This window comes from Niveispirillum sp. KHB5.9, from assembly GCF_048066115.1.
Classification (GTDB): domain Bacteria; phylum Pseudomonadota; class Alphaproteobacteria; order Azospirillales; family Azospirillaceae; genus Niveispirillum.
In genome coordinates, this window is record NZ_JBLTYX010000021.1 from 57,672 (window position 1) to 112,080 (window position 54,409).

Annotated in this window: 46 protein-coding genes (1 of these 46 running past the window's edge); 25 read left to right on the forward strand and 21 right to left on the reverse strand. The window is 66.8% G+C overall.

Features of this window, described 5'->3' with window-relative positions:
* The 3 genes in view from ACM9HJ_RS25320 to ACM9HJ_RS25330 are tightly spaced (each overlapping or abutting the next) and all read left to right on the forward strand, a layout consistent with a single transcriptional unit that may run on beyond the window.
* Positions 1-1,725 carry the 3' portion of an ABC transporter substrate-binding protein gene (locus ACM9HJ_RS25320; RefSeq protein WP_416574569.1) on the forward strand. Its footprint begins 822 nt before the window's first position, so 1,725 of the gene's 2,547 nt are visible here — the last part of the coding sequence; its start codon lies off the left edge, out of view; its stop codon occupies positions 1,723-1,725.
* The gene (locus ACM9HJ_RS25325) at positions 1,722-2,534 is read left to right on the forward strand and encodes an ABC transporter permease (protein ID WP_416574570.1); all 813 of its coding nucleotides are present in this window, start codon (positions 1,722-1,724) and stop codon (positions 2,532-2,534) included. Before ACM9HJ_RS25320 ends, ACM9HJ_RS25325 begins: the two co-directional genes overlap by 4 nt.
* Entirely contained in the window at positions 2,531-4,105 is a 1,575-nt protein-coding gene (locus tag ACM9HJ_RS25330) for a dipeptide ABC transporter ATP-binding protein (protein ID WP_416574571.1), read from the forward strand. Before ACM9HJ_RS25325 ends, ACM9HJ_RS25330 begins: the two co-directional genes overlap by 4 nt.
* Here ACM9HJ_RS25330 and ACM9HJ_RS25335 read toward each other — a convergent pair.
* The 3 genes from ACM9HJ_RS25335 to ACM9HJ_RS25345 are packed head-to-tail and all read right to left on the reverse strand — an operon-like array spanning position 4,057 to position 7,509.
* A complete protein-coding gene (locus ACM9HJ_RS25335; RefSeq protein WP_416574572.1) occupies positions 4,057-5,088 on the reverse strand; it encodes a P1 family peptidase in 1,032 nt (343 codons plus the stop codon). The two genes, ACM9HJ_RS25330 and ACM9HJ_RS25335, sit on opposite strands and share 49 nt — an antisense overlap.
* Before the next feature lie 4 nt (positions 5,089-5,092).
* Entirely contained in the window at positions 5,093-6,490 is a 1,398-nt protein-coding gene (locus ACM9HJ_RS25340) for an amidase (protein ID WP_416574573.1), read from the reverse strand.
* Positions 6,491-6,534: 44 nt separating this feature from the next.
* Positions 6,535-7,509 (reverse strand): GIN domain-containing protein, encoded by a 975-nt coding sequence (locus ACM9HJ_RS25345; protein ID WP_416574574.1) that lies wholly within the window; start codon positions 7,507-7,509, stop codon positions 6,535-6,537.
* 194 nt (positions 7,510-7,703) lie between these two features.
* Between ACM9HJ_RS25345 and ACM9HJ_RS25350 the strand changes: the two genes are divergently transcribed.
* Positions 7,704-10,094 carry a heavy metal translocating P-type ATPase gene (locus tag ACM9HJ_RS25350; protein WP_416574575.1) on the forward strand — a complete coding sequence of 797 codons (2,391 nt, stop codon included), beginning with the start codon at positions 7,704-7,706 and terminating at the stop codon, positions 10,092-10,094.
* Here ACM9HJ_RS25350 and ACM9HJ_RS25355 read toward each other — a convergent pair.
* Both ACM9HJ_RS25355 and ACM9HJ_RS25360 read right to left on the reverse strand, forming a co-directional pair.
* Positions 10,091-11,356: an MFS transporter gene (locus tag ACM9HJ_RS25355; protein WP_416574576.1), complete on the reverse strand. Its 1,266-nt coding sequence runs from the start codon at positions 11,354-11,356 to the stop codon at positions 10,091-10,093. The two genes, ACM9HJ_RS25350 and ACM9HJ_RS25355, sit on opposite strands and share 4 nt — an antisense overlap.
* A gap of 83 nt (positions 11,357-11,439) precedes the next feature.
* The gene (locus ACM9HJ_RS25360; protein ID WP_416574577.1) at positions 11,440-12,348 is read right to left on the reverse strand and encodes a LysR family transcriptional regulator; all 909 of its coding nucleotides are present in this window, start codon (positions 12,346-12,348) and stop codon (positions 11,440-11,442) included.
* Between the two features lie 125 nt (positions 12,349-12,473).
* Between ACM9HJ_RS25360 and ACM9HJ_RS25365 the strand changes: the two genes are divergently transcribed.
* The 3 genes from ACM9HJ_RS25365 to ACM9HJ_RS25375 all read left to right on the forward strand — a co-directional run bounded on the left by ACM9HJ_RS25365 (position 12,474) and on the right by ACM9HJ_RS25375 (position 15,487).
* The gene (locus ACM9HJ_RS25365) at positions 12,474-13,310 is read left to right on the forward strand and encodes an oxidoreductase (protein WP_416574578.1); all 837 of its coding nucleotides are present in this window, start codon (positions 12,474-12,476) and stop codon (positions 13,308-13,310) included.
* Between the two features lie 81 nt (positions 13,311-13,391).
* Positions 13,392-14,345 (forward strand): GlxA family transcriptional regulator, encoded by a 954-nt coding sequence (locus ACM9HJ_RS25370; protein WP_416574579.1) that lies wholly within the window; start codon positions 13,392-13,394, stop codon positions 14,343-14,345.
* A gap of 83 nt (positions 14,346-14,428) precedes the next feature.
* The gene (locus ACM9HJ_RS25375; protein ID WP_416574580.1) at positions 14,429-15,487 is read left to right on the forward strand and encodes a M23 family metallopeptidase; all 1,059 of its coding nucleotides are present in this window, start codon (positions 14,429-14,431) and stop codon (positions 15,485-15,487) included.
* 165 nt (positions 15,488-15,652) lie between these two features.
* Here the strand turns inward: ACM9HJ_RS25375 and ACM9HJ_RS25380 are convergent, their stop codons facing one another.
* The 8 genes from ACM9HJ_RS25380 to ACM9HJ_RS25415 form a co-directional block, all read right to left on the reverse strand.
* Positions 15,653-16,450, reverse strand: a complete 798-nt coding sequence (locus ACM9HJ_RS25380) for an SDR family NAD(P)-dependent oxidoreductase (protein ID WP_416574581.1) — start codon at positions 16,448-16,450, stop codon at positions 15,653-15,655.
* Between the two features lie 94 nt (positions 16,451-16,544).
* Positions 16,545-17,678 (reverse strand): M20 aminoacylase family protein, encoded by a 1,134-nt coding sequence (locus tag ACM9HJ_RS25385; RefSeq protein WP_416574582.1) that lies wholly within the window; start codon positions 17,676-17,678, stop codon positions 16,545-16,547.
* Between the two features lie 181 nt (positions 17,679-17,859).
* Positions 17,860-18,351, reverse strand: a complete 492-nt coding sequence (locus tag ACM9HJ_RS25390) for an Lrp/AsnC family transcriptional regulator (protein WP_416574583.1) — start codon at positions 18,349-18,351, stop codon at positions 17,860-17,862.
* A gap of 46 nt (positions 18,352-18,397) precedes the next feature.
* Positions 18,398-19,786 carry an aspartate aminotransferase family protein gene (locus ACM9HJ_RS25395; protein ID WP_416574584.1) on the reverse strand — a complete coding sequence of 463 codons (1,389 nt, stop codon included), beginning with the start codon at positions 19,784-19,786 and terminating at the stop codon, positions 18,398-18,400.
* A gap of 508 nt (positions 19,787-20,294) precedes the next feature.
* Entirely contained in the window at positions 20,295-20,915 is a 621-nt protein-coding gene (locus ACM9HJ_RS25400) for a helix-turn-helix domain-containing protein (protein WP_416574585.1), read from the reverse strand.
* 367 nt (positions 20,916-21,282) lie between these two features.
* Positions 21,283-22,350 carry a tartrate dehydrogenase gene (locus ACM9HJ_RS25405; RefSeq protein ID WP_416574586.1) on the reverse strand — a complete coding sequence of 356 codons (1,068 nt, stop codon included), beginning with the start codon at positions 22,348-22,350 and terminating at the stop codon, positions 21,283-21,285.
* A gap of 119 nt (positions 22,351-22,469) precedes the next feature.
* Positions 22,470-23,948 (reverse strand): NAD-dependent succinate-semialdehyde dehydrogenase, encoded by a 1,479-nt coding sequence (locus ACM9HJ_RS25410; RefSeq protein ID WP_416574587.1) that lies wholly within the window; start codon positions 23,946-23,948, stop codon positions 22,470-22,472.
* 8 nt (positions 23,949-23,956) lie between these two features.
* Positions 23,957-24,814 (reverse strand): GNAT family N-acetyltransferase, encoded by an 858-nt coding sequence (locus ACM9HJ_RS25415; protein WP_416574588.1) that lies wholly within the window; start codon positions 24,812-24,814, stop codon positions 23,957-23,959.
* 221 nt (positions 24,815-25,035) lie between these two features.
* Between ACM9HJ_RS25415 and ACM9HJ_RS25420 the strand changes: the two genes are divergently transcribed.
* Positions 25,036-26,511, forward strand: a complete 1,476-nt coding sequence (locus ACM9HJ_RS25420; RefSeq protein ID WP_416574589.1) for an aldehyde dehydrogenase family protein — start codon at positions 25,036-25,038, stop codon at positions 26,509-26,511.
* A gap of 6 nt (positions 26,512-26,517) precedes the next feature.
* Here ACM9HJ_RS25420 and ACM9HJ_RS25425 read toward each other — a convergent pair whose 3' ends face one another.
* Both ACM9HJ_RS25425 and ACM9HJ_RS25430 read right to left on the reverse strand, forming a co-directional pair.
* On the reverse strand, positions 26,518-26,859 hold the full coding sequence (locus ACM9HJ_RS25425; RefSeq protein WP_416574590.1) for a hypothetical protein: 342 nt from the start codon (positions 26,857-26,859) through the stop codon (positions 26,518-26,520).
* Between the two features lie 681 nt (positions 26,860-27,540).
* Positions 27,541-29,712: a malate synthase G gene (locus ACM9HJ_RS25430; RefSeq protein WP_416574591.1), complete on the reverse strand. Its 2,172-nt coding sequence runs from the start codon at positions 29,710-29,712 to the stop codon at positions 27,541-27,543.
* Positions 29,713-29,927: 215 nt separating this feature from the next.
* On the opposite strand from ACM9HJ_RS25430, the gene ACM9HJ_RS25435 reads away from it, so the two are divergent.
* The 3 genes from ACM9HJ_RS25435 to ACM9HJ_RS25445 all read left to right on the forward strand — a co-directional run bounded on the left by ACM9HJ_RS25435 (position 29,928) and on the right by ACM9HJ_RS25445 (position 33,101).
* Positions 29,928-30,749, forward strand: coding sequence for an IclR family transcriptional regulator domain-containing protein (locus tag ACM9HJ_RS25435; RefSeq protein WP_416574592.1), 822 nt, complete (start codon positions 29,928-29,930; stop codon positions 30,747-30,749).
* Between the two features lie 89 nt (positions 30,750-30,838).
* Positions 30,839-31,231 (forward strand): response regulator, encoded by a 393-nt coding sequence (locus tag ACM9HJ_RS25440; protein WP_416574593.1) that lies wholly within the window; start codon positions 30,839-30,841, stop codon positions 31,229-31,231.
* Positions 31,215-33,101, forward strand: coding sequence for a response regulator (locus tag ACM9HJ_RS25445; RefSeq protein WP_416574594.1), 1,887 nt, complete (start codon positions 31,215-31,217; stop codon positions 33,099-33,101). The genes ACM9HJ_RS25440 and ACM9HJ_RS25445 overlap by 17 nt, the downstream gene beginning before the upstream one ends.
* Positions 33,102-33,120: 19 nt before the next feature.
* Here ACM9HJ_RS25445 and ACM9HJ_RS25450 read toward each other — a convergent pair whose 3' ends face one another.
* Positions 33,121-33,579, reverse strand: coding sequence for a MarR family winged helix-turn-helix transcriptional regulator (locus ACM9HJ_RS25450; RefSeq protein ID WP_416574595.1), 459 nt, complete (start codon positions 33,577-33,579; stop codon positions 33,121-33,123).
* A 64-nt stretch (positions 33,580-33,643) separates the two neighbouring features.
* The gene (locus ACM9HJ_RS25455) at positions 33,644-34,105 is read right to left on the reverse strand and encodes a MarR family winged helix-turn-helix transcriptional regulator (RefSeq protein WP_416574596.1); all 462 of its coding nucleotides are present in this window, start codon (positions 34,103-34,105) and stop codon (positions 33,644-33,646) included.
* Positions 34,106-34,263: 158 nt separating this feature from the next.
* Here ACM9HJ_RS25455 and ACM9HJ_RS25460 point away from each other — a divergent pair, with 158 nt between their 5' ends.
* Together ACM9HJ_RS25460 and ACM9HJ_RS25465 are read left to right on the forward strand one after the other, a co-directional pair.
* Positions 34,264-35,391, forward strand: a complete 1,128-nt coding sequence (locus ACM9HJ_RS25460; RefSeq protein WP_416574597.1) for an HlyD family secretion protein — start codon at positions 34,264-34,266, stop codon at positions 35,389-35,391.
* Positions 35,388-36,944, forward strand: a complete 1,557-nt coding sequence (locus ACM9HJ_RS25465) for an MFS transporter (RefSeq protein WP_416574598.1) — start codon at positions 35,388-35,390, stop codon at positions 36,942-36,944. The genes ACM9HJ_RS25460 and ACM9HJ_RS25465 overlap by 4 nt, the downstream gene beginning before the upstream one ends.
* Before the next feature lie 116 nt (positions 36,945-37,060).
* On the opposite strand, the gene ACM9HJ_RS25470 is transcribed toward ACM9HJ_RS25465, so the two are convergent.
* From ACM9HJ_RS25470 to ACM9HJ_RS25485, 4 genes are read right to left on the reverse strand one after another with little or no spacing between them, the layout of a single operon-like run.
* Positions 37,061-37,729 carry an aquaporin gene (locus ACM9HJ_RS25470; protein WP_416574599.1) on the reverse strand — a complete coding sequence of 223 codons (669 nt, stop codon included), beginning with the start codon at positions 37,727-37,729 and terminating at the stop codon, positions 37,061-37,063.
* Positions 37,726-38,232: an arsenate reductase ArsC gene (locus tag ACM9HJ_RS25475; protein ID WP_416574600.1), complete on the reverse strand. Its 507-nt coding sequence runs from the start codon at positions 38,230-38,232 to the stop codon at positions 37,726-37,728. The genes ACM9HJ_RS25470 and ACM9HJ_RS25475 overlap by 4 nt, the downstream gene beginning before the upstream one ends.
* Before the next feature lie 32 nt (positions 38,233-38,264).
* Entirely contained in the window at positions 38,265-38,726 is a 462-nt protein-coding gene (locus tag ACM9HJ_RS25480; RefSeq protein WP_416574601.1) for an ArsI/CadI family heavy metal resistance metalloenzyme, read from the reverse strand.
* Complete coding sequence (locus tag ACM9HJ_RS25485) at positions 38,695-39,075, reverse strand: ArsR/SmtB family transcription factor (RefSeq protein WP_416574602.1); 381 nt, start codon at positions 39,073-39,075, stop codon at positions 38,695-38,697. The genes ACM9HJ_RS25480 and ACM9HJ_RS25485 overlap by 32 nt, the downstream gene beginning before the upstream one ends.
* Positions 39,076-39,276: 201 nt before the next feature.
* Here ACM9HJ_RS25485 and ACM9HJ_RS25490 point away from each other — a divergent pair, with 201 nt between their 5' ends.
* The 12 genes from ACM9HJ_RS25490 (at position 39,277) to ACM9HJ_RS25545 (ending at position 54,363) form a co-directional block, all read left to right on the forward strand.
* Positions 39,277-40,473 carry a DUF1624 domain-containing protein gene (locus tag ACM9HJ_RS25490; RefSeq protein ID WP_416574603.1) on the forward strand — a complete coding sequence of 399 codons (1,197 nt, stop codon included), beginning with the start codon at positions 39,277-39,279 and terminating at the stop codon, positions 40,471-40,473.
* 280 nt (positions 40,474-40,753) lie between these two features.
* Entirely contained in the window at positions 40,754-42,901 is a 2,148-nt protein-coding gene (locus ACM9HJ_RS25495) for a TonB-dependent siderophore receptor (RefSeq protein WP_416574604.1), read from the forward strand.
* An 85-nt stretch (positions 42,902-42,986) separates the two neighbouring features.
* Positions 42,987-43,913, forward strand: a complete 927-nt coding sequence (locus tag ACM9HJ_RS25500) for a 2-hydroxyacid dehydrogenase (protein ID WP_416574605.1) — start codon at positions 42,987-42,989, stop codon at positions 43,911-43,913.
* Between the two features lie 371 nt (positions 43,914-44,284).
* Entirely contained in the window at positions 44,285-44,953 is a 669-nt protein-coding gene (locus tag ACM9HJ_RS25505) for a haloacid dehalogenase type II (RefSeq protein WP_416574606.1), read from the forward strand.
* A gap of 86 nt (positions 44,954-45,039) precedes the next feature.
* Positions 45,040-46,326: an NAD(P)/FAD-dependent oxidoreductase gene (locus tag ACM9HJ_RS25510; RefSeq protein ID WP_416574607.1), complete on the forward strand. Its 1,287-nt coding sequence runs from the start codon at positions 45,040-45,042 to the stop codon at positions 46,324-46,326.
* Positions 46,327-46,334: 8 nt separating this feature from the next.
* Positions 46,335-47,855 (forward strand): ABC transporter substrate-binding protein, encoded by a 1,521-nt coding sequence (locus ACM9HJ_RS25515; RefSeq protein ID WP_416574608.1) that lies wholly within the window; start codon positions 46,335-46,337, stop codon positions 47,853-47,855.
* 3 nt (positions 47,856-47,858) lie between these two features.
* A complete protein-coding gene (locus ACM9HJ_RS25520; protein ID WP_416574609.1) occupies positions 47,859-48,839 on the forward strand; it encodes an ABC transporter permease in 981 nt (326 codons plus the stop codon).
* On the forward strand, positions 48,836-49,663 hold the full coding sequence (locus ACM9HJ_RS25525; RefSeq protein ID WP_416574610.1) for an ABC transporter permease: 828 nt from the start codon (positions 48,836-48,838) through the stop codon (positions 49,661-49,663). Before ACM9HJ_RS25520 ends, ACM9HJ_RS25525 begins: the two co-directional genes overlap by 4 nt.
* Positions 49,660-51,552: an ABC transporter ATP-binding protein gene (locus ACM9HJ_RS25530; protein ID WP_416574611.1), complete on the forward strand. Its 1,893-nt coding sequence runs from the start codon at positions 49,660-49,662 to the stop codon at positions 51,550-51,552. Before ACM9HJ_RS25525 ends, ACM9HJ_RS25530 begins: the two co-directional genes overlap by 4 nt.
* Complete coding sequence (locus ACM9HJ_RS25535; RefSeq protein WP_416574612.1) at positions 51,552-51,860, forward strand: (2Fe-2S)-binding protein; 309 nt, start codon at positions 51,552-51,554, stop codon at positions 51,858-51,860. Before ACM9HJ_RS25530 ends, ACM9HJ_RS25535 begins: the two co-directional genes overlap by 1 nt.
* Positions 51,842-53,218 (forward strand): FAD-dependent oxidoreductase, encoded by a 1,377-nt coding sequence (locus tag ACM9HJ_RS25540; RefSeq protein ID WP_416574613.1) that lies wholly within the window; start codon positions 51,842-51,844, stop codon positions 53,216-53,218. The genes ACM9HJ_RS25535 and ACM9HJ_RS25540 overlap by 19 nt, the downstream gene beginning before the upstream one ends.
* Positions 53,215-54,363, forward strand: coding sequence for an NAD(P)/FAD-dependent oxidoreductase (locus ACM9HJ_RS25545; RefSeq protein WP_416574614.1), 1,149 nt, complete (start codon positions 53,215-53,217; stop codon positions 54,361-54,363). Before ACM9HJ_RS25540 ends, ACM9HJ_RS25545 begins: the two co-directional genes overlap by 4 nt.
* Positions 54,364-54,409: the final 46 nt, after the last annotated feature.

A 54,409-nucleotide genomic window follows, 5' to 3' on the forward strand; every position in this document is an offset into this window, starting at 1 on the left:
CTGGCCGATATCCGTGTGCGCCGGGCCATCGCTCATGCCCTGGACCGGCAGGCGATCATCGACGGATCGGTCCATGGCCATGGCACGCCCATCGGCAGCCATTTCCCACCGCAGAATCCGGATTACAAGGACCTGACGGGCCTTTACCCGTACGACATCACCGCCGCCCGCCGCCTGCTGGCCGAGGCCGGATATGCCAAGGGTCTGGATCTGACCTTGAAGCTGCCGCCCCCCAGCTATGCAAGGCGGGGTGGGGAGATCGTGGCGGCACAGCTGGCCGCCGTGGGCATCCGCGTGCGCATCCGGAACATCGAATGGGCCGCCTGGCTGGACGAGGTCTATAAGCGCCACGATTTCGACCTGACCATCGTCAGCCATATCGAGCCGTTCGATTACGCCATCTATGGCCGCACCGGCTATTATTTCGGCTATGAAAGCCCGGCCTACCGCGCGCTGCTGTCCGATCTGAAGGCGGCCCCCGATGCCGGCACCCGCCATCGCATCCTGGGCGACCTTCAGCAACAGCTGGCCGGGGATGCCGTCAACGGCTTCCTTTACCAGTATCCGCATCTGGGTGTGCAGGACCGGGATCTGGCCGACCTGTGGAACAACAGTCCCAACCAGATGCTGAACTATGCCACCGCGCATTTCGGGGCGGGTGGCGGTGAGGGTGGTGGGGGACGGGCAAAGGATGGCGGCGATGCCGGCTGGACGCGCTGGCTGCCGACGGCCGCCTTGGTCGTGCTGCTGGGGGGCGCCACGGCCTGGTTCGGCGCACCCTACATGCTGGCGCGGCTGTCGGTGCTGGCGGGCACGCTGCTGGCGGCCAGTCTAGTGATCTTCATCCTGGTGCAGGTGGTGCCGGGCGACCCCGCCGCCTTCATGATGGGCCTGAACGCCAGCCCGGAAGCCATCGGAAACCTGCATCGGGAGCTGGGTTTGGACGGCCCTGTCCTGGTCCGCTATCTGGATTGGGTGGGCGGGCTGCTGCACGGTGATTTCGGCATTTCCTATACCTATCGCGTGCCCGTGGCCGACCTGATCGGGGAGCGGCTGTCGCTATCGCTGCCGCTGACCCTGCTGGCCACGCTGCTGTCCGTCGCCATCGGCCTGCCGGCCGGGTATCTGGCGGCGGTGCGGCAGGGGGGATGGCTGGATGCGGTGCTGTCCTGGACCATGCGGGTGGGCATCGCCGTGCCGGGTTTCTGGCTGGCCATCCTGCTGGTACTGGTCTTCGCCCTGGGCCTGGGCTGGTTCGCGGGCGGCGGTTTTCCGGGATGGGATGCCGGGATCGGTGCCGGCCTGTCGGCGCTGGTGCTGCCCGTGCTGGCACTGGCCTTGCCGCAATCGGCCATCCTGGCCCGCGTGGCGCGCGGCAGCCTGATCGACGTGCTGCATAAGGATTTCATCCGCACGGCGCGGGCCAAGGGGCTGGGCCGTGCACAGGCCATCCGCCGCCATGCCCTGCCCAACGCGCTGGGACCGGTGCTGACGGTGCTGGGGCTGCAGGTGCCGTTCCTGCTGGCGGGGGCGGCCATCGTGGAGAATGTGTTCTACCTGCCGGGTCTGGGGCGGCTGGTGTTGCAGGCCATCGCCCAGCGCGATTTGATCGTCGTGCAGTCGGTCGTGGTGCTGCTGGTCGGCTGCACGGTCTTCGCCTCCCTTCTGGTCGACATGGCCTATGCGCTGGTCGATCCGCGCCTGCGCGACGGAGGGGCGGCATGATCCGGGGCAATGGCACCTTGGTGGCCGGATTGCTGCTGACCGGGCTGTTCGTGGCGGCGGGTTTGTTGTCGCTGGTCTGGACGCCCTATGACGTGACCATGGTCGATGTGGCCAACCGGTTGCTGGCGCCATCGGGGGCGCATCCGTTCGGCACCGATCATCTGGGCCGGGACCTTCTGTCGATGATCCTGGCCGGTGCGACGACGTCGCTTTCCGTCTCCCTGCTGGGCGTGGGCGGTGCCTTGCTGATCGGCGTGCCGCTGGGCCTGCTGGCGGCGGCGCGGGGCGGCTGGGTGGATGAGGTTCTGATGCGCACGGGCGATCTGGTCTTCGCCTTTCCCTGGCTGATGATGGCCATCCTGCTGGCGGCGACATTGGGACCGGGGGCATCGAACGCCGTACTGGCCATCGCCATCCTGAACATCCCCGTCTTCGCCCGCCTGACACGGGGGGAGGCACGGCGGCTATGGGCCCTGGATTTCGTGGCCGCCGCGCGGCTGGCCGGCAAGGGACGGGCGCGCATTTCCGCCGAACATATCCTGCCCAACCTATCCGGACCTTTATCGGTGCAGGCCACCACCCAGTTCTCCCTGGCCCTGTTGGCTGAGGCCGGCCTGTCCTATGTCGGCCTGGGTGTACAGCCGCCAGCGCCGAGTTGGGGCCGCATGCTGGCCGATGCGCAGACCCTGATCGGTACGACCCCCTGGCTGGCCATCGCACCGGGGGCCGCCATCCTGCTGGCGGTGTTCGGCCTGACCTTGACCGGTGACGGGCTGGGCCGGCATTTCCGGCGGGGAGAGGCGGCATGAGCATCCTGTCCTTTCAGGAATTCGGTGTCCGTTACGGCGACCGAACGGCCCTGTCCGGCCTGACGTTGGATGTTCGTGCCGGCGAGATCGTCGGCCTGATCGGGGAATCCGGATCGGGTAAATCCACCGCCGCCCTGGCCGCCATGGGCCTGCTGCCCGACAATGCCGGCCTGTCCGGACAGGTTCTGCTGGATGGGCGGGGCTGGGCCGGTCTGACAGCGCGGGAGGGGGATGCCTTGCGCGGCCGTGTGGCGGGCATGATCTTCCAGGAACCTCTGTCGGCACTGAACCCGATCATGTCCATCGGCGCGCAGGTGGCCGAAGCCGTGCGTGGGTCGGCGGCGTGGAAGACAGCGGAGGGGCTATTGGCCCGTGTCGGGTTGGACCCGGCCGAGATTTCCCCACACCGCTTCCCGCATCAGCTTTCGGGCGGGCAGCGGCAGCGGGTGGGGATCGCCATCGCCATTGCCGGCGAGCCCAGGCTGCTGATCGCCGATGAGCCCACCACGGCGCTGGATGTGACCAGCCAGGCGCAGATCATGGACCTGATCGTGCGGTTGGTGCGGGAGGAAGGGATGGGTTTGCTGCTGGTCAGCCACGATCTGGGGCTGGTGGGTCAGGTGGCCAACCGTATCGCCGTGCTGAAAGATGGAATGCTTGTCGAACAGGGCGAGGCCCAGGCGCTGCTGACCCGGCCGCAGGCACCTTATATGCAAAGCCTGCTGGCCCGCGCCCGCCACCGGCCGCTGCGCGATCATGCGGTCGATACCGTGGCCCCGCCCGTCCTGTCGGTGACGGGACTGTCGCGCACCTATCCCGGCCAGCGCCGGGGGTTGTGGCGCCGGGGGGAGCCGGTGCGGGCCGTCGCCGATGTCAGCTTCACCATCGCGCCCGGCGAAACGCTGGGTGTGGTGGGGGAAAGCGGGTCGGGCAAATCCACCCTGCTGCGCTGCGTCCTGGGCCTGGACCGGCCGCAGGCGGGTGTTGTGTTGCTGAACGGCCGGTCGGTTCAGGATAGCCGTGGCGATGAACTGCGTGCGCTACGCCGGCAGGTGCAGGCGGTGTTCCAGGACCCGGCCGGCAGCTTCAATCCGCGCCAGACCGTGGCGAGGATTGTGGCAGAACCCTTGTATCTGCTGGATGAGCCCTTGATGGCGGCGGAGCGGCGGCGGCGGGTGGAGCGGGTCCTGTCGTTGGTCGGCCTGTCGGTGGAGGATGCCGACCGCTATCCGCACCAGTTCTCCGGCGGACAGCGTCAGCGCATCGCCTTGGCCCGCGCCCTGATCGTGGAACCCAGACTGGTGGTGCTGGACGAGGCGGTGTCGGCGCTGGACGTGTCGATCCGGGCCGACATACTGGATTTGCTGGCATGGCTGTCGGCGGAACTGGGGCTGGCCTATCTGTTCGTGTCGCACGATCTGTCGGTCATGCGGGCGGTGACCGACCGGGTGCTGGTGATCCGCCAGGGCCGCATCGTGGAACAGGGGCCGACGGCGCGGGTGCTGTCGGCACCCGACCATCCCTATACAGCGCAATTGCTGGCGGCGACGCCGTCATTGCCCGACGCGTGATACACCCCGCGGGCGATGGCGCGGGCCAGCACATCGGCGGCGGCGGCACCGATGCGGGCGGTCTGCCATTGCCGTGTGCGCTCATCGCCCAGTGCCACGGCACCGCTGCCGATGGCGAACACCAGATCGCCATCGAACGGCGTATGGACCGGCCTTATGGCGCGGGCCAGACCGTCCTGGGCCATGATGGCGATGCGCTTGGCCTCCAGCTTGTCGATGGCGGCGTTGGTGGCGACCACGGCCAGGGTGGTATTGGCACCGGGCTGCAACCGACCCAGGTCGCGCAGGCGCGTATGGTCGGGCGTGGGATCGCTGACGGGCGGGGTGTGGGGTGCGGGGCGGTGGCCACCGAACTCCCCATCGATCTCATAGGGCCAGGCCCAGAAGGTCCGGCCGTCAGGCATATAGACTGAGCCCACGGGGTTGACCGCCACCAGCGCCGCCACGACCAGCCCGTCCCCCAGATCCAGCGACGCCGTGCCGATGCCGCCCTTCACATATCCCGCCATGGCACCACGCCCGGCCCCGACGGAGCCCAGGGCGAAATCGGTTCCCGCCGCCGCCACGGCCCTGGCACCCAGGTCGCGATAGGGGGAGAGCTCCCCCCAATCCTTGTCGCCTTGATTGTTCAGGTCATGCAGCACCGCACCGGGCACGATGGGGATGGCCCGGCCGCCGGGACGCAGGCGCATGCCCACCTGCCGTTCCGACAGATATCCCATCACCCCGTCTGCCGCTGCCAGCCCGAAGACCGACCCGCCGGACAGGGCGATGGCATGGATGCCGCCCACGATGTTTTCCGGCGACAGGGTCTCCGTCTCACGCACGCCGGGGCCGCCGCCGCGTATATCCACGGCGGCCACCCATTGTCCGGCACAGCGGATCACGGTGACGCCGGACCCGATCCTCTCATCCGTGGCGTGGCCGACCAGCAGCCCGTCAATATCGGTGATGCTGTTGCGGGGGCCGGGACGTAGGCTCATCGCATCAATCCTGTCGCCAGGGCGTGGGCCAGGGGCGCTGGGCCGGACGGATGGTCTCATGGAAGCGTGACAGGCGCAGGACGCCGACATCGTCGAAGCGCCGTCCGACAATCTGCAACCCGATGGGCATGCCGTCGGGCATATAGCCGCAATTGATGGAGGCCGCCGGATGGTCCGACATGTTCCAGGCCACGGTGAAGCCGATATGTTCGAACGGCCGTGCCGGGTCGTTCAGGGGGCTTGCCCACTCCGCCGGATAGGTGGGGACGGGGGAGGTGGGCGACAGGATGAAGTCGAAGCCGTCGAACACGTCCCGCGCCGCCTGCTTCATCGCCAGCATCTGGTCCTGGCCCGTATAGACATCCATGGCGCTGTAGTCCCGCGCCGCCGCCACCCAATCACGGATATAGGGCAGGATGCGTTCCTGGCGTTCCGGCGGCAGTTTTTCCATCTCATAGAGGAACCGCGTGCGCCAGAACCGGTCCAGCCCGTCCAGCATCTGGCGGCTGATCACCGGTCCCACCGGTTCCACAATGGCGCCGGCATCGCTGAACGCCTGTGCTGCCGCCTGCACGGCCTGGGTGATCGCCGGGTCCACGGCCAGGCCGCACCCGGCCTCCAGCATCAACCCGATGCGCAGGCCCCGCATGTCGATCGCCAGATCCTGCCAGGGCAGGTCGGCCGGCGGCAGGGACATGTGGTCACGTTCGTCCGGCCGGGACAAAACCGCCATCATCAGGGCGCTGTCGGCCACGGAACGCGTCATCGGCCCGGCGATGCGGCCGTAATAGGGCGGGTCTATGGGCACGCGGCCATTGCTGGGCTTCAGCGCATAGATGCCGCACCAGCCGGCGGGCAGCCGCACCGACCCGCCGATATCGGTGCCGACATGCAGGGGGCCGTATCCGGCCGCCGCCGCTGCCGCCGCCCCGGCACTGGACCCGCCGGGATTCCTGGTGACGTCCCAGGGATTGCGCGACAGGCGGTGGAAACTGGACAGTCCGGATGACAGCATGCCGTAATCGGGCACGGTGGTTCGGGCGAAGATGATCGCACCCGCCTCCCGCATCCGCGCCGCTGGGGGTGCATCCTCGACCGAAGGCACCAGTTCGGTGGCGGCCGTGCCCAGCGGCTTCGGGTACCCCTTGGTGGCGATCAGTTCCTTGATGGTGACGGGCACCCCGTCCAGCGGGCCCAGTGGCCGGCCGGCGAACCAGCGCGCCTCGGATGCCCGTGCGGCGGTCAGAGCCGCTTCCGGCTCCGGTGCCCAGGTGGCGGCCAGCAGCGGTTCGGCGGCCTGCATACGGTCCAATACGCTGCGCATCACCTCCAGCGGTGACAGCGTGCGCTGACGGAAGGCCGCCAGCATGGGGACGGCGCCAAGGTCGCAGGGATCGATCATCCCCACCACCCTAAAGCGCCTGTCGGCCCGGATGCAAGCCGGCGTCAGGAACCGTGGACACGGATGCGGCCGCTGCCCGTCTGCTTCTGCGACACCGTGCCCGATACCTGGCGCACATCGATGGTGCCGCTGCCACTGGTCGACAGCTCGGCCCTGTCAGCACTGGCATCGATGCGGGCGTCGGCGCTGCCATGGGAGGTGACCTGCAGGCTGCCGATGCGGCCATTGTTGATGGAGACGCCGCCATCGCCCGAGGTGCGGATCTTCACGCTGGGTGCCTGGATAGACCCGACCTTCAGCCCGCCCGACCCTGACGCCTCGAACGACAGGGCGCCGTCCATGCTGTCGGCCCGGATGGAACCGGACCCGCTGGTCTCCAGATCCGCGGCACCGGCAGCGGCCACAGCAACGCCGCCTGAACCGGAGAGGTCGATCTCAAGGGAGCCGATGGTGCCACCGATCTTGACGTCGGCACTGCCTGAAATGTGAACGGAGGCCGATTTGCCCGCCATCTCGCGCACGTCGGCCCCGCCGGAGCCGGACAGGGAGGCATCCAGCGGCCCGGCCACGCGGTCCGCCTTCAGCCCGCCGGAACCCGACAGGCGCAGGTCCAGCCGGTCCACCGGCACCGTAACCCGGTAATCACCGCTGCCGCCCTCGCGCACCGACAGATCCCCGCCGGCCGGCATGGTGATGGTCAGGCGCATTGTTTCCTGCTTGCGGCTGCGGGAGAAAGGGCAGCGCTCGCCCTGTTTGGTCACCGTTACCCGGTCACCACCGCCGGTGACCAACAGGGCGTCGATCTCTTCCTGATGGTCGGCAATTGCGCTGACGCTGATTTCCCGTGCCGAGGAGGCGGGGACGATATCCACCTGCCGGGCGCAGGGCGTTGACACTTCCAGCGAGCCGCCCGCCAGGGTCCAGGATTTCTCCGCCGCCGCCACGGGCAGGGCAACCAGCGCCGATATCAGCACCAGGGAACCCCGGGTGACGGCGGCGGCGCGGGATTTCATTTCCATGGGATGGGCTCCTGGCACAGGCCGACGATATGGATCGGGATAGTGCGCCCAGGGGGACAGGATGGACAGGTCCATTTCCCCGCACCCGACCGGAACCGACCCTGAAAATAGACCCTTGACCTTACCATCGTGGGAAGGTTCAGAAAGGGGGGACGTTATCCAGAGACCGGCTTTGGCGCCGGAAGGGGTTTGGGATGTCGTCCGCGATCCTGTCTTTGCCCGTGAAGGGCATGCGTTGCGCCTCCTGCGCGGGGCGGGTTGAAAAGGCTGTGGGGAAATTGCCTGGCGTGGCCTCGGTAACCGTCAATCTGCCGGCGGAGCGGGTGTTGGTGACACCGGCGGCCGATGTCGATGCCAAGATGCCGGCCGCTGTGGTGGCGGCCATTGCCGAGGCCGGATTCACGCCACAGGTGGAACCCAAGCGCCTGAGGTTGACCGGCCTGCGCTGTGCGGGCTGTGTCGGCAAGGTGGAAAAGGCCCTGCGCGCCGTACCGGGCGTGATCGAGGTGAAGATTTCCCAGGCCACCGCGACGGCCCTGATCGATGCCGCCGATGTCAGCGACGCCGACCTGGCCGCCGCCGTCACGGCCGCCGGTTATGGTGTGGCTCCGGAAGAGCAGGTGCTGACCGCCGAGGCGCATGATCATGGCCATGATCACGCCGCGATGAAGGCTCCGACGGACGCCATGCCGGGGGAGGGGGCGCGGGCGGCGCTGGCCATCACCCTGTCGCTGCCCCTGCTGTTGCCCATGCTGGGTGGACCGGCGTTGCCGGCCTGGGCGCAGTTCCTGTTGGGCAGCCTCGTACAGTTCGGCCTGGGCTGGCCCTTCTATGCCGGTGCCTGGAACGCCTTGAAGCACAAGGCGGCCAGCATGGATGTGCTGGTGGTGCTGGGGACCCTGGCCGCCTGGGGTCTGTCGGGCTGGATGTGGGCGGATGCCCATCCCGGCCATGACCCGCATCTTTATTATGAGGCGGCATCGGTGATCATCGCCATGCTGCTGCTGGGCCGCTGGCTGGAGGCACGGGCCAAGCGCAAGACGGGTGCCGCGATCGAGGCGCTGATGGCGCTGCGCCCGCGGGTGGCGCGTGTGCGCCGTGACGGGGCGGAGGTCACCCTGCCCATCGCGCAGTTGAAGCGTGGCGACGTGGCGTTGGTGCGGCCGGGGGAGCAAGTGCCGGTGGATGGCACCATCCTGGAAGGCGCCACCCATCTGGATGAAAGCATGCTGACGGGCGAGAGCCTGCCAGTGTCCAAGGCGGTGGGTGCGCGCGTCACCGGCGGGGCGATGAACCTGGACGGGTTCATTGCCGTGACGGCCGGCGCGCTGGGCGCCGACAGCACGCTTTCCCGCATCATCCGCATGGTGGAGGAGGCGGGGGCCGCCAAGGCACCCGTGCAGCGGCTGGTGGACAAGGTGTCGGCGGTGTTCGTGCCGGTCATCCTGGTCCTGGCGCTGCTGACCCTGGCCGGCTGGCTGCTGGCGGGGGCGGGGTTGGAGGTGGCGTTGATCAATGCCGTCTCCGTCCTGGTCATCGCCTGCCCCTGCGCCCTGGGGCTGGCTACACCGACAGCACTGATGGTGGGGACGGGTGTCGCCGCCCGTGCCGGCATCCTGATCCGCGATGCCGAGGCACTGGAGCGGGCGCGCGATATCGGCGTGGTCGCCTTCGACAAGACCGGTACCCTGACCGACGGCAAGCCGGCCATCGCCGCCGTGCAAGCGGCATCGGGCAATGACCGCGATACGATCCTGCGGCTGGCTGCCGCGCTGCAGGCCGGCAGCAGTCACCCGCTGGCCGCCGCCGTGCTGGACGCCATGCCGGGCGTGCCCGCCGCATCCGCCATCCGTGCCCTGCCGGGGATGGGGGTGGCGGGCGAGATGGACGGCCGTGCCCTGCTGCTGGGCAATGCCAGGCTGATGGCCGATCGCGGGGTCGATGTCACCATGCTGGATACCGTGGCCCGTGGCCTGACGGCGCAGGGGCGGACCCTGTCCTATCTGGCGGCCGATGGGGTGGCGCTGGGCCTGATCGCTTTCGGCGACCGGGTGAAGGATACGGCTGCTGCCGCCATCGCCCGGCTGCGCAGGCTGGGCGTGCGGACCATAATGCTGACGGGCGACAATGCCGGAGCGGCGGCGTCCACGGCGGCCGTGTTGGGCGTGGATGAGGTGCTGGCCGAACTGCTGCCCCAGGACAAGGGCGACGCGCTGGCCAGGCTGAAATCCGGCGGGCGGATGGTGGCCATGGTCGGTGACGGCATCAACGATGCCCCGGCCCTGGCCGCCGCCGATATCGGCATCGCCATGGGGACGGGGACTGACGTGGCCATGCGTGCGGCCGGGGTGACCCTGATGCGGGGCGACCCGTCGCTGGTGGCCGATGCCATTGCCGTATCACGGCGCACCGTGGCCAAGATCCGGCAGAACCTGTTCTGGGCGTTCATCTACAATATCGTGGGCGTGCCGCTGGCCATGGCTGGGCTGCTGAACCCGATGCTGGCGGGAGCGGCCATGGCGGCATCCAGCGTCTGCGTCGTGGCCAATGCCCTGCTGCTGCGCGGCTGGCGGGCCGGCGGTTAAGCCACCGCCCGCCCGCGCAAGGCGAAGCCGGTGATGACGCCCACGATGCTGAAGATCAGCACATAGAAGGCCGGGGCCAGCGGGCTGACCTGCAGCATCATGGTCACGGCGATGGGCGTCAGGCCACCGAACACGGCATAGGCGAGGTTGTAGGAAGCGGACAGACCGCTGAACCGTACGGAAGCCGGGAAGACATGCACCATGGCATGCGGCACGGCGCCGATGGTGCCCACCGACAGGCCGACCAGGGCCGACAGCGGCAGCAGCCAGGACGGGTCCACCCGCAGCACCAGGAACATGGTGAAGGCGGAAATGGCCAGCATCGGGCTGAAGAACATGAAGAACTTCGCCCCGCCGATCCGATCGATGATCAGCCCGGCCAGGATGCAGCCGATGGACAGGAAGATGGTGGAGACGCTGTTGGCGCTGAGTGCGGTGGCGGCGTCGAAGCCGTAGGCCTTCTGCAGGATCGCCGGCGTCATCAGGATCAGTACGATGATGCCCGACGACAGCAGGCCGGTCAGCGCCATGGACACGGCCACGCCACGCAGATGATCGCGCGCCACCACGCGTAGCGGCAGTTCCGCCGTCAGGGTCTTGCGTTCCTGCATGGCCTTGAACACCGGCGTCTCCGCCAGCCAGCGGCGCAGATAGACGGAGATGAAGCCGAACACGCCGCCCAGCAGGAAGGGCAGGCGCCAGGCATGGTCCAGGATCACATCCTGGGTGAACAAGGTGTTCAGGCCGGTGGCAGCCAGCGAGCCCAGCAGGATGCCGACCGTCAGCCCGCAGGTTACGGTACCGCAGGCCAGCCCGATGCGGTTGGGTGGCACATGTTCGGCCACGAACACCCAGGCGCCCGGCACCTCACCGCCGATGGCGGCCCCCTGGATGACGCGCAGGCCCAGCAGCGCCACCGGCGCGATGATCCCGACCTGGGCGTAGGTGGGCAGCAGGCCCATGCCCAGGGTGGAGATGGCCATCATCAGGATGGACAGCGTGAACATGCGCTTGCGGCCCAGCCGGTCACCGAAATGTGCCATGACGATGCCACCCAGGGGACGGGCCAGATAACCGGCGGCGAAGATGCCGAAAGTCTGCAATTGCTTCATCCAGTCCGGCAGCTCCGGCGGGAAGAACAGCTGCCCGATGGTGGCGGCGAAATAGACGAAGATGATGAAATCGTAGAATTCCAGCGCCCCGCCCAGAGCGGCCAGGGCCAGGGTGCGCACGTCCCGGCGGGACATGGATTGCTGCGTCAATCTCGCTTCCTCCGAAATCCCTCAGGCGCGCGGGCGCATTAAGGAACTGTTTTGCAAGCTAATCGGCTGCGGCGGGCCTGCTGTCAAGCCGGGCTTCGCCTGCCATTGTCGGCCTGCACGAAATCCACGAAGGCGCGGAGGGCGGCCGGCATCTGGCGGCGCGAGGGGTAGTAGAGATAGACGCCGCTGTAATAGGGGCACCAATCCTCCAGCACCCGCACCAGCCGCCCGTCGGCGACATGGTCCTTCACCTGTTCCTCGAACGCGAAGCCGATGCCGGCCCCGGCCAGGGCCGCATCGACGATCAGGTCGGTATCGTCCAGGGTCAGCGGCCCCTCCACCGCCACCGACAGCTCGATCCCGCCGCGTTCGAACTCCCAGGCATAAAGCCGGCCGCTGCCGAAGCGCAGGTTGATGCAGGGCAGGTTCCGCAGCTGTTCGGGCGTCACCGGCCGGGGATGATTGTCGAAGAAGCCGGGGGACGCCACGATGGCCGTACGCTGGCGTGGACCCAATGGGACGGCGATCATGTCCTTGGCGATGGTCTCCCCGAACCGCACGCCGGCATCGAAACCTTCCGACACGGTATCGACCAGGGCGTTGTCCACCACGATCTCCACCTGCACGCCGGGATATCGGCCCAGAAAACGGGTGACGACCGGCAGCAGATGCAGCCGGGCCGAGACGCGGGGCGCGTTGATCCGCAACCGTCCGGACACGACACCCCGCAGGCTATTAAGGTCATCCAGCGCGTCGTCGATATCGCGGAAGGCGGGGCCGACACGGGCGAACAGCCGCTCCCCGGCTTCGGTCAGGGCCACCGACCGGGTCGTGCGGTTGACCAGACGCAGGTCCAGCCTTTCCTCCAGCTGCCGCAGGGCATGGCTCAGCGCCGAGGGCGTGCAGCCCATTTCATCCGCCGCGCGGCGGAAGCTGCGGTGGCGGGCGATGGCCAGGAAGGATGAAAGATCGGCGGCGGTTACGTTTGCCATTGATGAAAAATACTCACCAGCTTGCGGAATATCCAGTCGATTATCTCAACAGCCGCACGGGCGTAAACATCTCTCCAGGCGCCGGATCGACCGGCCCGATGCAAGATCGAAGATGGAGAAATCCCATGCGTACCTGGTTCATCACTGGCGCTTCCCGCGGTTTTGGCGCCCTCATCGCCGAGAAGGCCCTGGCCAAGGGCGACAATGTCGTGGCCACCGCCCGCAAGCCCGAAGCCGTCACCGAACGGCTGGGCACCCATCCCAACCTGCTGGCCGTGGCCCTGGACGTGACGCAGGAGGCCCAGGCCCATGAAGCGGCCAAGGCGGCGGTGGAACGGTTCGGGCGCATCGACGTGCTGGTCAACAATGCCGGCTACGGCCTGCTGGGGGCGGTGGAGGAGGCGACGGCGGCTGAGATCGAGGCGCTGTACCGCACCAATGTCTTCGGCCTGCTGGCCGTGACCCGCGCCGTGCTGCCCCATATGCGCCGCCAGCGGTCGGGCCATATCCTGAACTTCTCGTCCGTCGGCGGGTATCGCAGCGGGGCGGGGTTCGGGGTCTATTGCTCCACCAAGTTCGCGGTGGAGGGGCTGACGGAGGCGCTGGCCGCCGAACTGGCACCGCTGGGCATCCATGCCACGGCGATCGAGCCCGGCTATTTCCGCACCGACTTTCTGGACGCCACCTCTCTGACCGTCAGCCCCGTGCGCATCGCCGATTATGACGAGACCTCCGGCGCCGTCCGCGACTTCGCGGCCCAGGTCAGCCACAAGCAGCCGGGCGATCCGAACAAGCTGGCCCAGGTGGTGATCGGCTTTGTCGAGGCCCCGAACCCGCCGGTCCGCCTGCCGCTGGGCAGCGATACGGTGGCGGCCATCCTGGCCAAGCATGAAAGCGACGCGGCCCTGGTGGCCGAATGGCGGGACCTGTCGGTTTCCACCGATTTCGCGACGGCTGTGTGAAGGGGGACGGGTGGGCATTGACAGCAGTGGCTGCCAATGCCCACCTATGTCCGGTTTCGAGGCTTTCATGAAGTGTGCGCCATGCGCAGTATCGGTTTCCTGGTCTTTGACGGGTTCCAGGTGATGGGCATGGCGGCCCTGTCGGTGTTCGAGGTGGCCAATGTCATCGCCGGCAAGCCGCTTTACGACATCCATATCCTGTCGAAAGCCGGCGGCCCCGTGCGCAATTCGCTGGGCTTCAGCATCGATACGGCCCCGATGGGCGATGTTTTCCACGACACGACCATCACCACCGGATCGCTGACCGTGAAGCCGGCGCCGCCGGCCCTGCTGGATTATCTGCGGGGCGCGGTGACGGGATCGCGGCGGGTGGCGGGCATCTGCACGGGCGCCTTCGTGCTGGCGGAGGCGGGGCTGCTGGAGGGTAAACGCGCCACCACCCATTGGGGCCATGCCCGCAGCCTGGCCCAGCGCTATCCCGGCGTGCGGATGGAGGAGGACCGGATCTTCGTGCAGGACGGCAATATCTGGACCTCGGCCGGGATGAGTGCCGGCATCGATCTGGCCCTGGCGCTGGTGGAGGAGGATCTGGGCCGTGACCTGGCAAGGTCGGTGGCCCGCGCCATGGTGGTCTATCTGCGCCGGCCGGGCGGGCAATCGCAATTCTCCACCCTGCTGGAGCTGGAGCCCAAGTCCGACCGTGTGCGCAAGGCCCTGACCTATGCCAGGGAGAACCTGCGCAACGAATTGTCGGTGGAGGAGCTGGCCGATGCCGCCCGCCTGTCCCCCCGCCAGTTCAGCCGCGTCTTCCGGCTGGAGACGGGACAGTCGCCGGCCAAGGCGGTGGAACATCTGCGGCTGGAGGCGGCGCGCGCGATGATGGAGGAAGGCAGACACCCCATGGAGGTGATCGCGCGGGAGACGGGGTTCGCCGATCGCGAGCGCATGCGCCGGGCCTTCCTGCGCACCTATGGTCAGCCGCCGCAGGTTCTGCGCCGCGCCGCCGACAATGAACGGATCATGGGCACGGCCTGAGGCGGCCCCTTCCGCATTCCGCCGATTGGCGCCCCGGATGGGGCCACCCTTCGCTATCATCACCGCCAAAACGGGAGGCAGGAATGATGAAGGCGGTATGGCTGGGCCTGACGGCCCTGGCATTGACGGGTGGGGTGGGGGCGCAGGAGCCGGGCTTGTCCCTGGTCCAGCCGCCGGCGCTGGATCGCAGCGGCGACGGCACCGTCTGGCGGTATGAGCTGCTGGTCCGCCAGACGCTGATCACCCTGACGGGGCTGGTGGTCAGCGACGGGCAGGGGCGGGTTCTGGCCACGCTGGACAAGGACCAGCTGGTCAAGGCAGTGACCGCACGGGCCGACGGGACGCCGGTCATCTATCTGGATATTCCCGCTGGCGATACTGCCAACCTGCGCCATGAAGTGCGGGCCCTGGGGCCGGATGGCAAGGAACTGCGGCTGGCCGATGGCGGGGTGAACCTTTCCAAGGACCAGCCGATCATGATCGGGCCGCCGCTGGCGGGTGGGCCGTGGGTGGCCATCCATAGCGCGGAATGGCCGCGCGGGCATCGGCGGGTCTTCTATGAGGAGGGCGGGCGGCAGCGGATACCCGGCCGCTTCGCCATCGATTTCGTCAAGGTGGGCGAGGATGGGGCCATCACCAGGGGTGATCCCGACAGGCCGGGGGACGCCTTGGGATATGGCGACGATGTCCTGGCCGTGGCCGATGCCAGGGTGGTGGCCATGCGCGACGGGATGGCGGAAATGGCCAGCATCGATGCCAATGGCAAGCATTCCAAGGCGGATGCCGCCGGCAACCATGTGGTCCTGGAAATCGCCCCTGGCCGCTTCGCCTTCTATGAGCATCTGAAGCCGGGCAGCGTCAGGGTCAAGGTCGGCGACAAGGTCAGGCGCGGGCAGGTGATCGGGCAGTTGGGCTTTACCGGTGACAGCACGGGGCCGCACCTGCATTTCCATATCGCCGACGCCCAGACCCCGCTGGGCGGGGAAGGGCAGCCCTTCACCATCGACAGCTTCCGCCTTGTCGGTGGATATGGCGACCTTTCGCGGCTGGGCAAGGGCCGCTGGGCCGATACGCCACCGGTCGAGCGGAACGGGGAAAGGCCGGGGGCCAACAGCGTTCTCTACTTCGCCGTGGCCCCCTGATTTGGAGCGTATTTCCGGGCACCTGAAATACGCTCCAACTTTTCAGCTCCTCAAGCGCCGGCGCCGCATCCGCGGCTTGGCTTCACGCCGCATGGGCGGCGTGGCGGCAGTCGCCGCCGAAGCGATTTTCCCTTGACTGGAAAACAGCTTTCATCGGTCTCCGAATTAAACCCCGTACCGTGCCGCCGGCTTGGAGTGGGAGGCGTTGGGGGCGATCTTGAAGCGGGCGGCTTCGAAAGCCTGCCAATCGGCGGGGTCGGGCAGGGAGGGGATGGTCACCAGCTCCCCCTTGTCCAGACCGGACAGGGCGGCATCGACCAGATCGCCGACTTCCATCACCATGTCCGGCGGCAGGATGGCGGGATCGATGCCGGCCCGTTCGAAAATCTCGGTACGGGTATAGCCGGGCAGGACGGCCTGGAACGTCACGCCCTTGCCGGCCAGTTCGGCGGCCAGGCTCTGGGTCAGGGCCAGGGTGAAGGCCTTGGTGGCGACATAGGGGCCGTTGAACTTTTCCGGCAGCAGGGCCACGGCCGAGGCGATGTTGACGATGGTGCCGGAAGCCTTGGCGGCGAAGGCCTGGGCGGCGGTCAGGGTCAGGTGCTGAAGGGCGGCGACGTTCAGGGCCAGCATCGCGTCATAGGCGTCGGGGGCGCTGGCGAGCGCCGGGCCGCTGGGGCCGAGGCCGGCATTGTTGACCAGCAGGTTGATGGCGGGGTCGGTGGTCAGGCGGGCGGCGACGGCATCGACACCGGTCTTGCTGCCCAGGTCGGCGGGCAGGACATCGACCTTCACCCCATATTCCGCCTGCAGGCGGGCAGCCAATGCTGCCAGGCGATTGCCATCGCGGGCGACCAGGATCAGATCATGGCCGCGCTTGGCCAGACGGTCGGCATAGGTGGCGCCGATGCCGGCCGAGGCGCCGGTGACCAGAGCGGTACCCTTGGAATTCTGCGTGCTCATCTGAAAACTCCCAATTGCCCGTAAGGGGGCGTTGGGAGAAAACTACTCCTGAATGCCCATGTCCTGAATGACGTAGAAACGGCAAATCCAGACATCATGCGGCCAGCAGCGCCTCCACCAGACCGGCATGCAGGCGGATGCCTGTGGGGATGATGGCGTCGTTGAAATCATATTGGGGATGGTGGAGCGGGCTGGTGTCGCCCTGACCCAGCCAGAGATAGGCACCCTTGGCGGCATTCAGCATGAAGGCGAAATCCTCCGACGTGAAGGCAGGGTCCGGCGCGGTGAAGGCGTGGGGGGAGACCTTGGCCGCTACGGCGAGAGCTTCGGCGGCGGCTTCGGCATCGTTGATGGTGGCGGGATAGTAGCGGTCATAGATGATGTCGGCGGTGACGCCGTGGGCCAAGGCAATCCCTTCGACCACCTGGCGCAGCGATACCTCGATCCGGTCCTGCACCGTTGGGTCGAAGGTGCGAACGGTGCCGCCCAGGGTGACGGATGCAGGGATGACATTATGGGCGTGGCCGCCCTGGATGCGGGTCACCGACAGGACGGCAGTGGCGGTGGGGGCGATGCGGCGGGCGACGATGGTGTTGAGCTGCCCCACCATTTCCGAGGCGGCCAGGATGGCGTCGGGGCTGACATGCGGCATGGCGGCGTGGCCGCCCTTGCCATGGACGGTGATTTCGAACTTGTCGGCGGCGGCCATGATCGGGCCGGGGCGGGTGGCGACATGGTGGGCGGGCAGGCCCGGCCAGTTATGCAGGGCGAAGACACGGGCGCAGGGGAAGCGGGTAAACAGGCCGTCCCTGACCATTTCGCGGGCCCCGCCCAGCCCTTCCTCCGCCGGCTGGAAGATGAAATGCACCGTGCCGTCGAACCGGCGGGTGCGGGCCAGATGGCGGGCCGCACCCAGCAGCATGGTGGTGTGGCCGTCATGGCCGCAGCCATGGAAGATGCCCGGATTTGTGCTGGCATGGGGCAGGCCGGTGGCCTCATGGATGGCCAGCGCGTCCATGTCGGCGCGCAGGCCGATGGTGCGGTCGGACGAGCCGGCGCGCAAGGTTCCGACGACGCCGGTGCTGCCGATGCCTTCATGCACCTCCAGCCCGATCTCGCGCAGGGTGGCGGCGACGAGGGCGGATGTGCGGTGTTCCTTGAAGCCCAGTTCGGGATGGGCGTGGATGTCACGGCGCAGGGCGGTGAGGGCGGGGAGGAGGTCTTCCATGGAACTATCACTCCCCCCTCTTCGTCATCCCGGCGAAAGCCGGGACCCAGGGGCCACAAGCATCTCCCCTTTCAGCCGCGTCGATCGACGCCGCCGACTGGTCGGGCACACGGCCCCTGGGTCCCGGCTTTCGCCGGGATGACGGTTGGAGAGACGGAAACGAGGGTGCCCACATGATCCCTCACCCCTCCCCGAACAGCGTCTGGATCGGGTAATGGTGCTTGATGAAAGGCGATTTGATGACGACGTAGCTGAAATATTTCTCGATGCCGAAATCGCCCTCCAGCATGCCCTCGATGATGGTCTGGTAATGGGCCACGCCCTGGGTGACGAATTTCAGCAGATAGTCGTAGCCGCCGCTGACCAGATGGCATTCCACGATCTCGTCGATCTTGCGGATGCGCGTCTCGAACCGGGAGAAGTCGCCGCTGCGATGTTCGGTCAGGGTGACCTGGGTGAAGACGGTGAGGAATTCACCCAGCTTGGCCAGGTTGATATGGGCGCCATAGCCGGTGATGTAGCCGGCCTTTTCCAGCCGCTTGACGCGGGTCAGGCAGGGGCTGGGCGACAGGCCGACGGCGTCCGCCAGCTCGACATTGGTGATGCGGCCGGCCTGCTGGAGCTGCGCCAGGATCTTCAGGTCGATCCGATCCAACTTGGGTCCCGGTATCATAGTCGACCACCTTATTCCGCCAAAGGACGAGACGAGGAATTGAAGATCACGCCAGGGCGGCCCGGACGTCCGGAGCCTCCAGCAGGTCATCGAGAGTTTGCCGGATGCGCTGGAAAATCAACGCCATTTCGGAAGCGTCACAACAAAGGGCCGGCGCCAGGCCGATGATATTGTCGCCGAAGGCGCGGAAGATCACGCCATTGGCGTAGCCCTGCCGGAACAGCCGGTCGGACAGGCCCAGCGATGCGTCGAAGCGGGCCTTGGTGGCCTTGTCGGACACTAGTTCGATGGCCCCCAGCAGGCCGCGGCCGCGCACGTCGCCCACCATCGGGTGATCGGCCAGGGACTCCAGACCGGCGACGAAATCACCGGCGCGGGCCTGGCCATTGGCCAGAATGCCGCCTTCGGTATAAAGCCGGATCACCTCCAGCCCCACGGCCGCACTGACCGGGTGGCCGGAATAGGTGAAGCCGTGGCCGACCACATCGCCGCCCTTCGCGGCCGACGCGATGCCCTGATAGACCTGTTCGGACATCAAGAGGGCACCCATGGGGGCATAGCCGGCGGTCAGGCCTTTGGCCACCGTCATCAGGTCGGGGTCGACCCCGTCATCCTCGCACGCGAACATCGGGCCGGTGCGGCCGAAACCGGTGATGACCTCGTCCGCCACGAACAGAATATCCATTCCCCGGCAGGCCTCGCGCATCGCCTTCAGCCAGCCCAAGGGCGGGACGATGACGCCGCCGGAGCCCTGGATCGGTTCGCAGAAGAAGGCGGCGACATTGTCGGGGCCGCCCAGTTCATCGACCTTGGCCCGCAGCTGCGTCACCGAGCGGGCGATGATGGCGGCGGGGTCGCGGCCGACATCGGAACGATAGGGGTAGGGCGAGGGGATATGATGCTGCCAGGAGCGGGGCAGGTCGAAGAGGCGGTGGAAATTGGCCAGGGCCGTCAGGCCGGCACCCACGGTGGAGGAGCCGTGATAGCCGCGTTCCAGGGCGATGCAGTGCTTCTTCGTGGGCTTGCCCACGGCGTTCCAGTAATGGGTGATGTAGCGCACGGCAGAATCCACCGCGTCGGACCCGCCCAGGGTGAAATAGACGCGGGTCAGGCTGGCCGGGGACAGGTCCACCAGCTTTTCCGCCAGCTTCACCGCCGGTTCGCTGCCGAAATGGAAATAGCCGGTGGCGTAGGGCAGGCGGCGCATCTGTTCGGCCGCCACCTCCACGATGCTGTCCTGACCATAGCCGACATTGACGCACCACAGGCCGGCGAAGGCGTCCAACACCTCGTTCCCGTCGATATCCTTGAGCCACATGCCCTTGCCGCTTTCCAGCAGGGTGGCGCCCCGCGCCTCGTGCCCATGGAAGGACGTGACGGGGTGGATCAGGTGATCCCGGTCGATATCGAGGATGGAACGGTTGCGCTTCAGCATCTGCCTGGTCCTGGAAGGAAGGTCTGGACATCATGCTAGGCCCGGCAGGGGCGCGGTTGGCGCTGTTGTCGGCGACGGATCGGCGGGGGCGGTGGGATTTGGGGGCGCGGCGCGGCAGTTTATGCCGTGGGTGCCGCTCCCGATGACAAGCCCCCGCGAAAGTCATGGTCGTGAGGTTTCTGACAATATCCACCGTCACCCATGCTGCGGCCGGGGCCCAGGTCGTAGAGCGAAGCGCTTGTCACTTGGGGCCCGGCCGCAGCATGGGTGACGGTAGAATGGGTGGCGACGGAGGTGCCCCCAGGACCGCACCATGCCTCAATACCCATCATCCTCCCCCCGCTTGCGGCGGGTCTGTGAAACATTGCGCGACGTGATTTCGCCCCTGTCGCACAGGTCCATGGGCGGCTTGTCGCCCTAGGCCATCCAGCGGGAACGCACTGCCCAGCGGGCGGCGGTGAGGCCGGCAGCGCCATCGACGCCATCAGGCTGTTATGGAGTATCCAGGTCAGCACGCGCGGGGCGGCGCGGCGGTAGATCCGGTATGTGCCGCGTTCCAGCCGCCAGGAGGGGCCGGGTTCATAAGGTTCCGGCCGGACCGACGCCCGCACCTTGCATTTGACGGGCTTGCCCCGGGTTTGGGTGGCTTTTCCGCCTGTTGCAGCAGTTCCACGCGCAGGCCCAGCCGGTCGGCGGCCCACAGCGTGGCGCGCATGTTGCCGTCGGCCACGGCGCGGTAGAGCGTGTCGACCACCAGTTCGCGCATGGCCACGAAACGGCTGTCGGCCTCCCGCCGCATCAGGGCGCTTTCCTCCGCCACGCGGCGGCGCAGATTGTGCGACCGGCCCAAAGCCCGCCAGATGGTGGAGCGCGACAGCTTGTAATGTTCCGCGATCTTGATGATCGGCACGCCTGCCGCGAGGTGGAAGGCGATCTTGGCCCAGGTGGCCTCATCCAGCTTGCGGGAATTATATCCTGCCATCAGATGGTTGCAGGAGGTGAAGCGCACATACTCCGTGAACGGCTTCACGAACCGGTCGGAAGAACCGCGCCACCAAGCCTCCGACTGTTCCTTCGGCGTCAGGGTGGCGTGGTCCTGGTCGTAGGGATTTTGGGAGAGGGAAGACATCGGCGCGGCGCTCCGGACAGGGTAGGGAAATTAATCCCATCACGGATTTGGTGCGGAAGTCGAGGTTGACGGGGAATTTTGTCCTAGAAACTGGGGCTCTGTTGCTGTCACGTGCTTCCACCATCACCCCGGCCTTCGCCGGGGTGACGGTAGTGAGGATGGAATTGGTCTGCTCAAACGCTTAACTTAGCGCCCATGGGCGAAAGCCGGGGCCCAGGCGCAGAGCGGCGTCTGCCGCGATATGGACTCATATCCGCGCTGACCGCGCCTTGACACTGGGCCCCGGCTTTCGCCGGGGTGACGGTGGAGAGTGGCAAAAAACCTCACTGCACAGACTTTCACAGAGGCTGCAGCCCCCCTCACCCCCTCACCCCAACGCCGCCGCCACCGCCTTGCCGCAAGTGGTGGTGTCGGCCGTGCCCTTCAGGTCGCGGGTGCGCAGGCCCGGTTCGGCGAGCGTGCGCTCGATGGCGGTGACGATGGCGGATGCTGCCTCCACCTCTCCCAGATGTTCCAGCATCATGGCCGCCGACCAGATCTGGCCCACCGGGTTGGCGAGGCCCTGGCCGGCAATGTCGGGCGCGGAGCCATGGACGGGTTCGAACAGGGACGGGCCGGTGCGGTCGGGATTGATATTGCCCGACGGCGCGATGCCGATGGTGCCGGTGCAGGCGGGCCCCAGGTCAGACAGGATGTCGCCGAACAGGTTGGAGCCCACCACCACGTCGAACCGGTCGGGGTTCAGCACGAACTGCGCCGTCAGGATGTCGATATGGTACTTGTCCCAGCGCACGTCGGGGTAGTGCGCTGCCATCGCTTCGACCCGGCTGTCCCAGTAGGGCATGGTGATGGCGATGCCGTTGGACTTGGTGGCCGAGGTCAGGTGGCGGTTGGGGCGGCGGTTGGCCAGATCGAACGCGTATTTCAACACCCGGTCGACGCCATGGCGGGTCATCACCGTTTCCTGGATCACCACCTCCCGGTCGGTGCCGGGGAACATGGTGCCGCCGACCGACGAATATTCGCCCTCGGTATTCTCGCGCACGATCCAGAAATCGATGTCGCCCGGCTGGCGCCCGGCCAGGGGGCAGGGCACGCCCGGCATCAGGCGCACGGGGCGCAGGTTGACATACTGGTCATACTCGCGCCGGAACTGCAGAAGCGACTGCCACAGCGAGATATGGTCGGGCACCTTGGCGGGCCAGCCGACGGCGCCGAAGAAGATGGCGTCAGGTTTGCCGATCTGCGCCTTCCAGTCCTCCGGCATCATGCGGCCATGTTTCAGGTAATAGTCGCAATGGGCGAAATCATGCCATTGCTGCTCGATGGTAAAGCCGAACAGGCTGGCGGCCTTTTCCAGGACGCGGATGCCCTCGGGCATCACCTCGTTGCCGATGCCGTCGCCGGGGATCACGGCGATCTTGTAGCTTTTCATTTTACACCTTTCCTCAGTCGCCGGCGCCGCCATCCGGCGGCTTGGCTACGCGGCACGTGCCGCGCGGCGGCAGTCGCCGCCGAACCGATCGCGATGCGCATGGCGCATCACACCCGGTTTCAGCCTGCCTCGTGCAGTTTCAGGCCGCCGATGTGGAAGGCCTTGGTTTCCAGATATTCCTCGATACCGGTGGGCCCGCCCTCGCGGCCCAGGCCGGATTGCTTGATGCCGCCGAAGGGCGCCATCTCCATGGCGATCGACCCGGTGTTCAGCGCCACCATTCCGGCCTCCAGCCCTTCCGCCGCGCGGAAGGCGCGGTGCAGGTTCTCGGTGTAGAAGTACGCCGCCAGGCCGAAGGGCGTGTCGTTGGCGATGGACAGCGCCTCGCGCTCGTCCTTGAAGCGGAACAGGGGGGCGACGGGGCCGAACGTCTCCTCCGCTGCCACGCGCATGGACGGGGTCATGCCGGTCAGGATGGTGGGGGCGGCGAAGCGGCCGGCCAGGCCATTGTCATCGGCGCGGGCGAGGATTTTGGCCCCCTTGGACAGGGCGTCGTCGATATGGGACTGCACCTTGGCGACGGCGGCGTCGTTGATCAGGGGGCCGATGGTGGCACCGGCGACATCGCCGCGGCCCACGCGCAGGGCGGTGACGGCGGCGGCCAGCTTGTCGGCGAATTTCTCGTACACCCCGTCCTGGACCAGGATGCGGTTGGCGCAGACGCAGGTCTGGCCGGCATTGCGGAACTTGCTGGCCATGGTGGCGGCGACTGCCACATCCAGGTCGGCATCGTCGAACACGATCAGCGGTGCATTGCCGCCCAGTTCCAGCGACAGGCGCTTCACGCTGTCGGCACTCTGCGCCATCAGCAGCGATCCCACGCGGGTGGAGCCGGTGAAGGACAGTTTGCGCACCAGGGGCGATCGGGTGAGCGCCGCCCCGATGCCCGTGGGCGGGCCGGTGACGACGTTGAACACGCCGGCCGGGATGCCGGCGCGTTCGGCCAGCACGGCCAGGGCCAGGGCGCTGTAGGGCGTCAGATCCGACGGCTTGATCACCACGGGGCAGCCGGCGGCCAGGGCCGGGGCGCATTTGCGGGTGATCATGGCGGCGGGGAAGTTCCACGGCGTGATGATCGCCGAGACGCCCACCGGTTCCTTCCAGGTCAGGATGCGGCGGTCGGCCTCCGGTGCCGGCACGCCGCCACCGTAAACGCGTCTTCCTTCGGCCGCGAACCATTTCACGAAGCTGGCGGCGTAGCGGATCTCACCGGCGGCCTCGGCCAGGGGCTTGCCCTGTTCGGCCGTCATGATGCGGGCCAGATCGTCGGTATGCGCCAGGATCAGCGCGTGCCAGCGTTCCAGCAGGTCGGCACGGGCGCCGGCGGTAAGCGCCCGCCAGGCCGGCCAGGCGGCGTGGGCGGCCTTGATGGCGGCCTCGGTGTCCGCCGCGTCGCAGGCGGGCACGCTGCCCAGGATGGAACCGTCGGCGGGATTGTCCACCTCCAGCATGGCCATGCCGGCGGCCTGGCGCCATTCACCGGCGATGAAGGCGGACTGGCGGAACAGGCCGGGATCGGAAAGGGTCAGGGTCGTCATGGTTCGGTTCAGCCCAAGGCCTGGGTGACAAGGGAGAAGGTGTGGAATTCGGCATCGACGGGCACGGGCGTGCCGCGGATCATGCGGGTGACGCGGCCCACACGCTGCAGGCCCAGCTCGTCCAGCCAGGGGGACAGGCCGCTGGCCTCCGTCACATCCACGCGGCAGAACATGCCCGCGTTCGCGCCCAGCCAGTGGGAGATCAGGGCCTTGGCCCCGCCGATGTCCGGCGCCACGGTGGGGCCGACGACATAGCCGCGCCCGAATTTGCGGAACAGGGCGAAGCCCGCCACCTCATGATCGCGGGTCAGCATGACGCCCAGGGCACTCTTGTCCATGGTGTCGATCAGGCGGCGGCGGTCCATGCCGGTGGCGCGGGCATCCAGGTCGGTGATGATTTCCATATCGCGCAGGCCCATGGGCCGCACCCGCTCATCCGGCAATAATTCCGGCAGGGGCACGGAAAAGGCCGTGCCCTGGTGCTGGAACACCTCGCCCACCGCGACGAAGCCCAGCGACTGGTAGAGCGACAGCCCTTCTTCGGTGGCGTGCAGCATCATGGTGCGGTTGCCCAGGATGTCCATGACGGCCGCCATCAGCTTGCGCCCGATGCCCAGGCCCTGGGCGTCGGGCGAGACGATGACCATGCCCAGCGTGCCGGCCTTCTCCCCGAACAGCCAGCACATGGCGGTGCCGACCACCGCCCCGTCACGCTCCGCCACCACGCCCTGGCCGAATTCCAGGAAGAACTGCCAATCCTCCAGACGGTGCGGCCAGTTCAGTTCGCGCGACAGGGCGTGGGCTGCCTCCAGATCGGCTTCGCTCATCGCGCGCAGCGTCACAGCGGGCCGGGTGGCCTTTTCCATGTGGTTTCCCTTCCAGGCTTGGGTTTGCGGCGGCATGAACTGCCGTGGGGGCAAACCCAGGTATCATGCGGCGATGATAGACCCGGTGGCATGGCATTCGCTGCCGGGATGCGGGTTAATTCGGAAGATTGTGGCGTGTCGGTTCGGGCTGATCCCGACCAAATGCCGTGCCGGCGGGCCTATTCATGACACCAATGGAATGCCAGCCGGAGTGTCATCCCTTGAGCGCCTTTGATCCCGACAGCCTGATCCTGCCCGCCGGTTCCAACTTCATCGCCGGGCGCCGCGTCGCCGGTGTGGGGGCGGAAATCGCCGTCCGCCGCCCGTCGGATGGACGCGAATATGCCACGCTGGACAGCGCAGGCCACGCCCAGGTGGATGAGGCGGTGCGGGATGCGCAGCGCGCCTATAAAGGCAGCGGCTGGGCCAAAGCCGATCCGCGCCAGCGCATGCGGGTGCTGCGCCGCTGGGCCGATCTGCTGGATGCGCATATGGAGGAGCTGGCGGTGCTGGAGGCGGTGGGGTCGACACGCACCATTGCGGAGTGCAAGGCTTGGGACATTTCCTATGCCGCCGAATGCATCCGTTTCTATGCCGAATTCGCCGACAAGGTGGGGGGCGAGGTGGCGGCCACCACGCCGGACAAGCTGGGTCTGACCATCACCGAGCCCTATGGCGTGGTGGCGGCCGTGGCGCCCTGGAACCTGCCCATCGTCATGGCGGTGTGGAAGATCGCCCCCGCCGTGGCGGCGGGCAATTCCATCGTGCTGAAACCGTCGGAAATGACGCCCTTTTCCATCGTGCGCGTGGCGGAGCTGGCGATCGAGGCGGGGCTGCCGCCCGGCATCTTCAACATCGTGCAGGGCGATGGGCGGTCGGTGGGCGACACGCTGTGCCGCCATCCGCTGGTCGCCAAGGTCACCTTCACCGGTTCCACCCGCACCGGGGCCGCCATCATGACGGCGTGTGCGGAAACGGGACCGAAGCCGGTGACCCTGGAACTGGGTGGCAAGAGTCCGCAGCTGGTCTTCGCCGACTGCCCCGACCTGGACAAGACCGCCGCGATCGTCGCCCGCGCCATCACCTTGAATGCCGGGCAGGTCTGTGTGGCCGGTTCCCGTCTGATCGTGCAGGACAGCGTCGCTGACCGGGTGGTGGATTTGATCACCAAACGGTTCCAGGCCCTGCATGCGGCCCCCACCTGGGACGCCCGTTCCAGCCTGTCGCCCATCATCTCCCATCCGCAGCTCGACCGCATCGCCGGCATCGTCGGCCGCACCGTTGCCGGCGGGGCGCAACTGGTGACGGGCGGGGGCAGGGCGGCGGGGCCGCAGGACGGGTCCTATTTCCAGCCCACCATCCTGGCGGGGCTGGACGGCAATGCCGAGGCGGTGCGGGAGGAGATTTTCGGGCCCGTCCTGACGGTGCAGACCTTCACCGATGAGGAACAGGCCTTCATGCTGGCCAATGACACCGAATACGGTCTGGCGGCCGGGGTGCATACGGGCGACGTCGCCCGTGCCTTGCGCGCTGTGCGCGGGCTGGAGGCGGGGACGGTCTGGGTCAACCGCTATGGCCGTTCCAACGACTTCATGCTGCCGACAGGTGGGTTCAAGCGGTCGGGCATCGGCAAGGATCTGGGGCGCGAGGCCTATATGGCGAATTTGAAGGTGAAGACGGCGTTGGTGGAGTTTTGAGGAGCGCTATCTCGGCGAAGGTTGATCCGAAAGGCAGGTCCAGACAAACCGCTCAGCCGGAATACCGAAGATTGATGCGATATCGTGGAGCAATTTCCGCGTGTCGGCCTGAGCTTCCATACAGATGACCAGGGTGGAACGATCCGGCATGCCGCGATATTGCTGAAAGGCGATGGGACCAAATGCCGTATCGACAATGATGGCCTTGAAATAATCGAGGTCATCATTTGCCGTTTCAACCGGCACATTCAGCCTCTGTGCCAGCTCATCGACATTCATGGAAATCCTGGCAAGGTCGAAGCAAAGCCCCTTGGGCCATTGGCTGATCGGAATTGCTTGGTGGCGCATGTGCTTCAACGGACAGGAAGTTGGATCGGCGGTACCGATTCCGATTCACTCGGCGAAATCTGTATCATAGATCGATCTTCCGCCCCTCGTTCCACGGCCGGGAAAGGTCGAGTTCCGCGCCCACCAGTGGCGACCGGCGCAACGCCGCCAGGATGGCGCCCGGCTTCAGTGACTGGTTAGCCAACGCCTCATCATTATCATGTGATGCAGTACCATGCTTGGCCAAGCAGGTTGGATCATCGTTCACGGACAAGTCTCCCTCGCCCTGATATCCGAAGATCATAGCCGGAAATCAGGGCGAGGGACAGGGCGAGCCGTCTTAGTGCGGTTTGTCGTTGATTGGAAACGCTGCCCTTTCCGTCATCCCGGTGACAAGCCCATAGGCGCTAACTTAGCCGATTGGAATAAGGTGCTTTCCCCGCGAAAGCGGGGACCCAGGGGCCACAAGAACCAACGCTTCAGTGCCTTTGGCTCCTGGACCCCCGCTTTCGCGGGGGAGGCAGGAAGGGTGCAACGGGTTAAGTTAGCGCGTATGGGCGAAAGCCGGGACCCAGGGGCCAAATGCCCGACCTTTCAGCAGCCTTGAGCAAGACAGCGTCGAGGTTCGATCCTGTGGCCCCCGGGGCCAGGCTTGTCACCGGGATGACGAAGGAAAGCGTTTCCAGTCAGCCTGTACCGGTCCTAGCCCCGCGCCTTCAACGCCCGGCGATGCTTGTGCAGCAGCGGCTCGGTATAGCCACTGGGCTGCTCCACCCCCTTGAACACCAGATCGCATGCCGCCTGAAAGGCGATGGAGCCGTCGAAATCCGCCGCCATCGGCCGGTAGAGCGGATCGCCCGCGTTCTGTCCGTCCACCACGGCCGCCATGCGCTTCATCACCGCCAGCACCTGGGCTTCGGTACACACCCCATGCAGCAGCCAGTTGGCGATATGCTGGCTGGAGATGCGCAGGGTGGCGCGGTCTTCCATCAGGCCGACATTGTGGATGTCCGGCACCTTGGAACAGCCGATGCCCTGGTCGACCCAGCGCACGACATAACCGAGGATACCCTGGGCATTGTTCTCCAGCTCCTCGTTCACCTCCGCATCCGACCAGTTCACCCCGCGGGCCAGCGGGATGGTCAGGATGGCGCGCAGGCTGGCGCGCGGCCGGGTGGACAGTTCCGCCTGGCGGACCGCCACATCGATCTGATGATAGTGCAGGGCGTGCAGCGTGGCGGCGGTGGGTGAGGGGACCCAAGCAGTGGTGGCGCCGGCCATGGGATGGCCGATCTTGACCTTCAGCATCTCCGCCATCCGGTCGGGCATGGCCCACATGCCCTTGCCGATCTGGGCATGGGAGCGGAAGCCGGCGGCCAGACCGTTATCGACGTTCCAGTTCTCGTACGCCCCGATCCAGGCCGCCGCCTTCATGTCGGCCTTGCGGATCATGGGGCCGGCCTGCATGGAGGTGTGCATCTCGTCGCCGGTGCGGTCCAGGAAACCCGTGTTGATGAAGCAGACGCGGTCCTTGGCGGCGCGGATACATTCCTTCAGATTGACCGTGGTCCGCCGTTCCTCATCCATGATGCCGATCTTCAGGGTATGGCGGGCAAGGCCCAGCACATCCTCGATCCGGTCGAACAGATGGTTGGCGAAGGCCACCTCCTCAGGACCATGCATCTTGGGCTTCACGATATAGACGCTGCCGGCCCGGCTGTTGGACAGGCCGCCGGTGCGGCGCAGGTCGTGCAGGGCGATCAGGCTGGTGACGATGCCGTCCAGGATGCCTTCCGGCACCCAGGACCCATCCGCGAACGTCACGGCATCGATGGTCATCAGATGGCCGACATTGCGGATGAACAGCAGCGAGCGGCCATGCAGGCTGACGCTGCCGATGCCGTCGGCCGCCTTGTAGGTGCGGTCGGGGTTGAGCGCCCGGTCCAGGGTACGGCCGCCCTTTTCGAACGTCGCGGTCAGGTCGCCCTTCATCAGGCCCAGCCAGTTGCGATAGACGGTGACCTTGTCGGCGGCATCGACGGCGGCGATGCTGTCCTCGCAATCCATGATGGCGGTCAGGGCCGATTCCAGCACGATATCGGCGACACCGGCCGTATCGGTCTTGCCGATCGGGTGGGTATGGTCGATGACGATGTCCAGATGCAGGCCGTGATGGGTCAGCAGGATATTGGTGGGGGCAGCGGCATCGCCATTATAGCCCCTGAATTTGCCGGCATCGGCCAGACCGGTCACGGTGCCATCAGTCAGGGTCACGGTCAGGGTGCCGTTGGCGACGCTGTAGCCGGTGGCGTCCTTGTGGCTGCCCTTGGCCAGGGGGGCGGCCTGGTCCAGCACGTCGCGCCCTTTGGCGATGACGGCAGCACCACGCACCGGGTCGTAGCCTTTGGCACCCGCCGTGCCGACATCGCCCAACGCGTCGGTACCGTAGAGCGCGTCATAGAGGCTGCCCCAGCGGGCATTGGCGGCGTTCAGCGCGAAGCGGGTGTTCATCACCGGCACGACCAGCTGCGGCCCCGCCACCTGCGACACTTCCGGATCGGTATTCTGCGTGGTGATGGCGAAATCCTCGCCTTCCGGCACCAGATAACCGATATCGCGCAGGAACGCCTCATAGGCGTCGGCATCGATATCCTGACCGCGCCGGGCGATGTGCCAGCCATCGATCTTGGCCTGCAGCGCCTCGCGCCGGTCCAGCAGGCGCCTGTTCACCGGGGCGAGGTCGCGGAACAGGGAAGCGAAGCCCGACCAGAAGGCGGCCGGTTCCACGCCGGTGCCGGGCAGGGCCTCGCCCTCGATGAAGCGGTGCAGCTCGGCATCGATCCTCAGGCCGTGGATATCGATCGTGGCGGACATGGGCGTTCCCTCAAAAGGCGGCTGGTGTTCGTTGCCTTAACGCCTATCAGTCCTCCCGGAGCCGCGCAACAGTTCGTGGAAGTCTTTCCACGATGCGGAAAAGCATGTTAAGCGTAGATCAGGTCGAGCCGAAGGCGAGCCCTGACAGAAACGGATTACAAGCTATACCGTCAGGGCTCGCCTTCGGCTCGACCTGACCTACGGCCGGAGCGCAAATGCCGAAGACCGACACCGAGCGCAGCGGCAATGTCCAGGTGCTGGGCCGGGCCATCGCCATCCTGAACCACCTGTCCCAGGCCGATGGCGGTGCCAGCCTGACGGAGGTGGGCAATGCCGTGGGACTGGCTGCCTCCACCACCCATCGCCTGCTGACTTCTTTGGAGTCCGAACGATATGTGCGATTCGATGCCGAGACCAAACTTTGGTCGGTGGGGGTTCAGGCCTTCATCATGGGCAGTGGGTTTCTGCGCACCCGCGATCTGGTGCGGCTGGCCCGCCCGCATATGCGCGCGCTGATGGAGGCGAGCGGGGAGACGGTGAACCTGGCCATCGAGGACCAGGGGGCGGCCGTCTATCTGTCGCAGGTCGAATGCCGGGAGATGATGCGCACCTTCGCCCGGTTGGGCGCGCGGGTGCCCATGCATTGTTCGGGCGTGGGCAAGGCGCTGCTGTCGGCGCTGGGAGAGGGCCTGCTGGCCCGGCATGTGGAGCGCCACGGGCTGATGCGGGTGACCGCGCGCACGCTGATCACCCTGCCGGACCTGCTGGCCGACCTGTCCGCCGGGCGCGTGCGCGGCTATGCGATCGATGACGAGGAACATGCCGTGGGCCTGCGCTGCGTGGCGGCCCCCATCTTCAACGAGCATGGCGATCCGGTGGGGGCTGTGTCATTGTCCGGCCCCATGGCGCGCATCACCGATGCGCGGATCGCGACCCTTGGTGGGCTGGTGGGACGGGCGGCGGGGCGGATCATGGCGGAGATCGGCGGAAACCCTCAACCTGAAGGGATTGCCGCACCGGTCTATACCCAACCTTAGGCCGTTCGAAATAAGGCTGAACGCTTAGCGCCATTTGCCCGTCTCAGGCGTTAAGCTATGGATGTTGTATCGCTGGCCGCAGGTTCGTAATGGGGATTCAAAAACGCATACTGGTCGTCGAGGATGAATTCCTGATCGCCATCCATGTCGCCGACATCATGGGTGATCTGGGTTTCAACGTCATCGGACCCGTGGGCGACATCCAGCAGGCCCTGCCGCTCGCGGCACAGGAAAGCCTGGATGGTGCGATCCTGGACGTGAACCTGTCGGGCCAGCTGGTCTTTCCCGTGGCGGCCACCCTGGCGTCACGGGGCGTGCCCTTCATCCTGACCAGCGGCTATGACGCCTCCGGCCTGCCCGTCGAGTGGCACGACCGGCCGATCCTGCGCAAGCCGGTGGTGGAACGTGACCTGGCCCGTCTGGCCCTGTCCGTGTTCGAGATGCGGGAGAACGCGCAGGTTGCCGGTGTCGGTCAGGGTTGAGGCGCCGGCGCGGCGCATCCTTCTCATCGAGGACAGTCCCACCCAGGCGCTGAGATTCCGCCTGCTGCTGGAGGACGAGGGCTATGTCGTCGAACAGGTGGACAGTGCCGAGGCGGCGCTGCCGCTGCTGAACCGCACGCTGCCCCATCTGCTGATCGTTGACCATCATCTCCCCGGCATGCAGGGGGGCGACCTGTGCCGCCTGATCCGCCTGCACCTGGCCACGCTATCCATGCCCATCCTGATGCTGACGGCGGACGAGACGCCGGCCCGCCAGCGTGAGGGGCTGGACAGCGGTGCGGATGATTTCCTGCCCAAATCCACGGATTCGGCCGTGCTGCTGCTGCGCGTGGGGCAGTTGCTGCGCCATGCGCGGCGCGACGATGACATGGAGGTGCTGCCGCAGATCCAGTTCCGCCAGCCGCGCGCCCTGGTCGTCGGGTTCGATGCCGCCTTCCTGCATCCGCTGCGTGCCATGCTGGTGGAGGAAGGGTGCCTGTTGACGGAGGTGGCGCGGGCCACCGACGCCCTGTCGCGGCTGGCCCAGGAGCCGCAGGATGTGATGCTGGTCTGCGACCGGCTACCCGATGTCGGCGGACAGGAACTGTGCCGGCAGAGCCGGGCCAGCATGGGCACGGCCACCGCCGTGATCCTGGGCCTGGGCGGCACCCATGACCAGGAGACGCTGCACCGGCTGCTGGCCAGCGGCATCGACGATCTGTTCGATCCCGCGGCCCCCCTGTCGCCCTTGCGTGCCCGGCTGCGCGCCATTCTGCGCCGCCGCTTCCTGGAGGAACAGAACCGCCGCCTGCTGGCCGATTTCCGCGAAAGGGAGGGGCGCGCGCTCAGGCTGGAAGCCGAACGCAATGCGGCGCGCACCCGCGCCATGCTGGCCGACCAGCTGGCCGCCGTGAACCGGCGGCTGGCCGACCAGGCGCTGATCACCGCCACCATCACCCGCAACGTGCCGGCCGCCCTGATCCTGACCGACCGGTCGGGCATGGCGACATATCTGAACCCGCCCGCCCTGTCGCTGCTGGGCGGGGAGTTGGAGGGCGGGTCGGTGTTCGAGCGGCTGGGGGTGGAGATACAGGCCGCCGACGGCAGGCCCCTGCCCGCCGTGGCCGAACAGGCCGCCACCCTGACCCGGCCCGACGGACGCGACGTGCCCGTGCATTATTCCATCATCCCCCTGGACGGGGACGAGGGGCCGTCGGGTGCCGTGGTGCAGATCGTGGATGTGACCGAGCGCCGTCAGGCGGAGGAGCGCCAGGAACTGCTGATGGCGGAACTGTCGCACCGGGTGAAGAACACGCTGGCCACCGTGCTTTCCATCGGCCAGCAGACGCGGCGCCGGCATGAGGATACGGCCAGCTTCTGGCATTCCTTCGAAGGAAGGCTGCGGGCGCTTTCGGCCACGCACAACCTGCTGGCCGACCATTACTGGGAATGGGTTCAGCTGTCGGAGGTGGTCAGCCACGAGGTCACCCCCTATGCCCAGGAACCCCAGGATGTCTGCATCAAGGGGCCTTCCATCGAACTCCGGCCCAAGGCGGCGCTGGCCCTGGCCCTGGTCTTCCACGAACTGGCCACCAATGCCGCCAAATATGGCGCCTTCTCCCAGCCGGGCGGGCATCTGGACGTGCGCTGGCACCTGGACGAGGGGGCCCGCATCCGTGTGAGCTGGAAGGAAACCGGCGGCCCCGCCACCCGTATGCCCGAGGCGCGCGGTTTCGGTACCACGCTGATCCAGCGCTCGCTGGCATACGAGATCCAGGGCGCCACCGCCTTGCATTTCGAGCCGGACGGCGTGCGCTGCACGATGGACTTCCCGCTGAGTGAGGGTATCCGACGTCGGATCGGGGGGTGAGGGGTGTGAGGGGATAGGGTTAATCCACCGGCACATCCTTCAACCCGTGCTCCGCCACGATGCGGCGCAGGGCGCCTTCCATCACCGACCGTTCCGTCGCCGTCAGGCCGGCAAAGAATTCCGCGTCGTTGGCATCGGCCAGGCGAGCCAGATCCGGCAGCAGGGTAGCACCATCATCGGTCAGCGACAATTTGTGCGCCCGGCCGTCCAGCGGGTCGTCGGCGCGCCGGACCAGACCCTTAGCGATCAGCCGGTCGGCCAGCTTGCTGATGGCGCCGCGCGTCATGCCCATGCGGTCGGCCAGCCGGGAAGGGGGCAGGGGGGCGGCACCGTACAGTTCGCGCAAGACCACCCATTCCGCCACGGTGACGCCCCGCCCCTCCAGCTTGCGCGCGAAGCCGTGCGAGACGTGGTTGGACACCAGGCGCAGCCAGAAACCCAGATGATCGGTCAGGCGTGACACCGCTTCGTCGGTCATGTTCCCATCGCCCAAATTGGTGACAAGGAAACTATCCCGCGCGGCGATGGGAGCGCCAGATGTTTCATCCCGCCCGCATCGGCACCCGGCTGGCCTGGTTGTTGCCTTCCACCAGCCGGCGCAAAAGGTCCAGGAACAGGCGTTGTTCATCGGCGGGCAGGGGGGACAGCAGTTTTTCCGTCACCTTGTCGACGCGCCCGCCGGTACGGTCGAGCAGGGCCAGACCGTCCGGCGTGGGGTAGAGCAGGCGGGCACGGCGATTGTCGGGGTCGACCTCCCGCCGGATCAGGCCGCGGGTTTCCAGCCGGTCGACGACGCCGGTGATGGTGGCGCGGTCCAGCGCCGTGCGGCAGGACAGGAAGGTCTGGTCGCGCCCCGGCTCCGCCGCGATGGTCATCAGCACGCCGTACTGCGGCGGCGTCAGGTCCAGGCCCGCCGTCTCTTCCAGGAACAGGGCCGTGGAAATCTGGCCCAGGCGCCGCACCAGGAAGCCGGGCAGTTCCTCCAACCGCGTCTGATTGTTCATCTTCTTATCCATTCTCTGCGCTGCCGCCATGCATGAAGCGCGCTTGGCGGCATCCTACACGCGGATCAATATTTAGTACACAAAATATCAGTATGCGAATTGAATGGCGCGACAGCGCCGTCGAACGAAAGGCGCGACAGCGCCGCGAGGTGTCTTCCATGTCCGTTGAACCGATGTCCGTCCCGTCCCCGCATCTGCCCGGCCCCGGTGCCCTGGGGGCGCGACTGCGTTCCGCCTTGCCGGGCAGTGTGGGGCGGCTGGCCCTGCCGCTGGTGGCGGTGGGTGCCGTCGTCACCCTGGTCCTGACCGCGTCGGCGCATTGGGATGGCTGGGTCGGCGGGGCGGATGTGCAGGTGACCGACAATGCCAGCATCCGCGCCGATATGACGCGTCTGGGCGTGCGGGTAGCCGGCACCGTGCGGTCGGTGGCCGTGGCCGATTATCAGCGGGTGAAGGCGGGCGATGTCCTGCTGGAACTGGACCCGGCCGAATTCCAGGTGGCGGTGGCGCAGGCCGAAGCCACCGTGGCCTCGGCCCAGGCGGCGCTGGACAATCTTTCCAACCAGATGGCGCTGCAGGGCGCCGGCATCGCCCAGGCCGATGCGCAGATCCAGGCAGCAAAGGCAGGGGAACGGCGCACGGCGCTGGAGGCCGACCGGCAGCAGGAACTGCTGCGCCGCGGTCTGGCCGGCACCCCGCAGAAGGCGGAACAGGCCCAGGCCGACCGGCAGAAATCCGCCGCCGACGCCAGGGCCGCCACGGCCCAGGCCCAGGCGCAGCGCCGGCAGCTGGATGTGCTGAAGGGCCAGGAACGCCAGCGCACCGCCGACCTGCGCGCGGCCGAAGCCGCACTGGAGGCGGCGAGGCTGCGCCTGTCCTATACGCGCGTCACCGCGCCGTTCGACGGGGTGGTGGGGGAGGTGCAGGCCCATGCGGGCGATTATGTCGCCACGGGCGCCAGCCTGGTCAGCCTGGTGCCGCTGCCGCTGGTCCATGTCACCGCCAATTACAAGGAAACCCAGCTGACCCGGGTGGCACCGGGCCAGGTCGTGGAGATCAGCGTCGACATGTTCCCCGGCCAGGTGCTGCGCGGCCATGTCGCCCGCCTGTCGCCGGCCAGCGGTGCCACCTTCGCCCTGCTGCCGCCCGACAATGCCACGGGTAACTTCACCAAGGTGGTGCAGCGCATCCCCGTGCGCATCGACCTGGACCCCGGCCAGCCCCTGGTCGAACGGCTGCGCCCCGGCATGTCGGTGGAAACCCGCATCCATGTGGGCCAATCATGAACGCGCCCGCCATCGTCAGCGCCGGCCCGATTTCGGTCGGGCGACGGTCGCACCACCCGCTGCTGGCCGTCCTGGCCGTGCTGCTGGGCGCCTATATGACCAACTTCAATGTCAGGCTGTTCGCCGTGGGCCTGTCGGACCTGCGCGGCGCCTTCGGGCTGGGGGTGGATGAAGGTGCGTGGCTGTCCACGGCAGCCCAGGCGCCGCAGATCCTGATCGCACCGGCCGTCGCCTGGCTGGTCACGGTGTTCGGCGTGCGCCGGGTGCTGGTGGGGCCGGCGCTGGGTTACGCGGCACTGTGCCTGATGATCCCGGTCATGCCGCCCCATTGGCTGCTGCCGGCCCATATGCTGCACGGGCTGCTGCTGGGCCTGTTCGTGCCGGCCACCCTGACCGTGGTGCTGCGCAATCTGCCGATGAAATGGTGGGTAGCCGGCATTGCCGTCTATGTGTTCCGCCAGGGTTTCGCGCTGAATTCCGGCGTGGAGCTGGTGGGGCTCTATACCGGACAGATGGGTTGGCAATGGCTTTACTGGCAGGATGTGCTGTTGGCCCCGCTGATGGCCTTGTGCGCCTGGATGGGGGCGCCGTCGCAGCCGGCGGACAAGGCACTTCTGGAAGATGCCGACTGGGGCGGCATGCTGCTGTTCGGCGTGTCGCTGTGCCTGATCTATGTCGGCCTGGACCAGGGCAACCGGTTGGACTGGTTGGCATCCGGCCTGGTGGTCAGCCTACTGGCCGGCGGTGTCCTGCTGCTGGCACTGTTCTTCGTGAACGAGGCGGTGGTGCCGCAGCCCTGGGCCAGTGCCAAGGTGGTGCTGTCGCGCAATATCGGCCTGCTGCTGCTGGCCTCGCTGTTCTACACCTTCACATCCGTTTCCAATTCCACCCTGATCCCCAATTTCCTGGCCAATGTCGCGCATCTGCGGCCCGAACAGTCGGGATCGCTGCTGCTGGCCTGGGGGGCATTGCCGCTGTTCATCTTCATGCCCTTGGCCGTGTGGCTGCTGGGGCGGGTGGATGGGCGCTATATGATCATCGCCGGGCTGTCGGCCTTCGCCTTGTCGGCCCTGCTGGGCACGCGCCTGACCAACGAATGGCGGGCAGGGGACTTCGCGCCGATCGTCCTGCTTCAGGCTTTTGGCCATTGCTTCACCTTCCTGCCCATCGTCATCCTGGCCTTGGCCAACAGCAATCCCGCCCGCGCCACGGCGGTGTCGGCCTATATCCAGGTGCTGCGCGTCGATGGCGTGGTGCTGGCCACGGCCCTGACCAGCACCTTCCTGCGCGTGTCCGAACAGGTCCATTCCAACCTGACCGGCCAGCATCTGCGCCTGGACGATCCGGCGGTACAATCCACCCTGGCCGCCTTGTCACACCGCCTGGGCGATGGGGCACGGGCCGTCGCCACCCTGTCGGCCAATGTGCAGCGTGAAGCCACGGTGCTGTCCTATATCGACGGTTTCTGGCTGTGCTTCGCCATGGCGCTGGTGGCGCTGCTGCTGGTCGCCGGCGTGGCCAAGGCTCCCAAGGGACCGCTGACGCCGGGGTGAGGTTTGGGGTTCGTCCAATTTCCCGTAAAAGCCATTCTCTTCTTTTTCGTCATCCTGGCTTGTCACCGGGATGACGTAGGCCTACATAAAAAAATTGATAATCTATCTTATGGAAATTAAATCCAGCGGCGGCAAACACGATCCAGGATGACGGAAGCCAGGGCCCCCGCGCCTTGCGCCATCATGAAAGCCGGCACATCAACCGGCCGGATGCCGGCGAAACTGTCGGTCAGGCTGCGGGCCAGGGTGACGGCCGGATTGGCGAAGCTGGTGCTGGCCGTGTACCAGTAGCCGGCGACCACGGTCAGCGCCACGCCATAGGGCAAGGATGACGGGTTGCCGCCGCGCAGGCCGCGCAGGATCACGGTCAGCAGCATGAAGCCGGCCACCGCTTCCGACAGCCATTGCCCGCCGCCGCTGCGCGCCTTTTGCGATATCTGCACAAGGCCGAGGTCGAACATGGCGTGGGCCAGGATCACGCCCAGCACCGCGCCGACCATCTGCACGGCGATATAGGGTGCCACCCGCGACCGGGGGAAAAGACCGGTCGCGGCCAGACCCAGGCTGACGATGGGATTGAAATGCGCGCCGGACAGCGGGCCGAAACTCTGGATCAGCGCCACCAGGGCGGCCCCCGTGGCGACGGCATTGGCCAGCAGGGCGACGGCCATGTTGCCGCCCGCCAGCCGTTCGGCCATCACCCCGGAGCCGACGACAGCGGCCAGCAGCAGGGCGGTGCCCAGCCCTTCGGCCAGCAATGCCACGCCCAGACGGGGTGCCGTCATGCCTGCCCTTCCCGGCCCATCAGGTCCAGCCGGCGCTTCAAGGCCATGCGGTCCAGTGCGGCCAGCGGCAGGCTGGTGAAGATGCCCAGCCGGCGTTCGATCATGCGGTAGATATCGGCGGTGAAGGCCGCCTTTTCCGCATCCGTGCCGGTGGCGCCGGACGGATCGGGAAAGCCCCAATGCGCCGTCATCGGCTGGCCCGGCCAGACCGGACAGACCTCTCCGGCCGCCTGGTCGCAGACGGTGATGATGAAATCCAGGTGCGGGGCGCCGGGCCGGGCGAATTCCGCCCAATCCTTGGACCGCGCCCCCGACAGGTCATGGCCCAGCCGCACCAGCAGGTCATGCACGAAGGGATTGATGCGGCCCGACGGATGGCTGCCGGCGCTGAACGCCTGGAAACGGCCCTGGCCCATCCGGTTCAGGATGGCTTCCGCCATCACCGACCGGGCGCTGTTATGGGTGCACAGGAACAGCACGGTGTGAACAGGGGTGTCCACCATGGCAAAACTCCAGCAGACAGGAATTTGAAGGGTCAGGCGGCAGGGCCGCAGCATGCCGATGCGGCGGGGGCGGCAGCCAGTGCGGCGGTGGAGGCCAGGCGCGGATCGATGGCCACCGCACCCCCGCCATAGGTGGCGCTGCCGCCATAGGTGTGGAACACTTCCCAGGCGATGCCGGCCGGATCGGTGATCCAGGATTTCTCCGACTTCGCATAGCAGCAGGTGGTGTGGCCCTCTTCCAGCACCGGACGGTCGGCCTGTTTCAGGCGGCCATAGACCTCCGCCAGCTCATCGGCGCTGTCCACCTGGATGCCCAGATGTTCCACGCCCGTCTGCCCCCGGACGCTGATGGCGAAATTCACGCGCGGGTCGTCCAGCAGCCATTTGGCGTAGTTATCCTTGCGCACGCTGGGTTCCGCCGCGAACAGGGTGGAATAGAAACGGATGGACGCGGCGATATCGTCAACAGCCACATGCAGGTGCAGGCGCTTCATTTTGGCTCTCCGGTTGTTCGGTGACACAGGCCGCCGCGCCCGCCATGTCCCCGCACAGTTCGGGCCGGCCCTGGCAGCAATCCTCCATCAGGAAGGAAAGCAGGCGCCGCGTCCCGTCATAGTCGGTGGCATAGAAGATCTGCCGCTGCACCCGCCAGGAGCGTAGCAGCCCCGCCCGTTCCAGGCTGGCCAGATGATGCGACAGGGTGGAGGCGCCGACGCCCAGGCGTTCGGCGATCTCCCCCGCATTCAGTCCGACCGGCCCCACCCGAACCAGCAGCCGGAAAATATCCAGCCGCGTGGCCTGTGCCAGGGCACCCAGCGCGTCGATAGCTTGTGTCTGTTCCATATTTCGATAATCATCGAATTATTATCGCCGCGCAAGAGATATTTCGATGAATGTCGAAATAAAGTCGCTGCCGTCCGCTCCGCCCAATACGGCAGCATCCACCGCCCCACCGGCCAAATCCGCATATCCGCACCATGCGGCGGGTTACTCTGATCCCAGACGCCGTATAAAAGGCGCGGATCAGAGAACGGGAATACGGGCATGACCAGCATCACCGGTGCGGATACCGCACCCGCCATCGCCAGGATCGGGGCCGCTGCCAAGGCGCAGGCGCGGCTGGTGGCCATCGACGCGCTGCGCGGGCTGGTCATGGTGTTCATGCTGGTCGACCATGTGCGCGAGACCTGGTTCCTGCATATGCAGGTGTCGGACCCGGTGGATGCCGCCACGGTCGATCCGGCCCTGTTCTTCACCCGGCTTCTCTCCACCTTCTGCGCACCGACCTTCGTGGCGCTGACCGGCCTGTCGGCCTGGCTCTATGGCCAGTCGCACAGCAAGGCCGAAACCTCGATGTTCCTTCTGAAGCGCGGTCTGTTCCTGATCTTCCTGGAACTGAGTTTCGTCGGTTTCGCCTGGTCGGCACAGTTCCCGCCGCAGACCTTCTGGCTGCAGGTGATCTGGGCGATCGGCCTATCGATGATCGCGCTGGCCGGCCTGCTGCATCTGCCGCGCGTGGTCCAGATCGTCCTCGGGCTGGCCATCGTGCTGGGGCATAATCTGCTGGACCCGATCCGGCTGGCGCCCGGCGATGCGTTCTACGAGGTCTGGGCCGTGCTGCATCAGCGCGCGGTGATCGACCTGGGCGGCGGCCTGATCGCCAAGACGACATATCCCATCCTGCCCTGGATCGGGGTGATCCTGCTGGGCTATGCCACCGGGCCCTGGTTCGCGCGGGGCAGCGACGCCCTGGTCCGTCGCCGCCGGCTGATCCTGCTGGGTGCGGGCATGCTGGTCGGGTTCGTGGTGATCCGGACGCTGAATGTCTATGGCGACAAGCCGTGGGTGACGGGCGTCGATGGCCTGCATACCGTGATGGCCTTCCTGTCTCTGACCAAATATCCGCCGTCGCTGCTGTTCCTGCTGCCCACGGTCGGTGCCGGCGTCCTGCTGCTGGCCTTGTTCGAGAAGTACCAGGACAGCCGCCTGATGCCGTACCTGGCCATGTTCGGTGGCGCGCCCATGTTCTTCTACCTCCTGCACCTCTATGTGCTGAAGGCGCTGTATCTGGTGGCCGTGGCCATCTATGGCTTGAACAAGGGCCAGTTCTTCGGCGTCGACAATGTCTCCACCGTCTGGATCTGGGTCGCCATCCTGCTGGTGCCGCTGTACCTGCCCACCCGCTGGTTCGCGGGCCTCAAGCAGCGCCGCCGCGACATCTGGTGGCTGAAGTACCTCTGAATATTTCAGCATGGGCGCCCAAAAACTCCCCGGCATTTTAAAGCGCGCCCTGGCCCCACAACAAAACAACACACCGTGGCAACCGGCCGCTTCGACCAAACATATCTGCCGAAGCGGCTAAGGTTAATGGGTGAAGGGAAAAAGGCCTCGGGTCACTCAAAAAAGGCCTTGCCCACGAGGAACGTTATAACATAACAGGCGGCGTTGGAATTCAACGGCCCGGCACGGGCCAAGCCGCGAACAATGAACAGCGGAAGCAGCTTCACAAAGGGGATCAACGATGTACCGTTCCAATCGATTCCGCCTGGCGCTTGCCGCCACCGTCGCCTGTGCCGCGCTTGTGCCGGCAGCAACCGCCCAGCAGGCCGAAAGCGCCCTGGAGGAGATCATCGTGGTGGGCCAGCGTCAGGCCTATCGCGGCGACGTGGCCCTGAAGGACACGCCGCAATCCATCCAGGTGCTGGATGGCGAGCTGTTGCAGGACCTGGGCGTGGTCAAGCTGGAAGGCGCCCTGGAGCTGGCGTCCGGCATCGCCAAGCAGAATAATTTCGGCGGCCTGTGGGACAGTTTTGCCGTGCGCGGCTTCGCCGGTGACGAGAATTTCCCCAGCGGCTTCCTGGTCAACGGCTTCAATGGTGGCCGTGGCTATGGCGGCCCCCGCGATGCATCGAACGTGGAGCGGATCGAGGTGCTGAAGGGCCCCAATTCCGCCCTGTTCGGCCGCGGCGAGCCCGGCGGCACGGTCAACATCATCACCAAGAAGCCGGAATTCAAGACCAAGGGCAGCGTCGCCGCATCCGCCGGTTCCTACGACACCTACCGGGTCGAGGGTGATATCACCGGCCCGGTCACGGAAAGCATCGCCATCCGCCTGAACGCGGCCTACGAGGATGCGGGCAGCTTCCGCGATACCTTGGACAGCAAGAAGCTGGTCGCGTCGCCTTCCATCCTGGCCGTGCTGACCGAGGGCACGACCCTTTCCTATGAGATGGAATATGTCGACCAGGATGTGCCGTTCGATCGCGGTATCGTGGCCGTGAACGGCGATCTGGGTGCCCTGCCCCTCTCCCGCTTCCTGGGCGAGCCGGGGGACGGCCCGATCAATATCGACGTGCTGGGTCACCAGGTGCAGTTGCAGCATGATCTGAATGACGACTGGTCCCTGCTGCTGGGCGGCAGCTACAAGGAAACCTCGTTCGAGGGTTTCTCGACCGAGGCGGAACTGGCCAGCGGCCGACAGCCGCTCTACAGCACCAACCGCTATCTGTCGCGTCAGCGCCGCCAGCGCGATTACGATACCGAGCATTCGGTGCTGCGCGGTGAACTGTCGGGCACGTTCCAGACCGGTGGCCTGACCCATCACCTGATCGCGGGTGCGGACTGGGACAAGTTCAACATCGACCAGTTCCAGCTGCGCTACCGTCCCGGCGCCTTCGCGACGGGCGGCGCCATCACGGCGGGCCTGAATGCCATCGATGTGTTCGCGCCCGCCTATGGCAACCTGCCCACGCCGACGGCCACCGTCACCAACACCTATGAGAAGCAGGACGCCTGGGGCATCTATCTCCAGGACCAGATCGACATCACCGAACAGTTCAAGATCCGGTTTGGCGGCCGTTACGACGATTTCAGCCGCAGCCTGCTGAACCGGGCCGCCGCCCTGTCCGCCATCAATCCTGGCGAGCGAACCTACAAGGAATTCAATCCCCAGGCCGGCCTGGTCTATGCCGTGACGGACGAGGTGTCGTTCTATGCCGGCTATGGCAAGGGTTTCCGGCCCAATAGCGGCGCCAGCTTCGCCGGCGCGCTGTTCGAGCCGGAAAAGTCCAAGTCGTACGAGGTCGGTGCCAAGTATGAGAGCGAGGATGGAAGGCTGAACGGCACCGTATCGCTCTATACGATGAAGAAGACCAATGTGCTGACGGCGGACCCGGCCAATGCCGGCTTCTCCATCGCTGTCGGCTCCGCCCGGTCCAAGGGCCTGGAATTCGATCTGAACGCCAAGCTGCCGGCCGACAGCCGCCTGTTCGTCACCTATGCCTATACGGATGCCGAGGTGGCGGAGGATTTCCGTGATCCCAACTTCAACCTCGCGGTGCTGGAAGGCTCCCCGCTGATCAATGTGCCCAAGCACCAGGCCAACATCCTGCTGTTCAAGGATTTCGAGGTGGGCACGGGCACGGCCAGCATCGGCGGCGGCATCAACCATGTCTCCAAGCGGCTGGGCGAGACGGGGGTGAATTTCTACCTCCCCTCCTACACCCTGGTGAAGCTGCTGGCCTCATATGAGCCGACGGAGCAGATCAAGCTGTCGGTTGATGTGAACAACCTGTTCGACAAGCGCTATTACGCCAGCTCCTATGCCCGCCTGTGGGTGGCGCCGGGTACGCCGCGCACGGTGACGGGACGGGTGAGTTACAGTTTCTAATTCCCCCCTCCCCCATCCATGCCAGACTTCCACCCCCGCCCGTCGGTTCCCCTGGGCGGGGGTTTTTTATGAAAAGGCGGCGACCATGGCCTTTCTGTTCAAATCCGACCCCACCCGTGGCCAGATCTGGCGCGCGGCGTTTGCCCGGCAGGTGCCCGAGGTGGAGTTCCGTACCTGGCCGGAGGTCGGGGATGCGGCCGATATCCGCTATCTCGCCGCGTGGACGGTGACGCGCGAGTTGATGGAAAGCCTGCCGAACCTGGAGGTGCTGTTCTCCGTCGGGGCCGGGGTGGATCAGCTGGACCTGACGCAGGTGCCACCCCATGTGCGGGTGGTGCGCATGCTGGATCCCGGCCTGACGGAAAGCATGGTGGAGTTCGTCTGCCTGTCCGTCCTGTCGCTGCACCGCGACCTGCCGCATTACCGCCAAGCCCAGGGAGAACAACGCTGGGCGCCGCTGGTGCCGGCGGCGGCCACGCGGCGGCGGGTGGGGGTCATGGGGCTGGGCAATCTGGGCCGGGCATCGCTGGCGGCATTGCGGCCGTTAGGGTTTCAGCTGTCGGGGTGGAGCCGGTCGGGTGCGGCGGTGGAGGGGGTGCGAACCTATGCCGGGGCGGATGCGATGCCGGCGTTTCTGGGGGCCTGCGACATCCTGGTCTGCCTGCTGCCGCTGACCGGGGAGACGCGCGGCATTTTGTGCCGCAAAAGTTTCGCTCTTCTGCCGCGCGGTGCCGCCATCATCAATGTCGGGCGCGGCGGGCATCTGGTGGAGGATGACCTGATCCCCGCCCTGGAGGCGGGTCAATTGTCGGCCGCCATCATCGATGTGCTGAATGTCGAGCCGGCGCCGGCCGACCATCCGTTCTGGCGCCATCCCCGCATCTGGCTGACCCCGCATGTGGCCAGCCGTACCCGTGACGACAGTTCGGCGGATGTGCTGATCGCCAATATCGTGCGGCATAAGGCGGGGCTGGCGATGGCGGGCGAGGTGGATCGGGATCGCGGATATTAAGGAATTTGAGGCCTCTGTAGAGCTCTTGGGCACCATCGTCGCCATTCTCTCCACCGTCACCCCGGCGGAAGCCTGGGCCCAAGTCGTAGAGCACAGCGCTTGTCACCTGGGCCCCGGCTTCCGCCGGGGTGACGGTGGAGAGAGCGGAAACCCTCACAGCCTAAACTTTCGCGGGGGAAACAGACATGATCACCCCCGAAAACCCCCGGCACAACATGCCGTAGCCCCGACGTGAAAATCCGCATTCCCTGCCGTCTCCCTTCCGCTTTCGGAGGGAAGTTCCGATCACCCCATGTCCTAATATCACTCGTGCAGGGGGCGTGACCGCCCCTCCCGATCTTCTCCACCGCTTCAACGGAAAGACGACAGCCATGGCCAGCTTCCGGCCCAAATACATCTCCTTCGACTGCTACGGCACCCTGACCCGCTTCCGCATGTCGGAAATGGCGCGGGAGATGTTCGCCGACCGTATCGCGCCTAGCGACATGGACCGTTTCTGCAAGGATTTCTCAGCCTACCGCCTGGACGAGGTGCTGGGCGCCTGGAAGCCCTATGCGGAGGTGATCCATAATTCCCTGCAGCGCACGGCGAAGAAATGGAAGGTGGAGTTCCGCCCGGAGGAGGCACGGCGCATCTATGAGGCGGTGCCGACCTGGGGCCCGCATGCCGATGTGGCCGAAGGCCTGTCGAAGGTGGCCAAGGAGATCCCGCTGGTCATCCTGTCCAACGCCATGAACGACCAGATCCACCATAATGTGGCCCTGCTGGGCGCTCCGTTCCACCGGGTCTATACGGCCCAGCAGGCCCAGGCCTACAAGCCGCGCTTCCAGGCGTTCGAGTACATGTTCGACCAGCTGGGTTGCGGCCCGGAGGAGATGATGCATGTCTCCTCCAGCTTCCGGTACGACCAGAACAGCGCCACCGACCTGGGCTTCGGCGCCCGCGTCTTCGTGGCCCGCGGGCATGAGCCGACCAACCCGAATTATCGCGACTATGAAATCCCGCATATCGGCATCCTGCCAGCGCTGCTGGGTCTCTAAATACTAAATTTTCCGTCATCCCGGCTTTCGCCGGGATGACGAGAAATGTGGTTTTCCCCCTTCCCCCAACCCCGGTGACATCCCAAATGACCCTGCCGCAGACCACCTCCTACTGGCTGGACAGTACCCCGCCCTTCACGGATGCGGCGGCCGGTCCCGTGGAGGGGCGGGTGGATGTCGCCATCATCGGCGGCGGTTTCACCGGCCTGTCGGCGGCCCTGGCGCTGACCCGTCGCGGGGCGAGCGTGGCCGTGCTGGAAGCCGGCCGCGTGGTGGGGGAGGCGTCGGGGCGTAATGGCGGCCAGTGCAACAGCGGCACGGCGCATGATTTCGCCGCACTGGTCGGGCGTTTCGGGTTTGACACGGCGCGCGCCTATTACCAGGCGCATGTCGATGCCGTGGATGATGTGGAGCGGCTGGCGCGGGAGGAAGGGATCGACTGTTCCTTCCGCCGCTCCGGCCGGCTGAAACTGGCGGCCAAGCCTGAACATTATGACAAGCTGGCGCGGGCGGCGGAAAGCCTGTCCAGGGTCGATGCCAATATCCACCTGCTGTCGCGTGCCGACCTCTCGGCCGAGATCAAGGCCGATGCCTTTCATGGCGGGCTGTTGCAGACCAGTTCCGCCCAGCTGCATGTCGGGCGTTTCGGGGTTGGTCTGGCCGAGGCGGCGGCGCGCAAGGGTGCCGTCATCCATGAGAATGCCGCCGTCACCGGGCTGGCGCGGGTGGCCGGCGGCGGGTGGGAACTGACCACGCCAAGGGGTTCTATCCGGGCCGCCCAGGTGCTGGTCGCCACGGGTGGCGCCAGCCCGGTCGGTCCGTTCGGCTGGTTCCGGCGGCGCATCGTGTCGGTCGGGTCCTTCGTGATCACGACGGAGCCGCTGGCGCAAAGCGTCACGGCGGAGCTGTTCCCCGGCCGGCGCAACTATGTGACCAGCAAGAATATCGGCAACTATTTCCGTCTGACCCCGGATAATCGGCTGGTGTTCGGCGGGCGGGCGCGGTTTGCCGTGTCGGACCCGCTGTCGGATGCCAAGAGCGGGCGCATCCTGGACAGCACGATGCGCAGCCTGTTCCCGGCATTGCGCGACGTGAAGGTGGATTATTGCTGGGGCGGCATGGTCGACCTGACCGCCGACCGGCTGCCGCGCGCCGGGGAGCATGACGGCATCTTCTACGCCATGGGCTATAGCGGCCATGGCACGCAGATGGCCGTGCATATGGGCCAGCGCATGGCGCGGGTGATGAATGGCGATATCACCGCCAATCCCTGGGCAGACCTGTACTGGCCGCCTGTGCCGGGCCATCTGGGCAAGCCCTGGTTCCTGCCGCTGGTCGGCCTGTATTACCGTATCCAGGACATCCTGCATTGAGGGGCCCGATGCGCCTTTCCCGACGCCAGATGCTGGTGGGTGCGGGCCTTGCCGCCGGGCTGGGTCCCTGGCTGCCGGCCATGGCCCAGCCGCGCACCGGCGGCCATGTGCGGGCCGCCACCATGTCCAGTTCCACCGGCGACACGCTGGACCCGGCCAAGGGGGCCTTGTCCACCGACTATGTTCGTCACGCCATGTTCTACAATGCGCTGACCGACTATGACGCGCAGCTGCGTGCCCAGCCCTGTCTGGCGGAAAGCCTGGACAGTGCCGACCAGATCACCTGGCATGCCACCCTGCGGTCGGGCGTGCGCTTCCATGATGGCAGCACCCTGACCGCCGATGACGTGGTCTATTCCCTGCTGCGCCACCGCGACCCGGCGACGGGATCGAAGGTCCGGCCCATCGCGTCGCAGATCGCATCGGTGCGGGCGGTGTCGCCGCGCGATGTGGAGATCGTGCTGACCGGCCCGAATGTCGACCTGCCCTCCATCCTGGCGCAGTCGCATTTCATGATCATCAAGGCCGGGACCACGGATTTCACCAGTGCCAACGGCACCGGCCCCTTCCGCTGCCGCCTGTTCCAGCCGGGCGTGCGCACCATGGGCGTGCGCAACGAGGATTATTTCAGGCCCGGCAAGCCGTATCTGGACTCACTTGAACTGATCGGCATTCCGGATGAGGTGGCGCGGGTCAATGCGCTGCTGTCCGGTGACGTCCACCTGATCAATGCCGTGAACCCGCGTTCGGCGCGGCGTGTACGCGACAGCGGCACCCATGCCCTGCTGGAAACCCCGTCGGGGCTTTATACCAACCTGATCATGCGCCAGGACGGCGTGCCCACGGGCAATCCGGACTTCGTGCTGGGCATGAAGCACCTGTTCGACCGGCAGCTGATCAAGCGCGCCCTGTTCCGCGATTTCGCCGTGCTGGGCAATGACCACCCGATCCCGCCCATCCATCCCTATTACCGCGCCGACCTGCTGCAACGGGAGTTGGACCTGGACAAGGCGCGTTACCATTTCGCCCGCGCCAACCTGCCCTCCACGCCCCTGCCGATCTATGCCAGCCCGGCGGCGGAAGGGTCGGTGGATATGGCGTCGGTGCTGCAGGAATATGGCGCGCGGGTGGGGGTGAGGTTCGCGGTCAACCGCATGCCGGCCGACGGCTACTGGTCCACGCACTGGATGAAGCACCCGCTCTGCTTCGGCAATACCAACCCGCGCCCCACCGCCGATCTGGTGTTCAGCCTGTTCTACAAGTCCGATGCCGCGTGGAACGAAAGCGGCTGGAAGAATGAACGGTTCGACCGGCTGCTGCTGGAAGCCCGCGCGCAAGGTGACGAGGGCCTGCGCAAGGAAATCTATGGCGAGATGCAGGAGATCGCGCGCGACCATTGCGGCACCGTCGTGCCGGTTTTCATCAACCAGATCGACGGTTACGACCAGCGCCTGAAGGGCCTGGTGCCTGTGCCGATCGGCGGCATGATGGGATATCGTTTCCCCGAACATGTCTGGTGGGAGGGCTGAACCATGGCCGGACCCGCGACAAGGAGCCTGCTGGCCACCGCCCTGCCCCTGGTCGGCAAACGCCTGGCATCGGGCCTGCTGACCCTGTTCCTGGTCTCCATCGTCGTCTTCTCCATCGCCCAGATGCTGCCCGGTGATGCGGCCCAGGAGATGCTGGGCCAGAGTGCGACGGCAGAGGCCGTGACGGCGCTGCGCGAGAAATTCGGGCTGGACCGGCCGGCACCGGAACGTTACCTGCGCTGGCTGGGCGGGATGCTGACCGGTGATCCCGGCTTTTCCATGGTGGCCAACCTGCCGGTGGGCGATGTCATCGCCTCGCGCCTGCCCAATTCGCTGCTGCTGGCGGCGTTGACCGCCCTGGTCTGCGTGCCCGTGGCGCTGACCATCGGCATCCTGTCGGCCATGCATCGCGACAGCCGCCTGGACCGCGGGCTGAACATCGCCACGCTGTCCATGGTGGCGGTACCGGAATTCCTCATCGCCACGCTGGCCGTGCTGTTGTTCGCGGTGCAGCTGCGCTGGCTGCCGTCGATCGCGCTGATCCCCGCCAATGCCGGGTTCGTCGATGTGCTGCGCGCGCTCGCCATGCCCATCCTGTCGCTGTCGGTGATCGTCATCGCCCAGATGGCGCGGATGACGCGGGCCGCCATCATCCAGCAGCTGAACCAGGCTTACGTGGAAATGGCGCTGCTGAAGGGGATCAAGCCGGCGCGGGTGGTGCTGACCCATGTGCTGCCCAATGCCATCGGCCCCATCGTCAATGCCATGGCCCTGTCGCTGTCCTATCTCTTGGGCGGGGCGATCATCGTGGAGACGATCTTCAATTATCCGGGTCTGGCCAGCCTGATGGTCAATGCCGTCACCAGCCGCGACATGCCGCTTTTGCAGGCCTGCGCCATGATCTTCTGTGCGGCATATCTGCTGCTGGTGCTGGTGGCCGACACGGTCGCCATCCTGGCCAACCCGAGGCTGCGTAACCGATGAGACATTTCATCCAAAATTTGTCGGGTAGCGGCCGGGTCGGCCTGTCGCTGGTGCTGTTCTGGCTGTTCCTGGCTTTGTTCGGGCCGCTGCTGGCGCCGTATGATCCCGGCGCCTTCGTGGCCCAGGACGTGTTCGCCGGCTTCACCGGTCCTCACCTGCTGGGCAGCGATTATCTGGGCCGGGATGTGCTGAGCCGCCTGTTGACCGGGGCGCGATATTCCGTCGGGCTGGCGCTGGCCGCAGCATTGGTGGCCAGCAGTACGGGCACCGCCCTGGCGCTGCTGACCGCCGTCGGCCCGCGCTGGCTGGATGAGGGTGTCAGCCGCTTCATGGATACGCTGATTTCCATCCCGTCCAAGATATTCTCCCTGGTGCTGGTGGCGGTGGTCGGCTCTTCCCTGCCGCTCTTGCTGCTGGTGGCGTCCGTCACCTATGTCCCCGGCGCCTTCCGCATCGCCCGCTCGATCGCCGTCAATCTGGCGCAGATGGATTATGTGCTGGTGGCGCGCTGCCGGGGCGAGGGATCGGCCCATATCGCGCTGCGGGAGATATTGCCCAACATGATCCATCCGATGCTGGCCGATTTCGGCCTGCGCTTCGTGTTCATCGTGCTGCTGCTGTCGGGCCTGTCCTTCCTGGGCCTCGGCGTACAGCCGCCGGATGCCGATCTGGGGTCGCTGGTGCGCGAGAATATTTCCGGCCTGGGTGAGGCGGCACCGGCGATCCTGATGCCGGCGCTCGCCATCGCCACCCTGACGGTGGGCGTCAACCTGCTGATCGACGCTTTGCCCGGCCGCGGTCGGCGCAGGACGGGGAAGGCATGAGCATGGATATGCATTTCGAGGTCCGGGGCCTGCGGGTGACGGCCGGGGACACGGTGATCGTCGATGATGTCGGGTTCGCCATTCCGCGTGGCGGGGTGCTGGCCCTGATCGGGGAAAGCGGGTCGGGCAAGACCACCATCGCCATGGCCCTGATGGGCTATGCCCGCCTGGGCTGCCACATCTCCGGCGGGTCGGTGCGGGTGGGCGGGACGCAGGTGCTGGGATTGGATGAGGATGGGCTGGCGCGCTTGCGCGGCGACCGGGTGTCCTATATCGCGCAGTCGGCCGCCGCATCGTTCAACCCGTCGCGGCGCATCATGGACCAGGTGGTGGAACCCGCCCTGATCCATGGCAAGCTGGACCGGCGGGCAGCCGAAACCAAAGCCATCGGACTGTTCCGGTCGCTGGCATTGCCGCAGCCGGAAACCATCGGCGAGCGGTATCCGCACCAGCTTTCGGGCGGGCAGTTGCAGCGGCTGATGGCGGCGATGGCGCTGATCACCGATCCGGAACTGGTGATCCTGGACGAGCCGACCACGGCGCTGGACGTCACCACCCAGATCGAGGTGCTGCGCGCCTTCAAACAGGCCGTGCGCGACCAGGGGGCCACCGCGGTCTATGTCTCCCACGACCTGGCCGTCGTCGCCCAGATGGCCGATGCCATCCTGGTGCTGAACAAGGGGCGGGTGCGGGAGAACGGGGCGGCGGCGCAGGTGCTGCGGGCGCCGGCGGATGAGTATACGCGGACGCTGATGGCGGCGGCGCATCCGTCGCCCCGTCATCCCGGCGAAAGCCGGGACCCAGGGGCCACAAGAACTGTCCCGGACGCCGCACCCAACGACGCTGCCGACAGGTCGGGCACGCCGCCCCTGGGTCCCGGCTTTCGCCGGGATGACGGAAAGGGGGAAGTCCTTCTGGAGATCAAATCGCTGACCGCCGGCTATGGCCCCATCAGCCGCGATGGCCTGCCCGCCACCCCCATCCTGCGCGATGTCAGCCTGACCATCGCGCGCGGCGGCACGCTGGGGGTGATCGGGGAGAGCGGGTCGGGCAAGTCGACGCTGGCCCGTGTCATCGCCGGATTGCTGCCACCGGCACAGGGGACCGTGAGGTTCGATGGCAGCCCCCTGCCCCCCGGCCTGGATGCACGCAGCCGCGACCAGTTCCGCCGCATCCAGCTGGTGTTCCAGAACGCCGATACGGCGCTGAACCCCGCGCACAGCGTGGGCGAGATCATCGGGCGGCCGCTTGCCTTCTATCATGAGCTGAAGGGGGAGGCAGCAAAGCGGCGGGTGGCGGAACTGCTGGACCTGATCCGGTTGCCGGCGGGGCTGGCCGACCGGCCCTGCGGCGGGCTGTCGGGCGGGCAGAAGCAGCGCATCAACCTGGCCCGCGCGCTGGCCGCCAAGCCCGACCTGATCATGTGCGATGAGGTCACCTCGGCGCTGGATACGGTGGTTGGCGCTGCCATCCTGGATCTGCTGGCGGAGTTGAAGCGGGAGCTGGGGCTGGCCTACCTGTTCATCAGCCATGACATCGCCACCGTGCGCGCCATCGCCGACGACATATTGGTGCTCTATGCCGGCACGCCGGTGGAGATCGGGGCGCGCCAGGGCTATGAGGCCGCCGCCCGCCATCCCTACACCGACCTGCTGATCGGGTCGGTGCCGGAATTGCGCCAGGGCTGGCTGGAGGAACAGGGGGCCAGGCCCGCCCCGCCCGCCATCGGGGCGGCGAAGAAGGGAGCCGAGCTTTGCCGCTTCCTGCCGCGCTGCACATCGCGGGTGGCCGGACAGTGCGATGAATTCACCCCGCCCCGGCGCAACATGCCGGGCGGCAACACCATCCTGTGCCATCGCCCAGAGGGCGCATTGGAAGGATCACTGTGATGCAAGCGCGTTTCGTAAGGCTGGCCGAAAAGGGCCGGCCCGCCATCACCATTACCGTCGATGGGCGCCCCGTGCAGGCGCTGGAGGGCGATACGCTGATGGTGGCCATGCTGGCCAACGGTCCCAGCCTGCGCCGGTCGGAATTCACCGATGGCAACCGGGCCGGCTTCTGTCTGATGGGGGCCTGCCAGGATTGTTGGGTGTGGACGGCCGATGGCCACCGTCTGCGCGCCTGTTCGACCATCGCCCTGGACGGCATGTCCCTTTCCACCCGGCAGCCGGAGGCATCATGGCCGAACCGCGTGTAATTGTCGTCGGCGCCGGCCCCGCCGGCATCCGTGCGGCCGAGACGCTGGTCGCCGCCGGCATCCGGCCGGTGGTGATCGATGAGGGGCGCCGCGATGGCGGGCAGATCTATCGCCGCCAGCCGGAGACTTTCATCCGGTCCTATGGCGACCTGTACGGGACGGAGGCTAACCGCGCCAAATCCGTGCATGACGGGTTCGATGCCCTGCGGGGGCGGATCGATTACCGGCCGGAGACCCTGGTCTGGAACATCGCCGACGGGCAGGTCTGGACGGCCAATGGCACGAACCAGGATGCCATCGAATATGACGCGCTGATCGCGTGCACCGGGGCCACCGACCGGCTGATGCCCATGGCGGGCTGGGACCTGCCGGGCACCTACAGCCTGGGCGGGGCGCAGGTGGCGTTGAAGGCGCAGGCCTGTTCGATCGGGGCGAATGTCGTGTTCCTGGGCACGGGGCCGCTGCTCTATCTGGTGGCGTCGCAATATATCAAGGCGGGGGCGAAGGTTGCCGCCGTGCTGGATACGTCGGGCTTTGCGGCGCGGCTGACCGCCCTTCCCGACCTGCTTTCCATGCCGTCGGTGCTGTGGAACGGTATCGCGCTGACCCGCGCCATAAAGGCGGCCGGGGTGCCGCTGCTGACCGGTGTCACGCCCGTCACCATCCAGGGCGATGCGCAGGCGGGGATCACCGGGGTTACCGTGCGCCTGCCCGATGGAACGGAACGCGGTTTCGCGGCGGATGCGGTGGCCATGGGATACCATTTGCGCCCGGAAACCCAGCTGGCCGATCTGGCCCGCTGCCAATTCGCCTTCGATGAACTGACGCGGCAGTATCTGCCGGTGCGCGATGGCGACGGGCGGGCGGATGCGCCCACCCCGCTTTATCTGGCCGGTGACGGTGCGCGGGTGCTGGGCGCGCGGTCGGCGGAAGCATCGGGGAAGCTGGCGGCGCTGGCGGCGCTTTCCGATCTGGGGCTGCCGGTGGACAAAGGCCAGGTGATCATGCTGCGCCGCGAGGTGGCGCGCTATGGCCGCTTCGCGCGCGGGCTGGCGCGGGCGTTTCCCTGGCCGCATCAGCAGGCGGCAGCACTGGCCGACGACACGATCCTCTGCCGCTGCGAATGCGTCACGGTGGGCGACCTGCGCCGGACCATGCAGGTGACCGGGGCGGCGGAGGCCAACCGGGCCAAGGCATTCAGCCGCATCGGCATGGGCCGCTGCCAGGGCCGCTATTGCGGGCATGCGGCGGCGGAGGTGATCGCGGCGGAGGGGGATTTCCCCGTTTGCGAGGCCGGCCGCCTGCGTGGACAGGCGCCGGTGAAGCCGCTGCCCATCGCCATCGGGGAGGCGGAATGATGACCAATCCCGTGACCACCAGCGACGTGCTGATCATCGGCGGCGGCCTGATGGGTTCATCCGCCGCCTTCTTCCTGCGCCACACATATGGGCTGTCCGTCACCCTGATCGAAAGCGATCTGGTGGGGCGGCAGGCCAGCGGCACCAATTTCGGCAATGTCCGCCGCCAGGGACGGCCCATCCATCAGCTGCATCTGGCCAACCGGTCGCTGGAAATCTGGCGCCAGGCGAACCAGTTGCTGGGCGCGGATGTCGAATATCTCCAGTCCGGCCATATCCGCGTCTGCTATCGCGAGCGGCCGGAGAATGTCGGCAAGATGGAGGAATATGCCGATCAGGCCCGGCAGAACGGGCTGGATCTGGAAATCCTGTCCGGCAATGCGCTGCGCGACCGGTTTCCGTTCTTCGGGGCCGATGTGCTGGCGGGCTCATATTCCGCCATGGACGGGCATGCCAACCCGCGTCTGGCGGCACCGGCCTTCGCCCGGGCGGCGGTGCGGCTGGGGGCGCAGGTGTTCGAGAACACCCGTATCAGCCATATCGTGAAGGAAGACACCGATTTCATCGCCACCGCCAAGGATGGCCGCACCTTCCGGGCGCCGGTGCTGCTGATCACCGCCGGGGCCTGGGCGGGGGAATTGTCGGCGCAGTTCGGGGAGCCGGTGAAGCTGACGGCGCGCAGCCCGACCATGTCGGTCACCGAGCCCGTGCCCTATGCCATCGCCCCGGCCGTGGGGGTGATGACGCCGCTGGAGGTCGAAACCGTCTATTTCCGGCAGGTGGCGCGCGGCAATATCGTCCTGGGCGGGTCCACGCGCGGGCCGGCGGTGGCGGAGACCTATCGGTCCTTCGTGAAGCCGCAGAATATCCTGACGCAGATGCAGCAGTTGCGAAGGCTGGCCCCGGCCCTGGCCAGGCTGAACATCATCCGCGTCTGGACGGGGATCGAGGGCTATATGGATGACAGTCTGCCGGTGATGGGGCCCAGTGTCACCACCAGCGGACTGTTCTACGCCTTCGGCTTCTCGGGCTCGGGCTTCCAGATCGGGCCGGGCGTGGGCCAGACCATGGCGGAACTGATCGCCACGGGGGCGACGGGCATCGACCTGTCGCCATACAGGGTGGAGCGGGTGCGGTCCCTGTAGGTCAGGTCGAGCGAAGGCGAGCCCTGACGGAAAAGGCTTCAAGCAA

What these genes read in the sequence shown, in the direction of transcription:
- ACM9HJ_RS25325 (WP_416574570.1), top strand. Translation starts at nt 1,722, where the DNA reads ATGATCCGGGGCAATGGCACCTTGGTGGCCGGATTGCTGCTGACCGGG.
- ACM9HJ_RS25330 (WP_416574571.1), top strand. Translation starts at nt 2,531, where the DNA reads ATGAGCATCCTGTCCTTTCAGGAATTCGGTGTCCGTTACGGCGACCGA.
- ACM9HJ_RS25335 (WP_416574572.1), bottom strand. Translation starts at nt 5,088, where the DNA reads ATGAGCCTACGTCCCGGCCCCCGCAACAGCATCACCGATATTGACGGG.
- ACM9HJ_RS25340 (WP_416574573.1), bottom strand. Translation starts at nt 6,490, where the DNA reads ATGATCGATCCCTGCGACCTTGGCGCCGTCCCCATGCTGGCGGCCTTC.
- ACM9HJ_RS25345 (WP_416574574.1), bottom strand. Translation starts at nt 7,509, where the DNA reads ATGGAAATGAAATCCCGCGCCGCCGCCGTCACCCGGGGTTCCCTGGTG.
- ACM9HJ_RS25350 (WP_416574575.1), top strand. Translation starts at nt 7,704, where the DNA reads ATGTCGTCCGCGATCCTGTCTTTGCCCGTGAAGGGCATGCGTTGCGCC.
- ACM9HJ_RS25360 (WP_416574577.1), bottom strand. Translation starts at nt 12,348, where the DNA reads ATGGCAAACGTAACCGCCGCCGATCTTTCATCCTTCCTGGCCATCGCC.
- ACM9HJ_RS25365 (WP_416574578.1), top strand. Translation starts at nt 12,474, where the DNA reads ATGCGTACCTGGTTCATCACTGGCGCTTCCCGCGGTTTTGGCGCCCTC.
- ACM9HJ_RS25370 (WP_416574579.1), top strand. Translation starts at nt 13,392, where the DNA reads ATGCGCAGTATCGGTTTCCTGGTCTTTGACGGGTTCCAGGTGATGGGC.
- ACM9HJ_RS25375 (WP_416574580.1), top strand. Translation starts at nt 14,429, where the DNA reads ATGATGAAGGCGGTATGGCTGGGCCTGACGGCCCTGGCATTGACGGGT.
- ACM9HJ_RS25380 (WP_416574581.1), bottom strand. Translation starts at nt 16,450, where the DNA reads ATGAGCACGCAGAATTCCAAGGGTACCGCTCTGGTCACCGGCGCCTCG.
- ACM9HJ_RS25385 (WP_416574582.1), bottom strand. Translation starts at nt 17,678, where the DNA reads ATGGAAGACCTCCTCCCCGCCCTCACCGCCCTGCGCCGTGACATCCAC.
- ACM9HJ_RS25390 (WP_416574583.1), bottom strand. Translation starts at nt 18,351, where the DNA reads ATGATACCGGGACCCAAGTTGGATCGGATCGACCTGAAGATCCTGGCG.
- ACM9HJ_RS25395 (WP_416574584.1), bottom strand. Translation starts at nt 19,786, where the DNA reads ATGCTGAAGCGCAACCGTTCCATCCTCGATATCGACCGGGATCACCTG.
- ACM9HJ_RS25400 (WP_416574585.1), bottom strand. Translation starts at nt 20,915, where the DNA reads ATGTCTTCCCTCTCCCAAAATCCCTACGACCAGGACCACGCCACCCTG.
- ACM9HJ_RS25405 (WP_416574586.1), bottom strand. Translation starts at nt 22,350, where the DNA reads ATGAAAAGCTACAAGATCGCCGTGATCCCCGGCGACGGCATCGGCAAC.
- ACM9HJ_RS25410 (WP_416574587.1), bottom strand. Translation starts at nt 23,948, where the DNA reads ATGACGACCCTGACCCTTTCCGATCCCGGCCTGTTCCGCCAGTCCGCC.
- ACM9HJ_RS25415 (WP_416574588.1), bottom strand. Translation starts at nt 24,814, where the DNA reads ATGGAAAAGGCCACCCGGCCCGCTGTGACGCTGCGCGCGATGAGCGAA.
- ACM9HJ_RS25425 (WP_416574590.1), bottom strand. Translation starts at nt 26,859, where the DNA reads ATGCGCCACCAAGCAATTCCGATCAGCCAATGGCCCAAGGGGCTTTGC.
- ACM9HJ_RS25430 (WP_416574591.1), bottom strand. Translation starts at nt 29,712, where the DNA reads ATGTCCGCCACGATCGATATCCACGGCCTGAGGATCGATGCCGAGCTG.
- ACM9HJ_RS25435 (WP_416574592.1), top strand. Translation starts at nt 29,928, where the DNA reads ATGCCGAAGACCGACACCGAGCGCAGCGGCAATGTCCAGGTGCTGGGC.
- ACM9HJ_RS25440 (WP_416574593.1), top strand. Translation starts at nt 30,839, where the DNA reads ATGGGGATTCAAAAACGCATACTGGTCGTCGAGGATGAATTCCTGATC.
- ACM9HJ_RS25450 (WP_416574595.1), bottom strand. Translation starts at nt 33,579, where the DNA reads ATGACCGACGAAGCGGTGTCACGCCTGACCGATCATCTGGGTTTCTGG.
- ACM9HJ_RS25455 (WP_416574596.1), bottom strand. Translation starts at nt 34,105, where the DNA reads ATGAACAATCAGACGCGGTTGGAGGAACTGCCCGGCTTCCTGGTGCGG.
- ACM9HJ_RS25460 (WP_416574597.1), top strand. Translation starts at nt 34,264, where the DNA reads ATGTCCGTTGAACCGATGTCCGTCCCGTCCCCGCATCTGCCCGGCCCC.
- ACM9HJ_RS25465 (WP_416574598.1), top strand. Translation starts at nt 35,388, where the DNA reads ATGAACGCGCCCGCCATCGTCAGCGCCGGCCCGATTTCGGTCGGGCGA.
- ACM9HJ_RS25470 (WP_416574599.1), bottom strand. Translation starts at nt 37,729, where the DNA reads ATGACGGCACCCCGTCTGGGCGTGGCATTGCTGGCCGAAGGGCTGGGC.
- ACM9HJ_RS25475 (WP_416574600.1), bottom strand. Translation starts at nt 38,232, where the DNA reads ATGGTGGACACCCCTGTTCACACCGTGCTGTTCCTGTGCACCCATAAC.
- ACM9HJ_RS25480 (WP_416574601.1), bottom strand. Translation starts at nt 38,726, where the DNA reads ATGAAGCGCCTGCACCTGCATGTGGCTGTTGACGATATCGCCGCGTCC.
- ACM9HJ_RS25485 (WP_416574602.1), bottom strand. Translation starts at nt 39,075, where the DNA reads ATGGAACAGACACAAGCTATCGACGCGCTGGGTGCCCTGGCACAGGCC.
- ACM9HJ_RS25490 (WP_416574603.1), top strand. Translation starts at nt 39,277, where the DNA reads ATGACCAGCATCACCGGTGCGGATACCGCACCCGCCATCGCCAGGATC.
- ACM9HJ_RS25495 (WP_416574604.1), top strand. Translation starts at nt 40,754, where the DNA reads ATGTACCGTTCCAATCGATTCCGCCTGGCGCTTGCCGCCACCGTCGCC.
- ACM9HJ_RS25500 (WP_416574605.1), top strand. Translation starts at nt 42,987, where the DNA reads ATGGCCTTTCTGTTCAAATCCGACCCCACCCGTGGCCAGATCTGGCGC.
- ACM9HJ_RS25505 (WP_416574606.1), top strand. Translation starts at nt 44,285, where the DNA reads ATGGCCAGCTTCCGGCCCAAATACATCTCCTTCGACTGCTACGGCACC.
- ACM9HJ_RS25510 (WP_416574607.1), top strand. Translation starts at nt 45,040, where the DNA reads ATGACCCTGCCGCAGACCACCTCCTACTGGCTGGACAGTACCCCGCCC.
- ACM9HJ_RS25515 (WP_416574608.1), top strand. Translation starts at nt 46,335, where the DNA reads ATGCGCCTTTCCCGACGCCAGATGCTGGTGGGTGCGGGCCTTGCCGCC.
- ACM9HJ_RS25520 (WP_416574609.1), top strand. Translation starts at nt 47,859, where the DNA reads ATGGCCGGACCCGCGACAAGGAGCCTGCTGGCCACCGCCCTGCCCCTG.
- ACM9HJ_RS25525 (WP_416574610.1), top strand. Translation starts at nt 48,836, where the DNA reads ATGAGACATTTCATCCAAAATTTGTCGGGTAGCGGCCGGGTCGGCCTG.
- ACM9HJ_RS25530 (WP_416574611.1), top strand. Translation starts at nt 49,660, where the DNA reads ATGAGCATGGATATGCATTTCGAGGTCCGGGGCCTGCGGGTGACGGCC.
- ACM9HJ_RS25535 (WP_416574612.1), top strand. Translation starts at nt 51,552, where the DNA reads ATGCAAGCGCGTTTCGTAAGGCTGGCCGAAAAGGGCCGGCCCGCCATC.
- ACM9HJ_RS25540 (WP_416574613.1), top strand. Translation starts at nt 51,842, where the DNA reads ATGGCCGAACCGCGTGTAATTGTCGTCGGCGCCGGCCCCGCCGGCATC.
- ACM9HJ_RS25545 (WP_416574614.1), top strand. Translation starts at nt 53,215, where the DNA reads ATGATGACCAATCCCGTGACCACCAGCGACGTGCTGATCATCGGCGGC.